This window comes from Bradyrhizobium sp. UFLA05-108, assembly GCF_059803455.1.
This window is the reverse complement of sequence record NZ_JBANAZ010000062.1, coordinates 1-57053: the sequence shown is the minus strand read 5'-3', so window position 1 is coordinate 57053 and position 57053 is coordinate 1. Positions and strand designations below refer to the sequence as shown.

At 58.0% G+C, this 57053-nt stretch carries 49 protein-coding genes, 1 pseudogene and 1 riboswitch; of the genes and pseudogenes, 27 read left to right on the top strand and 23 right to left on the bottom strand.

What is annotated here, in order from left to right; translation table 11 throughout:
* The first annotated feature begins 171 nt into the window (after positions 1–171).
* Positions 172–1089 (top strand): LysR family transcriptional regulator, encoded by a 918-nt coding sequence (locus SO140_RS34325; RefSeq protein ID WP_498543726.1) that lies wholly within the window; start codon positions 172–174, stop codon positions 1087–1089.
* 963 nt (positions 1090–2052) lie between these two features.
* On the opposite strand, the gene SO140_RS34320 is transcribed toward SO140_RS34325, so the two are convergent.
* The 3 genes and pseudogenes from SO140_RS34320 to SO140_RS34310 all read right to left on the bottom strand — a co-directional run.
* Complete coding sequence (locus SO140_RS34320; RefSeq protein ID WP_498543734.1) at positions 2053–2127, bottom strand: hypothetical protein; 75 nt, start codon at positions 2125–2127, stop codon at positions 2053–2055.
* A 1012-nt stretch (positions 2128–3139) separates the two neighbouring features.
* The gene (locus SO140_RS34315; RefSeq protein WP_498543725.1) at positions 3140–5395 is read right to left on the bottom strand and encodes a T3SS effector XopP-like protein; all 2256 of its coding nucleotides are present in this window, start codon (positions 5393–5395) and stop codon (positions 3140–3142) included.
* Positions 5396–6544: 1149 nt separating this feature from the next.
* Positions 6545–6639: pseudogene (locus SO140_RS34310) on the bottom strand (IS5/IS1182 family transposase); the annotation flags it as partial.
* A gap of 1329 nt (positions 6640–7968) precedes the next feature.
* Here SO140_RS34310 and SO140_RS34305 point away from each other — a divergent pair.
* The 4 genes from SO140_RS34305 (at position 7969) to SO140_RS34290 (ending at position 11473) form a co-directional block, all read left to right on the top strand.
* Complete coding sequence (locus SO140_RS34305; protein ID WP_498543733.1) at positions 7969–8016, top strand: hypothetical protein; 48 nt, start codon at positions 7969–7971, stop codon at positions 8014–8016.
* A 620-nt stretch (positions 8017–8636) separates the two neighbouring features.
* Positions 8637–9356, top strand: coding sequence for a response regulator transcription factor (locus tag SO140_RS34300; protein ID WP_498534656.1), 720 nt, complete (start codon positions 8637–8639; stop codon positions 9354–9356).
* Complete coding sequence (locus SO140_RS34295; RefSeq protein WP_498543724.1) at positions 9311–10840, top strand: type II and III secretion system protein family protein; 1530 nt, start codon at positions 9311–9313, stop codon at positions 10838–10840. The genes SO140_RS34300 and SO140_RS34295 overlap by 46 nt, the downstream gene beginning before the upstream one ends.
* A gap of 9 nt (positions 10841–10849) precedes the next feature.
* Positions 10850–11473 carry a CpaD family pilus assembly lipoprotein gene (locus tag SO140_RS34290; RefSeq protein ID WP_498543723.1) on the top strand — a complete coding sequence of 208 codons (624 nt, stop codon included), beginning with the start codon at positions 10850–10852 and terminating at the stop codon, positions 11471–11473.
* Between the two features lie 172 nt (positions 11474–11645).
* On the opposite strand, the gene SO140_RS34285 is transcribed toward SO140_RS34290, so the two are convergent.
* The 11 genes from SO140_RS34285 to SO140_RS34235 all read right to left on the bottom strand — a co-directional run bounded on the left by SO140_RS34285 (position 11646) and on the right by SO140_RS34235 (position 20272).
* Positions 11646–12683 (bottom strand): EscU/YscU/HrcU family type III secretion system export apparatus switch protein, encoded by a 1038-nt coding sequence (locus SO140_RS34285; protein WP_498543722.1) that lies wholly within the window; start codon positions 12681–12683, stop codon positions 11646–11648.
* A complete protein-coding gene (sctT, locus tag SO140_RS34280) occupies positions 12680–13495 on the bottom strand; it encodes a type III secretion system export apparatus subunit SctT (RefSeq protein ID WP_498543721.1) in 816 nt (271 codons plus the stop codon). The genes SO140_RS34285 and sctT overlap by 4 nt, the downstream gene beginning before the upstream one ends.
* 255 nt (positions 13496–13750) lie before the next feature.
* Complete coding sequence (locus SO140_RS34275) at positions 13751–14026, bottom strand: EscS/YscS/HrcS family type III secretion system export apparatus protein (RefSeq protein WP_449378454.1); 276 nt, start codon at positions 14024–14026, stop codon at positions 13751–13753.
* Between the two features lies 1 nt (position 14027).
* Positions 14028–14693, bottom strand: a complete 666-nt coding sequence (gene sctR, locus SO140_RS34270) for a type III secretion system export apparatus subunit SctR (RefSeq protein WP_449378453.1) — start codon at positions 14691–14693, stop codon at positions 14028–14030.
* A complete protein-coding gene (gene sctQ, locus SO140_RS34265) occupies positions 14686–15693 on the bottom strand; it encodes a type III secretion system cytoplasmic ring protein SctQ (protein ID WP_498543732.1) in 1008 nt (335 codons plus the stop codon). Before sctQ ends, sctR begins: the two co-directional genes overlap by 8 nt.
* Before the next feature lie 94 nt (positions 15694–15787).
* Positions 15788–16324 carry a hypothetical protein gene (locus SO140_RS34260; protein WP_498543720.1) on the bottom strand — a complete coding sequence of 179 codons (537 nt, stop codon included), beginning with the start codon at positions 16322–16324 and terminating at the stop codon, positions 15788–15790.
* Positions 16300–17655: a type III secretion system ATPase SctN gene (sctN, locus tag SO140_RS34255; RefSeq protein WP_449378451.1), complete on the bottom strand. Its 1356-nt coding sequence runs from the start codon at positions 17653–17655 to the stop codon at positions 16300–16302. The genes SO140_RS34260 and sctN overlap by 25 nt, the downstream gene beginning before the upstream one ends.
* Positions 17652–18275: a type III secretion system stator protein SctL gene (gene sctL / locus SO140_RS34250; protein ID WP_498543719.1), complete on the bottom strand. Its 624-nt coding sequence runs from the start codon at positions 18273–18275 to the stop codon at positions 17652–17654. The genes sctN and sctL overlap by 4 nt, the downstream gene beginning before the upstream one ends.
* A complete protein-coding gene (locus SO140_RS34245) occupies positions 18272–18925 on the bottom strand; it encodes a nodulation protein NolU (protein ID WP_498543718.1) in 654 nt (217 codons plus the stop codon). Before SO140_RS34245 ends, sctL begins: the two co-directional genes overlap by 4 nt.
* Positions 18925–19779 (bottom strand): type III secretion system inner membrane ring lipoprotein SctJ, encoded by an 855-nt coding sequence (gene sctJ, locus SO140_RS34240; protein WP_498543731.1) that lies wholly within the window; start codon positions 19777–19779, stop codon positions 18925–18927. The genes SO140_RS34245 and sctJ overlap by 1 nt, the downstream gene beginning before the upstream one ends.
* Positions 19780–19789: 10 nt before the next feature.
* The gene (locus SO140_RS34235; protein WP_449378448.1) at positions 19790–20272 is read right to left on the bottom strand and encodes a nodulation protein NolB; all 483 of its coding nucleotides are present in this window, start codon (positions 20270–20272) and stop codon (positions 19790–19792) included.
* A 193-nt stretch (positions 20273–20465) separates the two neighbouring features.
* On the opposite strand from SO140_RS34235, the gene SO140_RS34230 reads away from it, so the two are divergent.
* The 8 genes from SO140_RS34230 to SO140_RS34195 all read left to right on the top strand — a co-directional run bounded on the left by SO140_RS34230 (position 20466) and on the right by SO140_RS34195 (position 29563).
* On the top strand, positions 20466–21146 hold the full coding sequence (locus SO140_RS34230) for a secretin N-terminal domain-containing protein (protein WP_498543717.1): 681 nt from the start codon (positions 20466–20468) through the stop codon (positions 21144–21146).
* A 714-nt stretch (positions 21147–21860) separates the two neighbouring features.
* The gene (locus tag SO140_RS34225) at positions 21861–23549 is read left to right on the top strand and encodes an HrpF/NolX family T3SS translocon protein (protein ID WP_498543730.1); all 1689 of its coding nucleotides are present in this window, start codon (positions 21861–21863) and stop codon (positions 23547–23549) included.
* 676 nt (positions 23550–24225) lie between these two features.
* Positions 24226–24519 (top strand): hypothetical protein, encoded by a 294-nt coding sequence (locus SO140_RS34220; protein ID WP_449378446.1) that lies wholly within the window; start codon positions 24226–24228, stop codon positions 24517–24519.
* 423 nt (positions 24520–24942) lie between these two features.
* A complete protein-coding gene (locus SO140_RS34215; protein ID WP_498543729.1) occupies positions 24943–25824 on the top strand; it encodes a SctD/MshK family protein in 882 nt (293 codons plus the stop codon).
* Positions 25825–25857: 33 nt separating this feature from the next.
* Positions 25858–26394: a hypothetical protein gene (locus SO140_RS34210; RefSeq protein ID WP_449378444.1), complete on the top strand. Its 537-nt coding sequence runs from the start codon at positions 25858–25860 to the stop codon at positions 26392–26394.
* Between the two features lie 69 nt (positions 26395–26463).
* Complete coding sequence (locus SO140_RS34205; protein WP_498543716.1) at positions 26464–26820, top strand: histidine kinase; 357 nt, start codon at positions 26464–26466, stop codon at positions 26818–26820.
* A 7-nt stretch (positions 26821–26827) separates the two neighbouring features.
* A complete protein-coding gene (sctV, locus tag SO140_RS34200) occupies positions 26828–28951 on the top strand; it encodes a type III secretion system export apparatus subunit SctV (RefSeq protein ID WP_498543715.1) in 2124 nt (707 codons plus the stop codon).
* A 264-nt stretch (positions 28952–29215) separates the two neighbouring features.
* Positions 29216–29563, top strand: coding sequence for a tetratricopeptide repeat protein (locus tag SO140_RS34195; protein ID WP_498543714.1), 348 nt, complete (start codon positions 29216–29218; stop codon positions 29561–29563).
* A 435-nt stretch (positions 29564–29998) separates the two neighbouring features.
* Here the strand turns inward: SO140_RS34195 and SO140_RS34190 are convergent, their stop codons facing one another.
* The 3 genes from SO140_RS34190 to SO140_RS34180 form a co-directional block, all read right to left on the bottom strand.
* Positions 29999–30682 carry an effector protein NopP gene (locus SO140_RS34190; RefSeq protein WP_498543728.1) on the bottom strand — a complete coding sequence of 228 codons (684 nt, stop codon included), beginning with the start codon at positions 30680–30682 and terminating at the stop codon, positions 29999–30001.
* A 972-nt stretch (positions 30683–31654) separates the two neighbouring features.
* On the bottom strand, positions 31655–31876 hold the full coding sequence (locus tag SO140_RS34185; RefSeq protein ID WP_498543713.1) for a hypothetical protein: 222 nt from the start codon (positions 31874–31876) through the stop codon (positions 31655–31657).
* A gap of 155 nt (positions 31877–32031) precedes the next feature.
* Complete coding sequence (locus tag SO140_RS34180) at positions 32032–32580, bottom strand: hypothetical protein (protein ID WP_498543712.1); 549 nt, start codon at positions 32578–32580, stop codon at positions 32032–32034.
* 607 nt (positions 32581–33187) lie between these two features.
* Between SO140_RS34180 and SO140_RS34175 the strand changes: the two genes are divergently transcribed.
* From SO140_RS34175 to SO140_RS34165, 3 genes are all read left to right on the top strand, one after another.
* Positions 33188–33631, top strand: coding sequence for a hypothetical protein (locus SO140_RS34175; protein WP_498543711.1), 444 nt, complete (start codon positions 33188–33190; stop codon positions 33629–33631).
* A 301-nt stretch (positions 33632–33932) separates the two neighbouring features.
* Positions 33933–34127, top strand: a complete 195-nt coding sequence (locus SO140_RS34170; protein WP_498543710.1) for a hypothetical protein — start codon at positions 33933–33935, stop codon at positions 34125–34127.
* 369 nt (positions 34128–34496) lie between these two features.
* Positions 34497–34763, top strand: coding sequence for a hypothetical protein (locus tag SO140_RS34165; RefSeq protein WP_498543709.1), 267 nt, complete (start codon positions 34497–34499; stop codon positions 34761–34763).
* Positions 34764–35184: 421 nt separating this feature from the next.
* On the opposite strand, the gene SO140_RS34160 is transcribed toward SO140_RS34165, so the two are convergent.
* Together SO140_RS34160 and SO140_RS34155 are read right to left on the bottom strand one after the other, a co-directional pair.
* A complete protein-coding gene (locus tag SO140_RS34160) occupies positions 35185–35442 on the bottom strand; it encodes a hypothetical protein (protein WP_498543708.1) in 258 nt (85 codons plus the stop codon).
* 4 nt (positions 35443–35446) lie between these two features.
* Positions 35447–35773 (bottom strand): PilZ domain-containing protein, encoded by a 327-nt coding sequence (locus tag SO140_RS34155; RefSeq protein WP_449378433.1) that lies wholly within the window; start codon positions 35771–35773, stop codon positions 35447–35449.
* Between the two features lie 1247 nt (positions 35774–37020).
* Here SO140_RS34155 and SO140_RS34150 point away from each other — a divergent pair.
* Positions 37021–37497, top strand: coding sequence for an Lrp/AsnC family transcriptional regulator (locus SO140_RS34150; protein ID WP_449378499.1), 477 nt, complete (start codon positions 37021–37023; stop codon positions 37495–37497).
* 254 nt (positions 37498–37751) lie between these two features.
* Here the strand turns inward: SO140_RS34150 and SO140_RS34145 are convergent, their stop codons facing one another.
* Together SO140_RS34145 and SO140_RS34140 are read right to left on the bottom strand one after the other, a co-directional pair.
* Entirely contained in the window at positions 37752–38252 is a 501-nt protein-coding gene (locus SO140_RS34145) for a hypothetical protein (protein WP_498543707.1), read from the bottom strand.
* Positions 38253–38255: 3 nt separating this feature from the next.
* Positions 38256–39665, bottom strand: a complete 1410-nt coding sequence (locus tag SO140_RS34140) for a short-chain fatty acyl-CoA regulator family protein (RefSeq protein ID WP_498543727.1) — start codon at positions 39663–39665, stop codon at positions 38256–38258.
* Between the two features lie 176 nt (positions 39666–39841).
* Here SO140_RS34140 and SO140_RS34135 point away from each other — a divergent pair, with 176 nt between their 5' ends.
* The 7 genes from SO140_RS34135 to SO140_RS34105 all read left to right on the top strand — a co-directional run bounded on the left by SO140_RS34135 (position 39842) and on the right by SO140_RS34105 (position 47402).
* Positions 39842–40360 (top strand): acyl-CoA thioesterase, encoded by a 519-nt coding sequence (locus tag SO140_RS34135; RefSeq protein ID WP_498543706.1) that lies wholly within the window; start codon positions 39842–39844, stop codon positions 40358–40360.
* Positions 40269–41786, top strand: a complete 1518-nt coding sequence (locus SO140_RS34130) for an MmgE/PrpD family protein (protein ID WP_498543705.1) — start codon at positions 40269–40271, stop codon at positions 41784–41786. Before SO140_RS34135 ends, SO140_RS34130 begins: the two co-directional genes overlap by 92 nt.
* Positions 41787–41825: 39 nt before the next feature.
* Positions 41826–43007: a bifunctional 2-methylcitrate synthase/citrate synthase gene (gene prpC / locus SO140_RS34125; protein WP_498543704.1), complete on the top strand. Its 1182-nt coding sequence runs from the start codon at positions 41826–41828 to the stop codon at positions 43005–43007.
* An 11-nt stretch (positions 43008–43018) separates the two neighbouring features.
* Complete coding sequence (prpB, locus tag SO140_RS34120; RefSeq protein WP_498543703.1) at positions 43019–43942, top strand: methylisocitrate lyase; 924 nt, start codon at positions 43019–43021, stop codon at positions 43940–43942.
* Positions 43943–43975: 33 nt separating this feature from the next.
* A riboswitch (cobalamin riboswitch) is annotated at positions 43976–44200 on the top strand.
* A 104-nt stretch (positions 44201–44304) separates the two neighbouring features.
* Entirely contained in the window at positions 44305–46635 is a 2331-nt protein-coding gene (metE, locus tag SO140_RS34115; protein WP_498543702.1) for a 5-methyltetrahydropteroyltriglutamate--homocysteine S-methyltransferase, read from the top strand.
* A gap of 43 nt (positions 46636–46678) precedes the next feature.
* The gene (locus SO140_RS34110; protein ID WP_498540568.1) at positions 46679–46882 is read left to right on the top strand and encodes a hypothetical protein; all 204 of its coding nucleotides are present in this window, start codon (positions 46679–46681) and stop codon (positions 46880–46882) included.
* Positions 46797–47402, top strand: coding sequence for a Rieske 2Fe-2S domain-containing protein (locus tag SO140_RS34105; protein ID WP_498543701.1), 606 nt, complete (start codon positions 46797–46799; stop codon positions 47400–47402). Before SO140_RS34110 ends, SO140_RS34105 begins: the two co-directional genes overlap by 86 nt.
* Positions 47403–47495: 93 nt before the next feature.
* On the opposite strand, the gene SO140_RS34100 is transcribed toward SO140_RS34105, so the two are convergent.
* Positions 47496–48221, bottom strand: coding sequence for an alpha/beta hydrolase (locus SO140_RS34100; protein WP_498543700.1), 726 nt, complete (start codon positions 48219–48221; stop codon positions 47496–47498).
* A 1124-nt stretch (positions 48222–49345) separates the two neighbouring features.
* Positions 49346–50743 (bottom strand): hypothetical protein, encoded by a 1398-nt coding sequence (locus SO140_RS34095; protein WP_498543699.1) that lies wholly within the window; start codon positions 50741–50743, stop codon positions 49346–49348.
* A gap of 257 nt (positions 50744–51000) precedes the next feature.
* On the opposite strand from SO140_RS34095, the gene SO140_RS34090 reads away from it, so the two are divergent.
* From SO140_RS34090 to SO140_RS34080, 3 genes are all read left to right on the top strand, one after another.
* The gene (locus tag SO140_RS34090; protein ID WP_498541615.1) at positions 51001–51978 is read left to right on the top strand and encodes a glycosyltransferase family 2 protein; all 978 of its coding nucleotides are present in this window, start codon (positions 51001–51003) and stop codon (positions 51976–51978) included.
* 259 nt (positions 51979–52237) lie between these two features.
* Positions 52238–53506, top strand: coding sequence for an MFS transporter (locus SO140_RS34085; RefSeq protein ID WP_498543698.1), 1269 nt, complete (start codon positions 52238–52240; stop codon positions 53504–53506).
* A gap of 256 nt (positions 53507–53762) precedes the next feature.
* Complete coding sequence (locus SO140_RS34080; RefSeq protein ID WP_498543697.1) at positions 53763–56429, top strand: valine--tRNA ligase; 2667 nt, start codon at positions 53763–53765, stop codon at positions 56427–56429.
* Positions 56430–57053: the final 624 nt, after the last annotated feature.

Sequence of the window (57053 nt, the reverse complement as noted above, 5' to 3'; positions counted from 1 at the left end):
CCGGTCTGACTAAAGCTGTCGGCGAGATGGCGCATGCGACGACAGTGGTCCGCCAGGAACCAACCTCTGTCCTACGCTTTGGGCGCTCTCGGCCATGAGACTGCAATCGCAAATGCAGGCGATTGAGTTGCTCAAACGTGCGACGCACCGCGATAAAACGGAGCAAGAGACGTGCGTTTTAAGGGTCTTGATCTAAATCTTCTGGTCGCGCTCGACGCTCTGATGACAGAGCGCAATCTCACCGCAGCAGCGCGCAGCATCAACTTAACGCAGCCGGCCATGAGCGCCGCAGTCGCCCGGCTGCGCGTCTATTTTTGTGATGAACTATTCACGATGAGGGGGCGCGAACTTGTCCCAACTCCGCGCGCCGAAGATCTCGCCGCTCCAATTCGGGAGGCTCTGGTACGCATTCAGGTCTCCATTATCTCCCGGACCGTGTTCAACCCAGTGGAGTCGACCCGCCGCTTCAAGATTATCCTTTCCGACTTCATGACGGTCGTCTTCTTCCGTAACATCGTCGACCGGGTCGCGCGAGAAGCCCCCGGCGTGCGTTTTGAATTGCTCTCACGCGCCGACGAACCCGATGAGCTTCTCAGGCGCGGCGAAGTCGACTTCCTGATTCTGCCGGAATTGTTTCTGTCCAGCGCGCATCCCAAAGCACAACTGTTCGAAGAAACTCTGGTGTGTGTGGGCTGCCGCATGAATAAACAGCTGGCAGGCCAACTTACGTTCGAGAGATTCGCATCAATGGGACATGTTGCGGCCAATTTCGGACCGACCCAGAAGCCCTCCATCGATGAATGGTGCCTGCACGAGCATGGGCTCAAGAGGCGCATTGAGGTCATTGTTCAGGGCACTAGCATGATCCCGGCTATGCTATCGGGGACTGAACGAATAGCGATGCTGCCGTCGAGGTTAGCGAAGCTGGTCGCAGAGACGGCACCCTTGCGGGTTTTGCCGCCCCCATTGCCGTTACCAGCTTTCACCGAGGCCGTTCAGTGGCCTACACTTCAGAATGCAGATCCGGCAAGCATTTGGATGAGGCGCATATTATTGGATGAGGCGTCCCACATGTCTTGCGGTGCGTGAGACCAGTCAAATAAGTAGCCCTCCTAACGCAATCGAAGCGCCTCGTCACGCTCTATCGTCATACAAGCTCTAGCCGTTCGAGCGGCTCGAGGAACAACTATGTTCAAGAACGGCTTCGTTATTAGCAACATTTCCCCTTTCTGGCTTCTTTCGGATAATCGTCATTTTCGAAGCTCACGTTCGCGAAACACTCGCCGGGATCGGTCACAGGGCTCGGAAACTCTCGGAAGCATTCCTTGTGCAAGTGCAACTCTTCCGCCCAGAAGGTTGTAGGCGATGAGCTCGCCGCTTTGCACCTACCATCTTTTTGGTGTTCTCTCGTTTAGAGTTCCGAGTACTTGTGAACACAATGGTGCAGCGGCCGTGCGCTCTTATTAATGTTGAGTCGCACCTCAGGAACCTGCAATAAGCGTCTTTGAAGCGTGCTATTCAGGTTATTGATCACAGCATCTCCACTGATGTCGAGCGCGAACTCGATTTGGGGTTAGCCGCTAGGTCTGAGGGAAGGCAAAAAACGCTCTGTTGCACGACTGCCTCACTCGAGCAGTGCTGCCGTGTTATTGGTGTACGCCGCAAGTCTGTCTTGTTTTAGCCCTACCGGAGCCAAACGCCTTGGTCAGGTGCGCTATTGCGCGTTGGTAAGCAAGGACGCGAGCGTGCAGCAACGCATAGGTGTCTACGATCCAGAAAACCTCTCGCTCTTGGGAAAGATTTTTGACGAGACAATCGCCGCGCTGCCTTGTTGCCTCCCGCTCCTTGACGGGCGTCGACCACAGTTTTGGCGGAGTTCGAGATTCCACCTATGATGTCGCCGATTTCGGCAAGGGCAGCCACCGACTAAGACGCCGCTGCCTGAATGCCGCTGATGTGTTCGCTGATCTCCGGTTCGCGTAGGCGGTTTGTGCAGCAAGAGATTTGAGTTATTCGGCCACGACTGCAAACCCTTTGCCAGTACCCGCGGCTTCAAATCGCCGCGTTCAGTGCGAGCAAATTGGTTTGGCGCGCGATCGCGTCAATCAGTTGCACAACGTTTCCGATTCGCGCCCGCTCCTGCCGTCACACTCAGTATGCACTTGTCGCTGAGTGGCCTGGCGGACGGCTTCGCCGGCCAGATTGGCCACTTCCTCAACGGTCGGCCGATGTTGGTGATCGTGGCCACCATTTCGTCGGTCGCGGCCGCGACACGCTGAACATTAGCGGACGCATTCTCCGACGAGGAGGAGACTTCGACCGAGAGCTGCCGGCTCGATCCGCTGTCGAGGCCAGGTCGTGCGGAGCCTTCAACTTCTGAAGATGCAAGCTTCGGCCATTTGCCCAAGCTCATCTCTTCGACCCAAGGCCCTGAACAACATCGGTGACCGTTGTCGAGCTGGCGCATTGCCGCTGCCATGGAAGTTCTGCCGGTGAGCTGACCAGCGTCCATTTCGACCAGTCTGGAGCAACTCGAGGAGTACGCGCGGAAACCTTCGCCAAGTTCTGGTTGAGATGCTGGTGGAGGGACTCCGTCGGCTCTCAACCGACTCGCCGAGGCATTATTTCGAGAGCGCTCGTCAGCGCGGATTGCAGAACGAATCAGATTTCTCGCTCATTAATGAAAGCGCTCCAAAAGTGCAGCCTGTCCATGGCATCTGAAACTCCGAACGAGAGCATCCGGCAGGTTTTTTTTTACGACGAGCATAAGCAAGCATTTGAGCTATCATATCTCTTTACACGAAAGTCGTTTCTGATGTCACCAAGCCCGGTACCGGTCTCGATTCACCCACGATTGTTCTTTGTTCTGCGGAACTGGATCATTTGCTTCGCTTCTCGCAGTAGCCTTTGGAATCGACCTGAGCGCTGGAGCCTTTTAGCGGCGTTCGCGGCAACGGCGACGCCCCGAACTCGCGGAATAGATTTCATTCCTCAGTCGAACCGCTCGGCGTCACGAGCCGGTCTCCCGAAGATGATGCCCGAATTAGAAGAGCGCCGTGAGCCAGCCAAATGATATCGAGCGCGTCAAGCCGGCATCAAGCTTCGTGGTGCATAGGACTGACCGGGGGACATCCCCATACTAAATCCCGTGTGAATCGTCCCAGGTCGATCGGTGTTCCGGCTCGGCAAGCCGATACTGAGCGGTGCCGCTAAGCACAGTGGGCAACAAGGACTTGCAGAATGCAGGTGTGAGCTTGCCGCGGTGGACCACGACGTCCTCGTGACCCGTGGCGGCCCGGGCGTTCTGCCACTGCCGATTGAAGCCGCGTTGTGAATTGGACTTGACGTGGCAAGCGGCGAAGTCAGCGTCGTCCAGCGTCGCTAACTGCCACCCATGTACCGGCCGCTTCGTATGGATGTGCACCCACATGGGATTCGGCATTGTACCATTGCGCAGCGCCTTGGGTTGCAGCTTGATCTCAAACAGCGCCCCAGGCTCGCCCTTTAGCGCGCGCGGTAGATCCGGGGATGCCAACTCCTCGGCCGTCCGCAACTGTTCAAGGTATTTCTGCGAGGGGAAGGCGTAGGTCTTCATGCAATCAATCCTGGTGGTGGCCTTTCGCTTTTCCAAAGAATCGGCAATCCCCTGAACTTGGGACGACACCTCTCTGAGTTCGACTATCTTGCTGTGTACTTGGGGCAGTTGTGCAGGCGTGAGTAAGCGCAGTCGACCTGGCTCCTGCAACGCGCCCACACAGGCCTGCATCTCGGCGACCTGCGTCCGCAGGCGCTCGACGACTGTGTCCACGACGTGGTCGGCATCCTCTGGTTTCATCTGGCGCGCTTCCGAGGCTGCCCGTTGCTGACCAGCCAGATCGAATTGCAAAAGTTCATCCAACCGGTTGAGGAGTTGGGGCAATTCTTCGATCGAAGGCGAGGCCTGCCAGATCCCCAACTGTGCCGTCAGCGACGATGATGCCCGCGCATGCGCTTCTTCCGCCCTCACGAGCTTCTTCGTACCTAAATCCGTGAGCACGACAACCTTAGCTGGTGGCGCGGTTGCCTCGTCGGCTGTAGCGGCCTGCGGTTGCGCGCGCCCGTGAGCCGAGCTTTTGGCGCCACCGGCCGACGTGCGCTTGCTTTTCCCTTTTCGGCGCGCTGTTGCGCCTTCGGCCACTACAGCCTTCTGGGTAGTGTTGGCCGGTATCGCAGCTCCAGCGTCGGCCAATGGTGCGGTGGCCGGCGTCTTCGGCTGCAAGGCCAGGAGGCGCATGACCTCATGCGCAGTTACCCACGCGCCTTCGACGATCTGGCCCGAAAGTTCCGATGGGAGGACGGTATCTTTTCCGAGATCGCTTACGTTGGCAACGATGTCGTGCCACGCGGCCCCAAATTCAGAAAGCCGCTCCATGACTCCTTCCAGAACGGCACAGTGCTCTGCGTCGAGTGCGCGTCCTTTGCTCTGTAAGACAGCATCGCTCGTCGAGTTGAACGCCGGGAAAACGTCTCGGACGAAGGTCCCCAGCAGACGCGCCCGCCCGTTCTCATCCATGAGGATTTTTTCCGTGGTTGGTTCGAGCGTGCTCGCCAGCGGCTCAATCATGACCTGCGCGAGAGCGATCCGCTGCTGCAGATGCATGCACTTCGTATTGAGTGCCCAACCCGTTTGCAGGCGGAGTGCGGCTTCTTCAGCCTGCCGCATCTCGGCCGTTGAACTCGGGAAATTGGCAGTGGCGGCGCAGACGGACTGCATCCATTCCGAGCGCAATGCCTTCTTTCCCCACCACTCCATACAGGCCGCATAGTGCTTTGCTACACTGGAAACCGCTCGGCTCAGCTGGTCGGATGGAGCATCTGATTTGCGCAACCGGTCGAGCACGGTTGCCGCACTAACCCTCTTCTGCTCCAAGAGGTAGATTGTCGGGGTGGCCAGCTCGTTGCATCGGTCCGCCGCACGGAGCGCCTCGTCGCGGATTCCGCGAGCCTGATCGTCGGGCAAAATCCTACGCGCCACATGCGAAGGCAGGCTCGCGCGGTACTCCAGAACGTTTGAGCTTGCTTTGACAAGCTTATCGAGCTGCTCTTGCATCTCTGACGAGTTCTGCGGTTGCATGGCCGCGGTACGGCAAATGTCGAGCTCCTGAAGCAGCCTTTCCATTTCTCGCTTTGCCGCCTTGATATCGTCGGCTGACGACGAAATCGGGACTGCCATTCCCGAGCTTCGCGTCGTTGTATCTTGAGGCCCAGAGCGCATCCGCTCGACGACGGAATCGAAAAAATGGCTAGCTTCCCCAGGGGGACGACCCGACTCCGAGCGCGAACTGCTCGATACCCATGTGCTGTCGGCTCCAGTAGCCTCACCGTGCGAGTTGCCAGCTTGGCCAATGCCCTTCATACTCCACTCCGATGCAAGCGAATGCGCAGCCTGTTTAGATAAGGCGCCTGGCTGACAATTAGCTGACGAATGAGCCCGCCCCGTCACGGAAATCTCGTTCCTCCTCGTACTCTACGGAACCGCTCCTGGGTCTGCCCGGTCGAGGGGCGGACGAGCCTTTTGGTCGGCCGACGGGACGACTTTCCCCAAAGGAGGAGCGTCATTCCGTGAGTCCATTCCGCTATGCTAAATGCAGGCGTCTCGCTCTCGGGCGCAAGGTGCGAAACATACCAGTTCGCCTAAACTGAAGGCGACTGCGAGCAGGCTCGGGCAGAGCAGCACGAGGCCGGTCGCAGTCACTACCAAGAGGCTGTCGGAGACATAGAGAATGCGCGTTTGCCCTTGGTGGAGCACTGTCGGCGTCATAAGGTCATGGCTTTTGCTTCAGAGCAAGCATGCAATCCAGCAAAACCGATAGCTGAATCGTTGGATCTTTAAAGAAATATGCCTGCACGCAACGAACAAAGCGCATCGTTATTTCAACGCTGCAATCGGAACTTTCGTGCGAAAGCGTTCCGGCTGCTTTGAACGGCGGGCCCAGGCGAGAATTGAGACGGCCCGCAAATGCCGAAGTGATTCACGATCTGCGAATGCGCATTCGTGCTCGCGCCGATCGCGACGGCGTGAGGTTTGGTTTCTTCGCGCTGCCATTGAGGTGTTCTCGCTGTGGGGTACCGCGACTGATCCCTCCACGAGATGAAGACTGGCTTTTACGTTAGCATGACCCTGGGCACTTGAGTCGCATTACCCGGTGGCCCCTTTTCCGCCCATGAGGGCGCGCTCACGATGGTTCAGCCCGCGCGAGAGCTTAGCTTGCGAGCTTGATCCTTGGGCCGATTTCGACCTCTTCGGAACGTGCTCTCGGACGCCGCAGATAAGATGGGCGTGTTCAATGACCCACTCGCGCCTGAGTGGGGTTAACTCGCCTCGGACTCATCCACATGACGGATTTAGTCCTGCCGAACGTCTCGCTAACCCGATTTGAGGGCGTGGGAAAAACGGCTGATCTGAAACGGTGATATGGCCAGAGCATTTGGATTGGCCGTAGGGCCCTTCGATTGGGTGCGATGAGAGAGAAATGACCGGTAAAGATTCAAAGCGGCGCGTGGCCCGCTCCGGCAGATCGCGCCAGGGATCCCCGCTCTGTGCCGGTACAGAGCCGCGTCGACGAACAGTCGATTGTCGGCGGCGGTTCCACCGACATGCCTTCGCGGCCCAGCACAAGATTGATCGGATGCGTAGAGTCGCATCGGCCGGTTCCTCCAAAAGCCGACACTCATAAATCACTCATTCCCTGATTGGGAATCCCTCAAGACAGGTTCCAACCTGAGAGACATCACCCGATCGCTCGCATTCGCCCGAGTTGGGGACGTTTGAGTTGCCGTTAGCGAATCGCGTGGCTTGGATCAGCAAACCGCGGCGCAAGGATCGAACACTAGATGAGATAAATGCAGACCACGCGTGTTTGGAGGCGGCAAACCGTGGCACCTCTCAGCGTAATGCATGGCAGACACATCCCTGCCGAACCTGTGGCGCTTGTGATGATCCGCCTAAGCGCGCTCATCTGGGCTGCCGCCTAGTGGCTCTTCTGCCCGTTCCCATGAACGAGACCGCAGCTGCGCACCAAGAGCGCGCCATTGTGGACGCGTGAGGACTAAGTGCCAGGGGGCGGCCTGAGGTCCTCGGCTGACGTTTCCCACCCATTGCCGCGTGAGAGTGCTGGGCAGCATGCGTACGCGCGCTGTTCTGGTTCTGCGAATCATTGTTCTCGTCTAGGACCGCGCGTAAGAGCGGCCCTGGCAAAAAAGAGGCCCAACTTCGCCGTTAGGCCGAACAGCGTCGCCGACGCGGCAAGCTCGTATCTAAAGGGGAGCCCGCCGCGATCGGCTCTCTTGTCGCACCATTCGAGTAGCGCTGATGAATGAGTCCGTCCAGCAGCTTATAAAGGGGAATATCTGGTGCGCAAGCGCTCTGACTTGCGGTCCATGCGTGCGAACGCTGAGATACCCGGTGGGAAGCGACGGTTTTCATTGTGGACGGCGATGTCTCGGTGCGCCGCTCACTCACGGGCCTTCTTCGGTCAGTGGGCTAGATGTCCTTGCATTCGGTCGGCTCAGGAGTGCTTCAGAGCAAGCTCCCGCATGTCACCAGCTGCCTCGTCCTTGACGTCTGCCTGCCGGGAGTAAGCGGGCTCGAGCTCCAAAATGAACTTGCGAAACTGAACATTTCACATTCCAATAATCTTTATGACGGGGCATGGTGACATCCGAGGAGCGTCCAGGCCATGAAAGGCGGAGCCGTTGAATTTCTTGCGAAGCCGTTCCGCGGTCAGCAGCTGCTTGATGCCGTAGTCGCTGCGACCGAGCGGATCGCCAAAGTCGGGAAGCCGAGAAGATGACCTCAAAGCTGCACTCGCTCTTCTTTAAGCGGCCGCGAACAGGGGGTTTGAAAACTGGTCGCTCGTGGCCCTATGAACAAGCAAATAGCCGCGGAAATAGGCTCGCGAGATTACCGTCAAGATCTATCGCGGACAGATGATGAAGAAAATGGGTGCCCGGTCTGTGGCCGATTTGATCAAATGACTGAGCGGCTGGGAATTGAGGCCACCCATTCCAGCGCCCAAACCTGAGTACGATTTTACAATCTAGCCCCTTGGGCCACTTTCGGTCCAGGCGGCTTTACTCAGGCAAGTTGCCTTCTCCCTTGAGACGATCGTTTCGTCCACGCGCTCGACTACCGTTGTAGATGATGACGCGTCTATCCGTGCTGCAACGAACATATTTTAAAGTCGTGCGGATACATCGTCCATACATTTGCGTCGCTGGACTTTTTGGTCCCCCGCACATGAACGAAACTGCATGTGTGATCACGGATGTGCGGATGTTCCCATGAGCGGTTGGACCTGCTGGCATGCACGTGCTCGTGGGTACCGCGTTCATTTTCATCACTTCCTTTCCAGATGATGACGTTCGCGCGATCCATTCGCCGGCTGGATGCATTACATAAAAACAATAGATTTTTCTCACCTTACCTGAAGGTCCATAAGGCAGTCGCCATTCTTTACAAGTAGGAGCAGGAACGTCGTGCGAACCGATTTCCCCTTCAGTTGGGCGGCTAGTTCGACCAGGTGGCCGATTCGCCAGACTTCACTGTCGACCGCAACGCGCTCGGATTTCGCTATGGATGTACGCTAGGCTATCGAATGCGAGTTCTCCTGGTTGATCGTGATGCGGCTTTTGCGCGCGCCGTAAAGACAGGGCTATTGGACCGCGGTTTTGCCGTCGATGTAATCGAGACTCTCGACGAGGCGCAGACCGCGCTAGATTGCGCGAACTTTCATATTGTCTTACTCGAATTGGTCTTGCCGGATGGAAATAGCTTGGACTGGCTGAAGCAGCTGAGACGCCAGGGATGTCCAACGCCAGCCATGATGATCAGCAACCTGAACGATGTAGCCACGCGGATTGAGTTCTTCAACGGCGGTGCGGACGATTTCCTGCGAAAACCGGTGTCTATCGATGAGCTCATCGCCCGGATGCGCGCCATTTTGCGGCGATCGACGCAAATGACGGCACCTGTCGTAAGCTTCGGCAATCTACATTTCGATCCCATCGGCCGGCAAGTTACAGTTGAAGGTCGGCCATTGCGGATTGCGCGCCGCGAAGTCTGCATTCTTGAACTTCTGCTCAGTCGGGCAGGCCGCACCGTGCCGCGAGCGTCTCTGGAGGAAGGTCTCTATGCGTTTAACGAGGAAGTCTCGACCAATGCTTTGGAGGTCGCGATCTATCGCTTACGCACACATTTGAGCCAGTCGGGTGCGACGCTACGAATTAAAACCGCGCGCGGCATCGGCTATGGACTTGAACTGAAGGCAGCATGCGCTTCCCAGCCGATCACCTTGAACACGAAGCAGCTACCTTGAACTTCGCCCTTGATCCTCGCATAAGCGGACGGCCAATCGCGGTCACCGCTATTCTGCTCCGACTTCTGTATGCCTTTTGCACGGTCGCCCCCATATTTCCTCTCGCTGCCGCAGCTCAGATAAAGCGGAATGGCAGTCAGGAGGCGCCGCGCGCAACTGCCGGCAGCGTTAGCGGAACTTTAAATCTTACCTCCTCTCAGGGAAAGACCGTCCATCTTTCGGCGGCGGCGGCCAGCATCTTTGTTGCCGACCCAACGATCGCCGACTACCAGGCGCCGTCGAACACAACCCTCTTCGTCTTTGGCAAAAAGTCGGGACGGACCAGCCTGTTCGCTTTGAACGATAAAGGCGAGGCATTGGCCGAGCTTCGTGTTGTGGTCACCCAACCTGTCGAGGATCTTAGAGCCACCCTCAAGGCCGAGCTCGGAGACTATCCGATCCAAGTCACCTATACACCACGCGGCGCGATTCTGAGCGGGACAGCACCTAATGCCGAACTAGTCGACCAGGCGAAGAAGGTTACGGAGCAATTTCTGGGTGCTGGCGCGCTGGTCGTCAACAAGATCCAGGTGGCGGGCTCACTGCAGGTCACTCTGAGCGTGCGCGTGGCCGAGGTATCGCGCACCGCCATGAAGGAGCTTGGCATTAGCCTCTCTGCGAAGGCGCAGAACGGCGCGGTTGTTTTCGGCTTTAACAGTGGCAAAGCGAGCAGTTCCGGCAGCAGTGGCGGTTCCACCACGAGCGGCGGCTCCGGCACGAGTAGCGGTGGCGGCGGCACGGCAAGTATCGGATTCGGCGTTCCTGGTGCGAACGTTAGTGCTGTTCTTGACGCACTCGCCGACGACCATCTCGCTTCAGTACTGGCTGAACCGAATCTTACCGCCATGTCAGGCGAATCAGCAAGTTTCCTGGCAGGTGGCGAATTTCCAATTCCGATCATGCAAGACAATCGGCAAGTCTCAGTGCAATTCCGTCAATTCGGGATCAGCTTGGAGTTCGTTCCGACCGTTCTAAGCAATAATCAAATCAATATTCACGTGAAGCCTGAAGTCAGCGAGCTATCAAAAGAAGGTGAGGTCAACGTCAACGGAATATCCGTGCCTGCTCTCTCGACGCGTCGAGCCAGTACTGTCGTGGAGCTTGCCAGTGGTCAAAGCTTTGCAATAGGAGGCCTCATCGGACGCAATTTCAACACTGACATTAGCACGTTTCCTTGGCTGGGCGATGTGCCGATTCTGGGTGCACTTTTTCGCTCCTCCTCATTTCAGAAGCAGGAGACCGAATTGGTCATTGTTGTCACTCCCTACATCGTGCGACCGGCATCGACCCCCGGCAACATGAGCGCGCCCACCGACAGAATCCGACCGCCCTCAGACGCGGGGCGTACGTTGACGAACACGCTGGCAAGTCCGCCGCGAGGCCGCAACGCGCCCCGCACGCCTAACCCAGGCGCGACAGAGGGAGCCGGCTTTATTATCGAATGAGGACCATGAATGAGCTTTCGACATCTGTGCCCCTTGATCGCTATTGCGGCAAGTGTAGGCGGATGCACAAACAGTGCTCCGATTTATTCTGCGCCAGCTGAACAAGCGATTGAAGTGGAGCAGAAGACCAGTGTGTTGCTATTGCAGCGCCTTCTTCGCAGCGAAACGTATCGTCTGCGGGATTTTATCGCAAATGCCAGTCGCGGTCGGCGGGATGCACTCCATCTCGAAGTCTCCGGCTCACCCCGACTTATGGCGCAGGTGGCCCATGAAGCGCGAGCGATGGGCGTTGCCCCCTACAATATACATCTGATGCCTTCCTCAGCCGATCTGTCTGGTCATTTCGGGGTACGAATCGAGGCGATTGTCTACCAAGCACGTCCTCCCGTCTGTCCATCGCGTCCGATTGTTGGCCCTTCCGTAGACGACAATTCTTTCGATCCAACGCTTGGCTGCTCGGTCCGAAGTAATCTCGGAGCGATGGTGAACGATCCCCGCGACTTGCTGGGCAATAGCGCAGTCAGGCCAACCAGCGGTGATCGTGCGGTGCTTCCCCTTAGCGCACACGGAAGCCTCCCGGCCGCCGACAAAAGCAACTTGCAAGACGATGCTCACAAGTCACAAACCCAATGAGCGGCCGAGCCCGCGAGCAGCGCTAAGCCATAGACTCGCGGAGGGGACTAGTCGCCATAGAGAGTGCGTTTCGCTTTCCACTTTTTTAAGAGTGCGCCGCTTGCATTTCAGGTTCCGCAAGTTGAGGTTGGTTGCTAAAAGGCCGGATTGAAGCCACTTTTTGCGCGCCGAGCTAGGCCAAGCCCGCGGCAAAGACTGCCTTTGCGACCCTCTCGAAACATTCGATCGGAACGGCCTTGCCCATCGTAGCCTTTCGGATCAGTTGCCGCGCCAAAATGGGGTCCTCGACGATACTCAGATTCAGCCCTCGCGCACGTTCAAGCAACCGTGAGCCAAGTTCGCCCTCACCGCGACACACTAATATAGGCACTCCAGTTTCGGTGCGAACGTAACGCAGCCCAACCAACAGTGCAGGCCCGGTTACGATCATTGTGGCGCGATGCACGCCAAGCGGCGACTCTTGCGCCGTCTCCCGTCTGAGACGGCGATGTTCACCCTTTATCTGCGGATTTCCTTGCTGCTCTTTAGCCTCGCGCTTCGCCTCACTCTGCGTCATGCGCATGTCGCGCAAGAATAACCACCGCTGGATTAGCAGATCGATCAAGCCGCCGATCAGGAACGCGCCGGCCGCAATTTCGATCAGAGCTCTGATATCCTTGAACACAAGGCCAAAACAATCCAAACCGCAGGCGGGTACGTATACCAGTGCTCTCCAACTTGCGAGTGCTGTGGAAAGAAGAGTAACACCGAGTATGAGCACTTTGATCAGCGATTTACCAAGCTCGAGAAGCGCTTTCTGCGAGACAATCCGCTTTAGCCCTTTGGTAGGATCCAATTTCTGAAGATTTGGCTTCAGCGACTCCAGGGAAAAGGTTAGCCCACCGGCAGCCAAAACACTGGCCAGAATGGCTGCAGCCACGGCGGCTGCGATGGTTGGGATGACGGTGATCATCGAAAGTTGGATCAATCCGAGCACTGCTCGCTGGACCGCACTGTTGAAGGGCTGCTCCTGGAGCTTGTCAATGAGCCGTACTGCTTCATGCCACTCATCTTCGATTGAGCTCGCTGTCAGGCAGAGGCAGCCGAGACCGGCCGATACGCTGAGCGCGCTCACAAAATCGGCGCTGCGCGGAATCTGCCCTTTCTTACGCGCATCGCGCAGCTTCTTGGGAGTTGGCGGAAGCTTTTTCTCTTCGCTCGAATCGTTCATCTCAAGAACTTCTCGAGCCACCCCAGCACGCCATGGAACTGGATAATCTCCGCTCCCATGTAGTCAATGAGGAAGACGGTGTAGCTGGTCATGACGATTCCAAAGGCGACATTCTTGATAGTCGGCGAGAGATCGTTCAGCTTGATTTGCGGCGCAAACCGCCCAAGCAACATAAGGCACACGTCGATCAGGAGCAGGAGAGCTACCACCGGCCCCGAGACGAGCAAGGCGGTATGCATGATATGATCAAGAAGCCGCAAGAATTCCATTGCCCCTTGCGTGCTCAGGGTAGGCAGTGCCCGATAGACAGGCCAGATCAGATAGCTGTCATAAAGGCACGTGACCAGTGTCTGCAGACCGCCAGATACCACGAAAATCGTGACTGCAGCCGTTCCGAGAAAAAGGGCTGTGGCCGAGACTTGGCTGCGTGTCGCAGGATCGTCCACCTGGCTTGAAACACCTCGCTGGGTGTCGATGATGTCACCAACTGCCTGGATGCTCCATAGCGGCGTGCTCAGTAGGAAGCCAAACAGCAAGCCGATGAACATCTCCTTGAGACCGAGGAGCGCGACGGCGACCACACGGGTACCCGGATCTAGCGTCTGTAAGCCGTCCTTGATATGTGGCAGGCATGGCAGCCCGATCGCGACCGCTAAGCTTGCGCGGATCATCCCGCTAATGCGCGGGCGCGTAAATACCGGGAGCACGAACATGATGCCTAGGGCCCTAGCCGAACAAAGCCCTGCTGCAGCGGCGTAGTCGATAGCAGCCCTGACCACAGTTTGCGTCTCGGTAGGTGACAAGCCATCCATTTGAGGTGCTAGTTGCTTGCTTGTGTCAATAAGCCGGCTCCGCTCGACGTGCGGAGATGTTCGACCTCGAAGGGCTGAGGACAATCGGTTGCTGAGTTGCCATAACTGGTCAACAGAGCATCAGCCAAACTGCCCCTACGGGGGTCCGACGGTCTCTATACCCGCATGCTACTGACCCTACCTTTGCACTATCTGTCTCTTGGCAATTCATCACGGATGACTCTGACCAGACACTCAGCGGCCTCCTTCGAGGCATCAATAGTTCGCAGTGAGGATAGGGAAATCACTGAAAATCCGCTGAGCTTGTTCGATAAGCGGGGCGCTCAGTACCGGAGCAAACATCACGAGCACGCCGAGAACGACGAGAAGCTTGACAGTCAGGGGCAACGTTTGGTCCTGCAGCTGCGTTGCTGCCTGAACGATGCCGATCACCAGTCCGGCCACGAGAGCGGCGACGAGCGGCGGCAGGACCCAGATCATGAAGACAACGAGCGATCGGCTCAAGTGAGTGAGGATGCTAGCTTCATCCATGTTAACCTCCCGGCGTTGCGTAGCTTAGGACCAGCCCGTGCATGAGCCGCGACCAACCGTCGATCGTGACGAACAGAAATAGCTTGAAAGGAACAGAAATGAGTGTTGGCGTTACCATTGACATGCCCATAGCCATCAAGATCGTCGTCACGATCAGATCGATCGTGATGAATGGAAGATAGAGCAGGAAGCCGATTTCGAAGCCACGCTTAAGCTCGGAGATCAGAAAGGACGGTATAAGGATCGCGAAATCATCAGCGCTTGCGTTTGCGCGCATGTCGTCTGACCAGACACGTTCAGCGGATGACAGGAAGAACGTGCGCTGCTCCTCATTGGTAAACTTTTTCAGGTGGGCGCGCAGCGGCTCGCTCGCCTGCTTGGCTGCTGTTACCCAGTCGTCTAAACTTTGATAGTGAAGTTGCGGGTCGCTGACGCGGCTGTAGATCCCCTCTAACAGCGGAGCACTAATGAAGACGGTAAGAATCAGTGCAGCGCCATACAGAACGATGTTCGGGGGTATGGACTGTGTCCCGAGCGCGTTACGAACGAGGAAGAGAACGACCGAGACCTTTATAAACGCCGTCGTGGTGACAACGGCAAACGTCAGTAGACCAAGGCCGACTGTTACCGAAATAAGCGCAAGGATGTTCGGTTGAATCTCAGTCATTGACCGCCAACTCGCCGCGTAGCCTGATAGCCAGTTGTTCACCGACACGCACGATATCGCCGTGGCCGATCACTCTTCCATTCGCAATAATATCGATCGGGCGATCGATGGAGCGGCCAAGTTCGAACACGTGGCCTTCGTTGATGGTTGCCAACGCACCCAGCGGGATGGGCCAACGGCCGCATTCAAAGACGAGCGTGATCTCAATGCTATCGACATCGGCTTCCGAGGGCGGCATTGCTGGTTGTGCTTGCGGTTGGTTTGTCATATCTGCGCACCTTAGTGGGTGGAATTGCCGGCGGAATGGGCCCAGCAGAATCACTCTTCCACCAGCGACCTGCGAGGGGGCCCACAGCGTTCCGGCGGTGAGGATGAGCTGGCCGCGTGCAAAAGGAATGACGTCCGGCAAAAGCGCGTCGCCAGTTCGTGCTTGGCGAAGTAGCGCGAGGGGAATGCGCAACGAGCCAATCTCTGCGGCAAGCATCACAGGCAATTCCGGAGAAAGCTTGCGCCTCTCTTGCGGCAATTGGCCAAGCAACTTTCGCATCATAGAGAACGCGGACGGAACCAAACCGTCTAGTGACGAGAATAGGAACAGGCGCGCACTGCCCGTAAGCGGTCCACAGGCGATCTCGAGCTCCAGATACGGGCCTTGCATCGTTGCTTCGTCTATGCGGATTACTTGTACCTCCTCGGCTAGCAAGTTCTCCAGACGAGTGAGCCACGCTTCTAGGGCCAGTTCGAGAAGGAGAGAACGGGCTGGATCGGAAGGTAAAGCAAGGTCATTCTGCACAATCGAGATCAGTGTCTCGACCATCGAACGAGGCAACGACAACACAAGCTTTTCGGCTCCGACGCGGAATACACAGTCAAGCATGGACATGGCAGATGGCTGCGGTTGCCACACGATCCGGTTCACCCGAACTGACAGCGGCTTATCAGCAAGGCGACTCTGCGGGACCATCCGCTGAGGCGCGATATCGTTCAGCCACAAGACCACCTCATGGGACAGTCTGAGCGCTGGCTCGAACGGTGCAGAGTCACCCCGCATACTCGCCGGCCTCATTCTGACACCGATACAAGAGGAGCAGTCATTAGATGGACTTGCCGAGCGTCTGGCTACGCGAACCATTCTGATATCGGACCAAGATCTCATCCTCTGTTTCGAGTTCAGCCGCGAATTCCGAATGCGCGGTGCTCGTGCGCTGAACGTCGCACTCGATCTGCTGCCACTTTTGACTCGCCGCCGAACGCGTGGCCCAAATGGTCTGCGCCTCAACAAGCTCTGCCGTGACCTGCTCTTGAGCGATGCGCGCCTGCTCAACTGCTTGGCGTGCTAATGTGACCTCGGCTGTGAGCCTCTCAAGGGCGCGATGGCAGCGACGATCGAGTTCCGTTGCAGACATCGTGTCACACGATGTCAGCTCCAGATAAAGTTCAGTTTCGAATCTCGCGCGGCGCTGCTCGACCTTTGCAAGATCCTTTGAGGCACGGTCCATGGCATCGACCGCGATGCGGCGCTTGGCTTCCATGTTGGATAACTCACGTAGCGCGCTGCGCTCCCTCATGTCCTTCACACGCCGCAGTTTCGACGTTTGAACGGAAGTCAGGCGGTCAGATGCGACATCCACGTGATGGTCTCCTCAAAAGTGGACGGCTCGTCCTGCCCCTGGCGCAAGAACTTGTGTAATTCCTCGATGGAGGCGATTGCCCGATCAGTTAGCGGATCGGAACCCGGGCTGTATTCACCGACCTTGATTAGGAACTCAGTCTCGTTGTAGCGCGAGAGCAGATCACGGAATAAAGAGGCCGCCTTGCGATGTGGCACAGAGACGACGGCATCCATCACGCGACTTCGGCTCGATAGCACGTCGATGGCCGGGAAATGCTCACGGGACGCGAGCGCGCGTGAGAGAATGATGTGACCATCGAGAATCCCCCGCGATTCCTCGGCGATTGGATCGCCCGTACCGTCTCCTTCGACAAGCACGGTATAGAAGGCGGTGATCGACCCGGTCTCGCCCATACCGGCGCGCTCTAACAAACTAGGCAGCATTGCGAAGACGGAGGGAGGAAAGCCGCGTCTGGTGGGCGGTTCTCCTGCGGCAAGGCCGATTTCGCGCATCGCGCGGCTAAAGCGCGTCAACGAATCCATCAACAGAACCACGCGCAGCCCCTGATCACGAAAGTACTCGGCGAGTGCAGTGGCCATATGAGCACATTGCGCGCGCTCCATTGCCGAGCGATCGGACGTCTCGACGACCGCGATTGTACGATCAATGGCATCTCCAATATGGCGCTCGATGAACTCGCGCACTTCACGCCCACGCTCTCCTATAAGCGCAACGATGGTCACGTCGGCGGCCGCGCCTTTTACGATTTGCGACATCAGCGTGGACTTGCCGCAACCGGCGTCCCCATAGATTCCTATCCGCTGGCCTTCGCCACACGTCAGAAGCCCATCCAGCACACGGACGCCTAACGGAAAGGGCCGCTCGATGCCACGCCTCGTCATTGGGTTAGGCGCCCTGCCGCGGAGGGGGCGAGTGTGGGCCGTCTTTATTGGACCCTTGCCGTCGAGCGGACGGCCGAAGCTATCGATGACGCGCCCGAGCAAATCGGGGCCGACTGAAGCTTCCTGCATTCGCCCAGTGGGAACCACCTCCGCGCGGCTAGACAACCCCACCATATCGCCGATTGGCGTGAGTAATACCCCATCCGGCAGCAGACCAATGACCTCGGCTTCAAGCGACCGTCCGGTAGCTTGATCCTGCAGCAAGCACAGCTCTCCAACGCGGGCTCCTGGTAATACGGCGTGAATCAGCGTACCAATCGCCCGCGTGATGCGTCCGCGTACCGCACGCGTGTCGATATGCTTTGCTGTAGACCTCAGAGATGATAGCGCCGCATGCACAGATCCTTCGCTAACCGCATCGTCGTAGCTTGCTTGGTGGGTCGTCACGGTGCGCCCTCCTGGGAAGACGGATTAAGGCCGAGGCGCAATTCCCGGAGTTGGGCCGAAAGCCCTAGATCGACATTGCCAAACTCACTCCACAAGACGCACTGGTCCGGCGACAGAGCGGGGTCAGCATCAATGGTAACTTTTGGCCGACCATCCCTTCCATCGAATGCCGCGAACTCGCGTGTCAGTGCATCCGTTTTCACAGGAGACACACGAAGACACACTTCGCCACTGCCATATTTTTGGTCAATGGCGTGGCGAACGGCCTTCACCAGCATCTCATCGGGATCAAACGACCCTAACAAGTCGCTCAAGATTTCAAGGACGAGCTGGGGCAACGCCTGTTCCAGAGTGGCTTTCCGACGCGCCACCTCGCAAGCGGCTCGGGCAACGAGCCGCGCCATTTCGTCCGAGCCTGTCTTGAGGCCCTCAGCGTGGCCGCGCGCTCGCTCGCGCTCATAGGCTTTCGCTGCCCAGCTGCGAACCTGTCGTATATACCGCTCTGCTAGCGCGCCCGTTTGTACCGCATCGTACCAGATCCCCAGTTCCGCAGCTGGTATGAATGGACCCAGCGGGCGTATCTGCGGGCTTTCCGGCAATCCAGGCTCGTTGGCGGTCATTTTGTCCCTGCCTCTTCGGCTAAATGGGCCATCACCAACGACAACAGCTGGCCTGCGGCCTTCTGGTGCTCGGCTGCCGGGGCGTCAGCGGCCGTTCCTACAGGTAAGCGGAGAAGCACGCACCTACGGTCAAGCTCCGAGGCTTCCGCGAGCCAAGCGCCCAGGCAGGCATAACCGTCATGTTTAATCCGGTGCGTAAGTTGCTCCGGATCGACAATCGATTCCGTTGCGACGGCGTTCGATAAGTGTCTGATCGCGAACGCATGTGCTTCCGCACCAATGTCTTCGATTAGCAGTTCGAGATCACGCTTTGACACTCGCTTTACCAACGAACGAGCATGCCAAACACTGCCGGCTAGGAGTGCCGCCCGATGCGGATCATGCCCGAGCAGTACATCCCTTCCCCAGCTACCTTCATTGACCACCAGTTCACCGCCTAACAGCAATTTGGCTAGTCTTTCCTGCAGCCTGGTAGCCTTCTGCAACTGCAACACTGTGGAAGGCGACAGCCGCGGATCAAGACGGGCGGCAAGACGGCTGGGATCACTCAAAGCCGTAAGCTCACGTAGGCGATTGCAGCGTGGGCTGACTGAATAGTTTTGTTCCTTGGATGTCATCGATACCGACACTGGATTCCGCTCATCGCGCATCAAAGTTCAGCTTTTGCCGGCGGCTTGGGAGCGGGCATCCTCGCGCCTATGCCAAGATTTGCCAGTTTGCGCCAAGATTGACTGAGCCGGCGCGCACGTGTGCTCAGCAGGACGTAAGACAGAACGCCGAACGCAGCGCCAGCACCTCCGACGCCGACTGCAACAAAGGGAGTTGAGATGAACTTCGTTGGTTGAACCGAAACAGCTGCCGGCGCAGACGTGAGCTCACGTTGAGTCCGCTCGACCGGCACGAACACAACCGCCACTTTGTCGTATGCCAGCCCCTCAATGCTGTTGGCGACGAGCATCTTGATCTGGGGCAGCAAGGCTGAGAGCTTTGCATTGGAATCATGTCGGATGAACACCGAGGCCGAGGACGGGGTGGCATCTTGCCGCAAAAGGTCGTTCTTCGGCAGAACAACATGAACACGCGCGGAGATAACCCCGTCGATATCGCTGATCGTGCGCGATAATTCTTCGCTAAGGGCATAAACATAGCGGGCACGCTCCTCAACCGGGGATGCGACCAGGCCGGATCCCTTGAACACCTCGCCAAGGCTCTTGAAAGGTTGGCGGGGCAGGCCCTGGTCATTCAGCACGTCGATCGAAAAAGCCAGTTGCTTTGCTTCGACTTGAATCGTGCTGGTACCATCCTTGCCAACAGCACGGATGGCATCGACCCCCTTGCTAAGGAGAACAGCAAGCATCTCGTTGGCTTCACGCTCCTGGACCTTCGTATAAAGATCGGTCTTGCAACCGCCTAACGACAGCAGAAGCGGCAATAAGGCTAAACCATAAAGCCGCCTCCCCGTGGCCACGCTACGGCCGATCTTTGTTTGCGCCAAGACAATCATCACCCGCCGCTCAGCCCGCTGACATCAGCTTATTCATAGAGGAGCCGACAGCACTGGCACCCTTGGAGATGAGCGACACCTGAATGACCCCCTCATAAACATTCCGCAGATTCGCCAATGTCGATTCGAAGTGATCCACGCCTTGCGGCCCGCCGACCGGATGCACCTCGACTTCGTGAGAGCGCAGGACGGGCTGCGCAGCCGGCCCAGGCGGAATGCCCGCCACAATCGGCTCGCCACTTACCTGCGAGGGAAGTGCGCTGGCTGGCAATGGTGCGGCTCGGTGCACTGCAGAAAGATTCTGAAGAAGGCGATCGCCAAGCGGGCCGGCGTGCGGAATTGCACGCTCAAGTTCCGACACCGGCGCTGCGCTATGCTTCACGGAGACTAAACTCTCTTGAAACTTTGCCTGCGCGGACGAACAGGCATTGGAGAGACATTCGGCGGGGTTGGCAGAGATCGGCGTAACGCCTAACGTTGTGGATGAGATCATGCTCGCACGTGATGAGATTAGCTGTTCGTTGGCGTGAACGGGCACCCTAGAGACGCCAGCTGACAAAAAGCTGACGAGAATCAGGATCCAAAATTCACGCGCCGGTCCACCTAGCGACGAATTCTCCGCTCCCAATTTTGGACGAATTTTGGTGCGTCTTCTCGCGCGCGAAATGAGGAATCCTTACCGAGCCATGACGCTGCACATATTCAAGAACGTTCTGAATGTCGGGGTTTTCCTTTTCGTGGGTCTCGCCGGGCTGCACGGTGCTGAGCTGGCGCTCCCAACGACGCCTTATAGCTACACGGTCCTGGATCAGGATCTCGCGTCCGTACTGCAGGAATTCGGCAACAACCTAAAAATTCGAGTCAATGTCAGCCCAGAGGTCAAGGGACGGATCCGCGGGCGCATGCCGGATATTGCACCGCGAGAGTTCCTCGAACATTTGGCCAATCTCTACAATCTTCAGTGGTACTACGATGGACTCGTACTTTACGTATCCGATGCGCACGAGGCGCAGAGCCGTCTATTTGTCTTGAATCCGATCACGTTCGATGCATTCAAGTCGGCACTGGATTCGCTCAAGATCTCCGATGAGCGCTATGTCGTGAAAGCGGCAACCGGAGATGGCGTCGTCTTTGCTTCCGGTCCGCCTCGGTTTATGGCGCTTGTGGAGGAAACGCTGAAAGGCCTAATGGCGGAGGCGCAGGCGCGGCGGAACCCTGCGCCAGTCGAAAAGCCGCGCGAATCGGCCTTGATGTTGTTTCGGGGGTCCTCAAGCATGATCATTCGTGGTGGACCGGAGAGTTTTCTCTCGCCCGACGCGCCGCATCAAGACAGCGTGATTCACGGGCCTGGTCTCAGCGAGAGATAAGCTGACGCCAAGACTGACATGCGAACGAACTCAATGCGCTCGCCTACCCTCTGTCCCTTCTTAGAAACCTAGTGCTGGCCTCACGATGGAGCGTTATGTACAGGATGATCAGCGCGAGCGCACAATGACGTTAACGTCTGGCCACGGATGCTCCAACTGGAACTCCGCCAACTGGCTGAGCATATATGACCGCGAAGTGAGCCCAATCCGCTTCGATCACTCAAGAGCTACTTCCTTCGCCCATTCCACAGCGCCAACGATCGCAATCATTAAAGCTATACACCGCGAACATCTCACGATGCCGAACTGCGCTGATTGGAAGGGCAGTAAAACAGCCTTGCAGGATTGCGCAGCCCTTGCGACGGCTAATCGGGCCCACCAAGAGGCCCCGCAGCTTCGGGCAAGACCGGTTTTGTGTCTCAATTCTTCTGAGCGTCGTCAGCTTCTCGAAAGCTAACTGGTCCTATCATAGCCAGAGGACGATCTAGATTGTAGCGGGACTGAGAGCTTAATCGGAAGTATCTGAGCTCTTGGACTCTGCCCGTCCACGCTATTTCTTCGTCTCGAGCTCCGGCCGCACCACATGACGGGATGTGGTGCAATTTCCTGTCAAAGGACGCATTGATGTCAGTCACCAACTTATCCGTGACCAACGTAACTACGGCTTTCTACGGGCCTGCTCCCTCGGTGCAGGAGGTTTCGAGTTTCGAGGCGATGCTGGCCGGTTACTCCTTGAAAGACACGAGCTCCGATCATTCCGCACCGCCTGACGATGGCGCAGCAGAGTCGATCAAAGAACTTACGGCGGGGCTCTCGCAGGAGGCGCAGAATATCCTACCCCCAGATCTCAGGGCTGCACTGGAAGCATCTGCCCAGGCCCCGCAGCCATCCCCTGCTGCGAGCCCAGCTCCGATTGCGGCCGCGCCAGTGCCCAGCTCGAGGGTTACGTGGAACGGCGGCACCTTGACCAATTCCGAGTTGCAGATTGTATCCATTCTGAACCGCCACAAAGACAAATGTCCGCTCGATTGGAACTCTCTTGGAGATTTGGCCAATGATCCCACCACCCCTTCGGATCTGAAGGCGGCGATCCAGGGACTGCAGCAGGACCCGGAGCTCTTCTATGCCATAGGCTCGCAAGGCGACGGCCGTTGTGGCGGGAAGATCAAGGCAGGTGATCTCTCCGCCTTCTCCGATCATCACTCACAGGTTGCCGCATTCCAGGAGCAGCGGGCGCAGAGCTACGAAAATAACTACATTCCTTCGGACGGCGCAGGCAATGGCCAGCCATCGGTCATGGCTGAAACCGATGCATTGCGTGAGCTATATCGGTATTCCGACAACCTGCCCAAGAACCTAAGTCTCGCCGATTTCAAGCAGATCGTCGATGGCGATGCCAAAACCGGTAAATGCCCGCCTCAGGTTCTCGCGGCCGCTCAATACTTCCTCAGCCATCCCGACGAGTGGAAGCAATTGTATGGCGGCTCGGTAGACAAGGTCCACAAAGAGGACTTCTTGCAGGTTGCCTCATCAGCGATGAATCTGACGCAAGCCGAGCTGGACACGCTCGCTACGATCGACAGGAACCAAGGCGCCTTTTTTGGAAAGGGCGACCTGACCCGGGACAAGCTGGCGAGCATGGCCGATGACAAGAGGCTTGCCCCGGATGTGCGAAAGGCCGCCTCACAGCTGCTCTCGGATCCTCTCTTATTCGGATTGATCAACAATTCGATCACAGGCTACAAAACCCACCACAAGTTCTTCGACTTTGGCGGCGGCCATACCGTCGATTCCGGCAACATCAGCAATAAGGATTTCACGCACTTCTTCAACAATATGTCGGCCGCAAACCGCACTGCTCACCTGTCGAAGACGCACGTCGCTCAAACGACTGCCGAGCAATCTGCTGTTGCGGACATGGAGATGGGCGCGGCGGATCAGCCCGACATCAAGTCACCAAAGAAAAATGGAGGCGCCTTCATGCACGGACTTGATGACGTGCTGAAGGTTGGCTCAAAGGTCCTCGACTGGGCTGCCACGGCGGTTGGTGTACTTGGCTTCGTTCCAGGCCTAGGCGAATTAGCCGATCTGGCGTCAATGGAGCTCGAGAGCGAGGCGCAGATAGCAAATCTACTGCACACCGCGATCACAGGCGGAAATATCAAGCAAGCACTGGAAGAAGCGGGCCTCGGTATTGCAGCGCAGGCGGTCGGCTGCATCTCCGGACCGGAGGTCAAGCTGGCCATGCGCGAAGGCTTGGCGAAGCAGGCAATTCAAGAAGCCGCGACGGCCGGCGTCGACCTGCCGGTTTCGGTGGCCCAGTCCTACGCGGAGAATTATTTGCAGAACCTGAAGGAACGCGTTGCGTCCGAGCGTACCCAAGCTGTAGACGCTTACACCTAGTCAGAGCGACGCAAATCGTCTCAGATCACCGCCTGACAAAGACAGCTTGCGGAGCTCCGCCCGGTGGGTCCGCGAGTCACGCAAGCTTTGCCAGTCTCACGTTCTTTCGTCCAGGCCAGACGATTTTTTATCGCCCGTTGCGCGCCGCGTTGCTGTTAGCTGTATAGATCGCCGACTTCACGATCAGCTTCAACGCAGTCCACCGTTGCCACGATTCTTTGGAAGCCCGTCCGAAACCGGTCCCTTGACTATCGGCTCTTTTAGATGCGCCGAGGTAGAACTCGAATGAGCCAGTGTCGAGGACGAAGCGCCCAACAAAGCGGTCCGAAGCCGAATGTCACCACATGAGTTTTAGACGTCTGCGGCGGAGCGGCAAGCTGACCCATCGCAGTTCGGTTGATCGGGAACTATCGTTCTTCGCGCGCGGATCGTCTGAGCAAGCCTCATAGCTCATTTCTTATCGTATCGAGACAATTCGCTGGTTCTGGGAAGCAAATTCGCACAAGAGCTGCCACCGACGCCGGCCACGCTGTAATGGAGCCAAACGCGGCAATTAACCCTCGGCTCGATTGTATTTTCTCCGGAGCTCGTCAGCTTGCCGAAAGCTAACACGGACAGAATAGGGACAGCGGAGACAGCCTCCATCCGCATGACTTAAATTGCAAAGGAGAACCCGATGCGCATTTCCGGCTTAGGCCACCCCGCGCCAATTGACAGCGAGCTGCGTGCGGCTCATGGGCACAAAGAGCCTTCGCACGCAGCTGGCGCGCATGAGGGGCATCCCAAATCGCCTGTTGCAAGCAGCCCCCCTGCAAATGGCGCGTCGGGTCCGGATAGCAACAGCAACTCGCATGACGCAGCTATGCGCCAAGCATTCAACACCGTTCTCGGAGCCATTGCTTTCCAAATGGTAGATAGCCAAATGGCTTCTTTGTCAGATGCCATGACCGAGACGGAAGAAGATACCTGACGTCGCATGTCGTCGCCAGGTTATACGAGCCGCTACTAGCGGCGAACTCTCGATAAAACAGGAGAAACGATATGCCTCACTCACCCGTCAGCGGCTCGACTGCAGCCGAGACAGCTAACACAGCTGCCGCCACTGTTGGTTCCACGGCTTCCGACGTTGCGTCACAGGCTGCGTTCCAAAAGGAGCTCGCCGCTCTCACCGCCACGAGCTTGCAGGCCACTCAGCGAGATGTGGAGCTTCGCGTCGTCTCGACGAACCTTACGACCATCAAGAAAGTAGCCGACGAGCGCGTGCAGTAACAGACAAGGTGGGAGACACCGTCGTCCCACCTTTCCCGAGTAACGTAATCCGCCAAGTCGTAACGGGCCGTGCGGCTTCGCCGCACGGCTTCGTTCGCTCTTCAGGAGATCGACCGTGCATGAAATGAATTCCCCGCATTTTGAGGTGCTGTCGGGGCTTTACTGCGGGGTTACCGGCAAAACTGGTATGGGACCGAGCCTGATTGGTAGCGGCTTGAATGCTGACCTAGTCTTTATCGAGCAAGGGCTCGAACCGCATCATGTTCGTGTCACGCCACATCGCAATTCGATCGAAATCGAGGCTTTTGCGAAGGAAGTTGGGATCGAGGGACGCGAGACCATTTCCCCGAACGAGCGCGTTCTTGTTCCTCTTCCGACGGTCATGCATTTGGGCGAGATGTCCATTCGCTGGTCCATTGAGGGTACTAAACAAACTGCCTCTACTGGTCGCTGGCTCGCGACCATCGCACTCGCCTCAGTCCTGATCAGTTCTGTCGCGGTCGGCGCAGTCTCAACCAGTTTCTCCCAGTCGGACGAGGTGGTTGGTTTGAGCGCCGATGTGGGCCGTGGCAACGAAGTTGCAACGAAGCCAACCCCCAAGGCTCCCTATGCTCTGATGACCGATGCAGCTGCCGAAGAGCTGCAACAGGAGGTCGAGCGCGCGGGGCTTTTCGATATCAAGGTCGGGTCTGGGGCGGGAGTTGTTACCGCTGATGGCACGGTTACGCCAGCTTCGCTGCCTAAATGGCAAGAACTCCAGCAACGGTTCGATGACCACGGCAACGGCGCTTACGTGCTCATCAACACAGTAGCGGTAAAGCAAGAGAAGGCGCCCTCCTCCATAGCTGTCGAGGCTGTCTGGCGCGGAAGTGACCCTTATCTGGTCATTGCTGGCCAGAAGTATTTCGTGGGCGCGCTGCTGAATAATGGATGGACCGTCAATGGGATCGAGGAGGGACGCGTGCTCCTGAGCCGGAATGGCCGGCTGGTTGCACTCCCCTATTAGAGTTTCCGGCCCGCAGCTCAGAAGGAAAGTGTCATGACTAGGCTGTCCCAGCACTCCGTCGCGCCTGGCGCCTCGTTTCAGGGGCTTACGGTGGACGATCATCTACCTGCCGCCTCGCCCACTATACGTCAAGCGAAGGGCACCGAACTCAAGGGAACGCATGCAAATAGCGGCCAGAGCTACAAGACTTTTCAGGATAGCCCCCCGCAAGTTCGGCTTGTAGACGCGACGGTCGAGACCGCATTGGAGCTACACTCGATTGATCGTGTCTCGCGCATCAACGTCAACGAGGCTCAAGTCCAGTCCGGTGAGATCAAGTCAGGCTCAGAACTTGCTTGGCTTACTGGTCCGAGTCTTGCGGAGAACCTGCTCTCCTTCGTTACACCGCGTTTACGCGATACGGGCGTCCTACGCCCAGAAAAACACAGCTTACTTGTGCAGGGTTTAGCCGATGCACTATCTACCGTGCCAGAAGCACCGATGGCGCGTGAAGGAATAGCCATTTTGCAAATGGAGCTGCGCCATTTGATCCTACTCCGGCAGAATAAGAACGGCTTGATCGAAGGCTAGAAAATGGGCGAGCCAGAGGAGCGCAACACATCTGCCCCGGGGCCACGCGGTTCAACAGCCGGTGATGTCTTGCTGATCTCGACCAACGAACGCGATTTACTTTGCGCGCTTTCGTATGTCCATCTTGCGTGCGGGCAGAGCGCACAGTGTCTCGCTTTATTGCGACTCGCAGCTCACGAAGGTTCTCAAGACGTCGACCTGCTTCGCATTCTGGCTTACGCTCTGATCTCTGAGGGCCACGGTGACGAGGCATTGGTGGCTTTGGATCGGCTGGACGAACTTGACGACCAGGCGTCTTCCCGTCTGCCTTTGATGCTCTTGCGCAGTCACGCTCTGCGTCAGGCCGGCCGCATGGCTGAGGCCCACGCCACATTCAAGAGCTATGTATCACTACGGGGCAGCACCGCTCCAATCAAGGAACAATAGACCCTTTATGCCCAACCTCCTGCGTAGTTTCATCGTACGCGCGCCGGCTAATCCGGACTTGATGGTCGCGTTGATGCTCCTTCTGGCGGTCGGAATGATGATCATGCCGATCCCGATCGTAGTGATCGACATGCTGATCGGTTTCAACCTCGGTTTTGCCGTACTGCTGCTGATGGTTGCGCTCTATCTCAACACACCAGTTGACTTTTCGTCCTTACCGGGCGTCATCCTCATCTCCACCGTCTTTCGTCTGGCTCTTACGGTGGCAACAACGCGCTTGATTCTCGCGGAGGGTGATGCGGGCAGCATCATTCATACGTTTGGCGATTTCGTCATATCAGGCAACATCGCCGTTGGAATTGTCATATTTCTGATCGTGACCATGGTGCAATTCATGGTTCTCGCCAAGGGGGCCGAACGGGTCGCAGAGGTATCAGCGCGTTTCACGCTTGATGCATTGCCTGGGAAGCAGATGGCCATTGACGCCGAGCTGCGCAACGGACACGTCGATCAGCACGAAGCTCGCCGTCGGCGCGCTGCGCTAGAGCGAGAGAGCCAGCTTCATGGAGCCATGGACGGCGCTATGAAATTCGTGAAGGGCGACGCCATCGCCGGGCTCGTAGTCATCTGCATCAACATGCTGGGCGGCATCACAATCGGTTTGCTCTCCAAGGGCATGTCGCTTGAAGATGCGCTCGATCAATATACGATCCTGACCATAGGTGATGCGCTAATTTCGCAGATTCCGGCTTTGCTGCTGTCAATTACAGCCGCAACCATTGTCACTCGTGTCAGCGGTCCTTCCAAGCTGAATCTTGGTGCCGACATCGTGAGCCAACTTACGGCCAGCACACAAGCGCTACGGCTAGCCGCCTGCGTGCTGGCTTTGATGGGCCTCGTCCCCGGGTTCCCCTTGCCACCGTTCATGATACTGGCCGCACTCTTTGGCGGGGCGAGCCTTGTCAAGGCTGGTGCGCTGGGCGCCAACACCGCGGCCAAGGCGGACGCCAAGACGGGCACCGATATCACTGGTTCGGCTCCAGCTGCCGCACAGACTCAGACTAAAACCGTGCCTGCGGAGGCACTTCCGATCACACTATTCCTCGCACCAAACCTGACACATGCAATCGACAAAGAGGAGCTCGAGGGTTCCATCCGAGACGTTTCTGCGCTGGTCTCATCTGATCTTGGCATCACAATCCCACGTATTCCCACCCGAGTCGACCAGCGCCTATCGGACTCGCAATTCAGGGTAGATGTCGAGGGAGTGCCTGTTGGCGGGGATTTTGTTGACCCCACGCAACTCGTGCTCGACGACGACGTGGCGAACATTGAATTGAGCGGTATCCCCTTTCGGCAAGACCCAGAGAAGAACCGGATTTGGATCGAACAAAGTCATGCGCCAGCTCTCAAAGCTGCCGGAATAGGGCATCGCGCTCCAAGCGAAGTCATCGCCTTGCGAATAAAGTCGGCGTTGACACGGTATGCACAGCGGCTGGTTGGCATCCAAGAGACGCGACAATTGCTGGCGCGAATGGAGCAGGAATATGCTGATCTCGTTAAGGAGGTGCTGCGCACGACCCCGATCCCCCGGATAGCCGATGTTCTACGTCGATTACTAGACGAGGGCATCCCTATTCGCAACACGCGCCTGGTCCTCGAGGCGCTGGCAGAATGGAGCGAGCGCGAGCAAAATGTCGCCCTGCTCACCGAATATGTTCGCTCCGGTCTCGGACGTCAGATCTGTCATCGCTATGCCAATGCCCACGGAGTTGTGGCTGCGTTCATTGTCGAGCGTGAAACCGAGGAAATCGTGCGCGCGGCGGTGCGCGACACCGCGGTCGGTCCCTACCTCGTTTTGGAGAACCACGAGAGCGAGATGCTGCTTTCACAATTCCGTCAGATCCAATCAACCATCGCACGCAGTCAGAGGCCGCCCGTCATTCTCGGGCCAATGGACATCCGGCGGTTTCTCCGCGGATTTCTCACGCGCAACGGGATCGATCTTCCGGTTCTGTCTTATCAGGATCTCGCCTCGGATTTCACGGTCCAGCCGATTGGGTCCGTCAACCTCGGTGCCGCCAAGCATAAGATCCCCTCAGGAGCGCGCCCTGGCGCGACGGCCGATTAGCTAACAGAGCACGGCAGCCGGTCGTAAGGTCATGTTATGAATTCATATCAGATGGATACCCCGCGGAAGTTGTGCTCCCGTACTGCGAACTTGCGCCTAGCTATCCTCCCACTTCTGCTGCTTGGAAGTTGCACGAGCTGGGATAAGCCAGGACTTTCAACACAGCAGATGCCGGCACCAGAGCTACAGGGCACCAGGGAGATCGATGCTGCTACGCGCGAACGCTCTGCATGCGCCGTACGTGGGGACCTTGACGAGGAGGCTTTGCGTGATGCGTTGAAGAAGCGGCCCGACAACGTCGACGCTGCCATTCCCCTTGCGCGTGCTCTGCTGGCTCGAAATTGCCCGGATCAGGCGCTTGAGGTACTTGACAAAGTCTTACTCGCTGCCCCTGGCGACTTGCGCATATTGAACGCGAAGGGGGTTGTCCTTGACAGCGAGGGACATCACCAAGAAGCACAAGCGCTATATCGGCAAGCTCTCGCAATGGCTCCTGACAGCCCGGTGCTGACCAACAACCTCAAGCTCTCGCTTGCCCTCGATGAGAAGGGCAAAGCCGGGCGCCCGAATCTACAACCGCGGTCCGACTCGCCTAACCAGACAGCACAATAGCCGTAGTCGCCTCTTCGCCGCAGGTTCTTGCACATTAACCGCGCCGTCAGGTTTATGCCTCTCAGCCCTCATCCGCTTAGGTCTGATGGTCTCATGAGACCCTGGATGCAAACGGCAGGATCCCGAGCCATTCTGATGGTGTAGCGCACACAATAACTGGCCGGAAGCGGACACACTGGCGCTCGCACCCGCCATAGCCAATCTGCTCTTCCCGTCCGGGACGTGCAATCGAAAACCCCGGCCGAAAGCCGGGGTTTCCTGTTGCCCTGTTCATCGGGTCTCGTAACCGCCGCGGTGCGTCCGTATAGTGCACCTCGCGAATTCAGCCGAATTGGTTTCGGCTTCGTTCGATCCTAGACTCGATCGTAAGCCGCAGATGTTCGTTGGTCTGCGCTCCTTGCTCCACCTCCTTCACGGATTGGTGGAGATCTCACGTCACATAAAGTCTCCATCCGAGTCGGACGCTGCTGAAGATTCAGTATCGCTGGCCTCTTTGGAGAGATACCTCGAATGATGGGTTGCACGCTGCCATTCACCATCCCTGTAGCTCCAGGGTCCGGACCGGGTTGGGTCAAGTACCATATCGTCTCGGTCCACATGGACGAAGCCCATTTGTTCTGCACGGGTCCTCGCGTCATCATTCGCAGGACGCCAGTTCACCAGAGGCCGTTCGCCGTCTTGCCGAAGTTGATGCTCGAGCAAAATATCGCCGGCATTCGAAACGAGCGGATGAGCGACCTGGAAATCCACGATTGAGGTGACGTCAGTTCGTCCGGGGAACTGTTCTCGCCAGCCTTGGCTGTTGAAGTCAGTCATAGGAAATCCGCCTTCCGTTCTTTGGAGACCGACACTCCTATTTCCGAGTCGGTAGCTGTAATATCGGGCGGCGTCCGAATCTCTTCGGATGCCATACTCGCTAGCGACGTCCGATGTGCGCCTAGCCCTTTCGGATACACGTTCTGAGTATTCCTGTGGATTGTTGGCGATATGATTGATTTCGTCGCCATGAAAGGTCCTCACCTCTCGCCGGAATGTCGCCTGGTCGATCTCGACGATAGGAGGTCTTGAACTGTTGTAATAACTTGGACGCGAGGATGAGCTGGCACCGGAATCCTGCATTCGCATTCTAGCGAATGCGTCCGCGAAGTCGTCGGCATTCCCGTGCTCCGGGGAGCCTGCGCGATGATATTCATCATCGGATGGAACATCCGACCAATTGTTGATTCGACCGTACATGACAACCACACTCCTATGGATGTTGCATTGTGTTCAGGTCATTAGACCTGACTCCGCTGATAAGCAGCTTAGCTGTCCGTAAGCTGACGAGCTGCTAACCTCGATGCGTTTCCATGCCAGGCCGCACCGCATCGAAAAGTCGTGATCACGGAAAGGCCTCAAGAAAGCACAACGAGACTCGTGCTTGAGGTGGATGATCTGATCCAACTTGACGCGAAACAAGTCGCCTTCCCTCGCCGTCTGCCGATTCGAGATTGCAGGCTTTTGAGGTCGGAGGGCCGGAAAGCTCGCAGAATCGCGAGCCGTGATTCCGTTCAGCGGAGGCGCGCAATGCGACCGAAGAAGCCGGAGCGGATGAGCGGAATCGATCGCATCAGGGCAACGTAGCTACGGACGAACTGGCGCAGAGTGCGGAGCTCAAAGTGTTGCACGAGCGCGAAGAGCGTTCCAAGAAGCATTCCGATCAGGAAGGCGGCAGCCAAACGAGAAGAGCAATCCTGGGGATAGATAGGGCCACGACTGTGCGATAATCGAGAACTCGAGGCTGTTTATTTCACGACCGCCATGCTGCCAGGCAGGGCACTTTGCAACTTCACGTCGTCAATATCTGATCCCTTGTCTTACTTACCCGGTGCGGTACCCGGGATCCGCACAGCTTTGTCGATGAACACGATCGTCTGGTAGGCGATCAAAGCGCTGGCCATCTGTGATCTATTTAAAAAGAAGTCCGAACATCGCGAGCCTCACAATTGCGGATGTACACGACGCTATGCTCCGCATGGTCGGTCGTCGTGTTCGCTGCGCCGGTACTAATCGATCGCGTCACCAAAATGCGCGATCCTCTCCTTCAACATGTCAGTAAGTGAAAAGGCATGATGCTCGCCCTTGGGCAGGATCAGGCTGCTGTCTACTTCGCGTGCGGCTTACCAAATTGGTCCATGCAAAGTCCTGAGCGGCGCTGAAGGACTTTTTTGATTGGCGTTCGCGGATGAGATGCACCAGACTATCCATATCGTCGACCGTGTTGAGCATGCCGAACGATATGCGGATGCCGTCGCGTTCGGGGGAAACACGCACGCCATTCTCTTCGAGGTAGCTGAGCCAGTCTGTCGCGGGCAGACCGCCGACATAGTTGTGGGGCGAGCGATGTTGCCGCCGACTCCGACCGACGAGACCAATGGCGAGCTCGTCATTTGAGCGGTGAGATGATCGCCCAGATCGAAGCAATGGTTCTAAATGTTCTTCACGCCGATGTGTTCGACCATGTCGAGCGAGGCCCCAACGTCAATTGCAGGAAGATTGAAGTTTCTCAGCTCAAAACGTGATGCGGTGGGAGACGGCGCCAAGCGATGCGCCTTCTTAAGGCCTCCTTGCCTTGCGCCTTCCACCGATCGATTGCGAGCAACAATGGATGGTTCGTTGTCGACCATTGTCCAAGCGTGATAGTTCGCGGCAAGCGCGGTGAGTTCGTATACGGCTCGATAGGCAAGAAGCTTCACGTGCTCGCGATCGTTTTCGCCGACAAGCCTTTCAAGGGCTCGTTTCGCACGGAGTGAATTTTCTAGCATCTCAGACGCGAGAAGGGCACAATTGAGTTGGTGTGAATCCCTCATTGCAGGATTCAGTCGCCACTTTTCCTCTCCTCCCTCTGAGCGCGCGATTTCTTCGAAAGCGGCGAGATTTCTCTTGGACAATTCGAGCCAGTTCGGGCCGAATGTGATGATCTGCTCAGCGTGGCGGTAGTCGTAGTGAACGACACAGCGGGTTTTGAGCAGGAACACGGAAATTCAAGGTCGGGCCCGGCTCTGTTCGGCTCCTAATTAGCCCCTTCAGGCTCGACCGCTTCTTGGGTATTATGCCACCTCCTCACCAGCCGGACGCCATCGACCGTGGCTCCGCTTCGTGACGTTTGCGAACGACTATCGCCTTGTTCATACCTTCTTGCCGCGAGGGCGCTTCTTGCGCGCCTTCGCCAACAGTCTCCCAAGCGCTGATACTGCTTCCATCCCGCATAGTGTAGCACAAACGTTCGCATGGTATTGTCCTCACCCATTGCCGAATCGAGGGCAACCTTGAGCGATTTCTCGAGTTTTCGTGTCTACAACGAGCTGACTGACGCCGTGACCGGCGCAAAATAACCGTTCCTCAAGTCCACCTAGACAATTTCTTTCGCAACATCGACGACACGCAGAGGGTGCAGCGGATCGCCGTTGCCGACCTCGAAGCGCGCATTGACTTTCCGAGGTGGTATGCCGAGTGCAAGGAAACGGTCGGATCCATAAACGGCAGCGGCACACTATCATGGCCCCAGGACAAGACCGACCGGCTGGCTCTGCGCGTTGCCCTGCTTCGGGCGTTGAGCAACGGTGAACTGGACATCTACAATTTTTGCAGAGACTTCCTCTACACGGACAACAATTACGACATTCATGTCTCCGACGTGTCGCGGCAGATTTTTCTGCCGCGACACGCGAGCTGCTGCGCTACATCGAGGAGCATTTCGATAATGTCGTGCCGGCATCAGATCGCGCCGTCACGATCAACCACAACAGCAAGGAGTATACTGACGCCGACGCAGCGATGGAGAAGTTGGAGAAGGCAATCCGCGAGGCCAACGACTTCGACGATCCGCTGGAGAAAGAACAGCGCGAGGCCGAAGTTTCAGCCGCCCGGTCCCTGTTGAAGGCCACGCGGGTTCACGTCGATGTACTGGTGGCGCTCCTGAACCCCGTCATTACGCAGTATGGGACGAAGCTGAAGGACAGCCTGATCGGAATGGCTATGCAGGGGACGATCGGCGCGCTCGGGTACCTGTTGGGGAAGATATTTTAGCTGTCAGCGATGTGGCGTAGTGACCGAAAAGCTGCGAGAATGTCAGCTTGGTCTCGATACAGATATTGTAGAGAGGATCGAGTGTCGGCATCTGGATTCCTCCCGGCGCCACTACGGGCTGGTTATTTTCGTTGGCTAGGAGCGCCGTGCAACGAGGCGAACTAACAGATGTCGCTCGCCGCATTTTTGGAGTGTAGGGCTTCGCCTTATAGTGCCCGACTTCTAGAGCTTAGCGACCGGACGCGAGAGCTATAGCCCGCTTCGCCCCGACCAGCACCTGATATTCTGGACACTGCGCGAAATGCGCAAGCGGCCATACAGCCAAGTGGCCGAGCCTTCGGCTCAAATGGACTGCCCGATCGTTACCCGTGTAGACGGCAACATGGGCGCCCCAGGCACTCTGATTCCGGTTGAAGAGCAGAAGATCGAGTGGCTGATATTGATCGACCTCGATCGTGTATTCTGTTCCACGCTTGACCGCAAGTTGGGAACGTAACGGCCGAAATGCCGCAGCAATTCGTAGGCGAAGTTTTGGCAGTTTGCCCCGCTTTCGATTCCCAACAGCGTTGGCGAGTCTGCGTCGTGGTTCGGGTCATAGCGTATCTGCCAGAACCATTCGGGAATTTCAGGAACTAGATCTACAACTGACATCGACTTGAGGCATCTGCACAATGAAATAAACTAACTCCCGCAATGTAACAGAAAAGATCCTCCTCTCCACAATGTTGTGAGGTCAGCCGAGTGACTTGATAGCGCTAACTTGAGGAGATCAGTTGCGGCAAGCGTTTGAACCTCGTACACGCAAAGGTTGATTGCGTGGGAAATAAAGTGGTAAATGTATCTGCTCGGCTCACAGCGAGGTCGCATGACAGAACCTGTACCGCCCATGCTAGCGAAGCCCTCAGGCGATGAGCTTGCACGCGCAAAGACGCTGGCCGAAACGATGGCGGCAGTGCTTATGGACGAAGACGTTACGGACGCGGCAGTTGCCATTGCACTTCTGACATGCAGCGTCGTCAATTACTATGCTCGCGATCGTGCCGACGCCGCCGAACTATTGAGCAAAATCCGCCGAGTCGAAGATTGGCTCTTGGCGAAGGCGGGGCAGGCCGCTAAGCCGACACTGCAATAATGCTCCTCCCGTCCTACCGCTGCGTCGGTCGAAGGAAACATTCGGCCGCGGTCAACGTGGACTCAGGAGCTAACGTCTACAGATCACAAAAGAAATTTACACGTAGCGGAACGGAAGGATCGATTTCCGTTCAATCTGGCCGCACCTCGAAAGGCAACCTGTTTTCGAAATTTGACGAATTTAAAAGAGCATGGGTTGCACGCGAGGCAGACGAACGTCTCTGCCGGATGATTACGGGCTTCTTTTCGAGATCGCGACCTTCGTACTCAGGGCTTCGATCAGGATCTCCTGGCCCTTGATCTACATCCGAAGTCTTGTGATTTGGCGGCGCCACGCGGACAGTTTCTTTTCAATATCCTTAGAAAGCAATTTCGTCTCATAGCGCGGCGGCCTCTCAAAGCCGGCATCCCAGGACCTACGATTAGGCAATTGCCGCAAGAGTGCCGCCCAAGCTAACGCCAAACCAACCTTGCTCTTCCGGCATCTCATTCAGCCAGATCAACGCCTCCCGCGCCTCAAGACGAAGAAGCCTCTCCTCGTTAAAGGCAGAACGGGATAACCCCTTGGTGAGATATAGAAGAAATCCGTGGTGATCGCGAAACAGCGCCTCCCGGGCTTCGAAAGGCAAAAGGGACTCCGTATCCAGCGCAGGTATACTGCGCGAGCAAATCAATTCCATTGAATCAATCCGCGGCAGAGCTAGGCGACCTGTCGGAATGCAACGCGCGTTCACCACGAGTCCGGCTCATTACGAATTCGACTCCGACTTCGGAGCCGTCCAGCCGGACCAACTCGCATCTGCGGTAGACCAACCCCGTCGTCGAAAGCAGCAAGAAGAACTGCCGCGCCTTGAGGACTTCAGGCGATCCATCTATCCGAAGCCGTGCTCCCGTTTGGGAAACATCAAGGAGAACGCAATTGCGGCGCCATGTGCCGTCGGCGCCTACCAAAGTTGCGCGATATCGATGATCGAGCTGAACGCGTTTGGCTTTTCGCTGATCCCAACCCATAGACTTAAAGCGACCTCGGCCGCCCCCCTGAAAAAATCTTCTGAAAACTTAACCGGTGCCGTAGAACCAAAACGGCTCCCTCGACGGCTTAATCTTAAAAAACGATGACGCGAATCGAACCAGTCAGCCTATTACCAAGCGCAAGTTAACAACCCTTACCAGCACGTAACTATCGGCGAGCCGACGCACAATGCGTTGTACGAATATCGGGATAGTGCGAAGGGTATTTCGTTTCGGCTATTACTTCCATTCGGAAAGATTTGAGCACGACCAAAGGCGTTACGCACAAAAAACGCACATTTCGAGAAATTGCGAAGAGAAACTGCGTCTCGACATTAGTAACGCTAATTCGCCAGCTCCGGAGTGCAAGGGCTTCGAACTCGCCAGCGTAACAACACCCGGGGCGACTTTTCTAGTCGATCCTGCCAGCGCCGATATGCCACCCCGATGAGCCGGTGCTGACGGTCTAAGGCATCGAGCGAATTACGACATGTTGGCGTCTGCAGGGTGCGTTGGCGGATGATGCCGCTGGCAAGGGGTCACGCAGCTCGGTGTACTCATCGATTCGGAACGCGAGCTTGATCGCGCGCGGTGTATAAAAGTGATGTTGGTATTACCCGGGCTTAGAACGGCTTCTGCTTCTTACCCGTCTTCGCCTACATCGCTTCATAACTTTCGATTCGGCTTTCGTATCGGCCACAAACGATCCGATAGTCACAAGCAGAGCAAGCGCCAACCTATGCAGATTCAGGAAGCACCGCCCGCTGTGATAGCGCTATCGGCGATCGACCTTGAACTTTCGTTTGTGGATGGCTCCAACGCCGAACAACAATGATCGCGCTTCTGGTTTCGGAAGCACGACCCCATTGAGAAAAGCCTATTTGAACATATGAGAGCTCGTGCTAAGCGAGCGCCGTTTCAAGCAGGCCGCGAGAACGCTGGATGCGGTTGCGATTGAAGCAGGTCTGAGAGCGAAAATCATCGTTTGTGATCGTCCCTCCTCGGCGGTCCTGGGTCGCCGCGTCGGCTGACAGCGAACTCTCGTTGCTCGGGACACAAGGCTTCAGGCATGTGAGCTCCGCGGCTTCTGCTAGGGCTGCTCCGGCATGGAAGTTGCAGCGCTTGAGAGCGTCACAGCGCGATCAGCCGATGCAGGTGCCTTCGCGACTTGGCATCGTTCAAGAGACGTTTTCTACCCGCAAGGATCTTTCGTGGTGAAGCTCACCTCCAAAGCATGGCCTCCAACTATGCGGTACGATCGGATCGACGCCCGCATCCTGGAGATCCTGCAGAAGAACAACCGCCTTACGACGGAAACCATCGGCGAACTCGCCGGCCTTTCTTCTACGGCGTGTCAGCGCCGTCTGAAACGGCTGCGTTCGGAGGGCATCATCGAAGCCGATATCTCGATCGTTTCGCCAAAAGCGGTCGGCAGATCCATCCAGGCGCTTTTGCTCGTGAGCCTGGAGCGAGAGAGCTCGGAGATCATTGACGGGTTCAAAAAGGCCATCAAGACTTCGGCTCAGGTTGTGAATGGGTTCTATGTGACCGGAGAGGCTGACTTCGTCCTCTACGTTACCGCGCGCACAATGGACGATTATGAACAGTTCACCCGCCGTTTCTTACAGAAAAACCTCCATATCAAAGGATTCAAAACCATGGTCGTCATGGACCGGGTGAAGGCGGGCTTTGCCATTCCAGTGGAGCCTCCCTTCGCCGACTGACGACACGCTCATGAAAGATGTCTCGTCCCCCCAAGGTGGCAGATGGTGGTCGGGCCTAGGCGAAGGGCCGAAGGGCTCCGACTGATGCGCCAGCTCGATCTGTCGTTTCAAGCTCCTGCTGTTGTGCAGCGGCAACAGGCTAATATGATTGCTTTCCCTTACCGAAATGCGTCGGTGACTGAACTGTCGACCTCCAACGACCACGCCGCCCATAGTGCGCTCATCGAGCCCGGCCCTACGCGGGCAATCCCTCTTCAATGCCGGTGCTGCCGATCCTGATTTCGCCATTGCATGATTTGATCAGGACGCGACGACAATTCGCGAATCGCCTCAGGCGGGTAAAGAAACAATCCAACCTGCTTCCTGCCTTGGCCGAAAAAAGCCCGGCCGCTGGTTGGTATGCGACCGTCCTTTGACCAGCGACGAAGCTCGGCGCTGGAGACCGCGAGAATCTCTTCGACCATCTTGGCGGCGAGCGGCTCGTTCTTCAGCCGCTCCAGTTTTTGCTCGACGACAATGCATAAATTCAGGATTGCACACTCAGTCGCCTCCGGGCATTCGATAACGATGCCCGATTTGACTTGCGTCACGAGGCATTTGAATTCGTCGCGAAACGTCGCTTTGACCAGCCTAATTGCCTGATTTGCCTTGTGCGTGCTGCCCGCAGTCAAATGCTCAGAAGGAAAGAAGCCGACGAGATGCGCGGCAACGTCAGATGTGTCCAGATAGCGGATATGGGCGGATTCCTCGCGCATGCGTCATTGGAATTTGGACGCTGCATATGGCGAAAAGAGCGACTGTTTCTCGCCGATCATCAGGGAACGCCCGACCGGGGGAAAAGCGCGTTGTGGACAATCGATACGTTCGCATACCTTACATCCCATGCCAATGGGGACCGCTGACGCAGAGTCGTGAACGTCCAATCCTCTTGAATAGACAAGCTCTCCCGCGTGCCTGACGTCGCATCCGAGGGCCACGGCAAAGGTCTTGCTGAGGGATTCGTAACCACCGCTCCTGTGGGAGACCGTCCGCGCAATCCAGAGATACGCTCGCTCGTCGGGCATCCGGGCGAACTGGGTCACGATGCGACCGGGCGATGCAAACGCCTCGTAGACGTTCCACAACGGACAAGTGCCGCCAATCCGCGAAAAGTGAAAATCTGTCGCCGACTGACGTTTCGAAATGTTTCCCGCGCGGTCCACGCGGATGAAGAAGAACGGCACACCGCGCGCGGACGGCCGCTGCAGCGTGCTCAGGCGATGGCAGATCGTCTCGAAGCCGACTCCAAAGACTTCACCGAGCATGTCGATGTCGTAGCGCTGCAGCTTCGCTTCGGCCAGGAATCGCCCGTAGGGCATGATTAGCGCGCCCGCGAAATAGTTGGCAAGCCCGATGCGTGCGAGCCCGCGCGTCTCCTGATTGGTAAATCCCGCAGCATCGACGAGCGCACCCAGTTCGCGATCCAGGCCGAGCATAGCAATTTGGGTCGCGAGCTGGAAGGCGCGCTGCCCGGGTTCGAGCCTGCGCGAAAGATGCAGCGTCCTGTTCTGCGGATCGTAACGGCGATGGACATCGTCAGCCGCGTCACCGATCAGGACCGTGACGTCGAATTTGGCCCGGAGGTGGTCGCTCAGAATGGCGGGAGTGATCGCGTCCGACGGCGCCAAGTCCTGCGCCAGACGTTCGGCAGCTTCATCGAGCTCGGCGATGTAGTTGTGGTGCGCATAGAAAAAATCGCGCACCTCTTCGTAGGCCGTCGACCGCAGGATTGCCGTCTCAGCCTGCCGATCCTCGCCGAGCCGCGCCGCGAGCGCCGCACTTTGCTCGATCGCCTGCCGATAGCGGCGACTGATGCTGACCACGGCCCTCCCCAGCGCCGGCATGTTGAGCGCGAGCTCCCGCAGCTCAGCGGACGATATCGTCTCGCCGATCTCGGGATCGGACAGCGCCTCCCGCAAATCGGCGACGAGCCGGGCTTCGTCATCCTCCGAGAACAACTGAACGTCGACGCCGAAGGCGGCGTTGAGCTTGAGCAGCACAGCGATGGTGAGGGGCCGCTGATTGTTTTCGAGCTGATTGAGATAGCTCAGGGAAATTCCAATGGCCGAAGCGAGCGCCTGCTGTGTCAATCTGCGCTGCTCGCGCAGACGCTTCACGCGCACGCCCATGAATGCCTTCTTCATCCGGCGCCCCCTGTCGACTTTGCAAACTTTGCAAATTCACGACCTCGGCTTCGCAAAGCTTCACCTTTTCAGTGCTATACGCGGGTTTTGGCTTTGCAGATATTGCGAACAGCAGACCGAGTTGCAAGGGTCCTTGAACAAGGGTCATCGGATATCGCGCCATGCAGGCCGCTCTCGAACCAGCCGCCGGACCCGAACGAGCCGACACGCTTCGTCGAGGTCGTCTTCCCCGAATAAGCCAACCATTGTGGCACCTTGTTCGGCGGCAACGCCCTGAGCCTGATGGGCAAGGCAGCATTTGTCGCGGCCAACCGCCGAGCCCGTTGTGCGGTGGTGATGGCGACCTCCGACAAGGGCAATTGCACGAGCCCGTCCGCGTCGGCGAACTCGTCGAACTAACCGCGCAGGTCGAACGCGTCGGCCGTTCGTCGATGACGGTCGCGGTCGAGATCGTCGCAGAAACGCTCGCCGCCGGCTCTCGTCGGATCGCCATGCAGGGCTCGTTCGAGATGGCCGCGGTCGACGCGGCCGGAAAGCCGACGCCGATCCATTCGCTCTCTTCCAACAACGCCTTGAGGATTCCCGATCGTGAAATCGCACAACGTCCGCACCTACAAGTCCTCCGAGCATCTGGCACGGGCGGACCAGCTCGCCTGGAAGATCGCCGAGGTCGCCTCTGATCCGGTCGCGGTCGAGCCGGCCGTGATCGAGATGATCGGCAACCGCATCATCGACAACGCCGCCGTTGCCGCGGCTTCCATTGCGCGTCGGCCGGTGGCGAGCGCACGCGCCCAGGCCGTCACGCACCCTTTCAAGCCCGGTGCAACAGTGTTCGGCTTGCCGCAAGTCCAGCGCATCTCGCCGGAATGGGCCGCCTGGGCCAACGGCGTTGCGGTTCGCGAACTCGACTTCCACGACACGTTCCTCGCCGCCGACTATTCGCACCCAGGCGACAACATTCCACCGATCCTGGCAGTGGCCCAGAACTGCGGCCTCGACGGCGCCGCGCTGATCCGGGGCCTTGCGACCGGCTATGAGATCCAGGTCAATCTGGTGAAGGGCATCTGCCTGCACGAGCACAAGATCGACCACATCGCCCATCTCGGCCCGTCGGCCGCCGCCGGCATCGGCACCGCGCTGGGCCTGCCAATCGAGACGATCTATCAGGCCGTACAGCAGGCACTGCATGTCACCACCACTACGCGCCAGTCGCGCAAGGGCGAAATCTCGAGCTGGAAAGCCTACGCACCGGCCTTTGCCGGCAAGATGGCGATCGAGGCGGTCGACCGCGTCATGCGCGGCGAAGGCGCGCCCTCGCCCGCCTGGGAGGGCGAAGATGGATTTATCGCGTGGCTGCTGTCAGGTCCGAAAGCACAATACGTCGTCCCCTTGCCAGAGAAGGGCGAGCCGAAGCGGGCCATTCTCGATACCTACACCAAGGAACATTCGGCGGAGTATCAGAGCCAGACCCTGATCGATCTGGCGCGCCGGATGGGCCCGAAGATCGGTGATCCCACCAAGATCGAAAGCATCGTGATCCACACCAGCCATCACACTCATTACGTGATCGGCACCGGCGCCAACGATCCGCAGAAGATGGACCCGAAGACCAGCCGCGAGACGCTCGACCATTCCATCTTGTACATCTTCGCGGTCGCGCTCGAAGACGGCGGCTGGCATCACCAGAAGTCCTACGCCCCGGAGCGAGCGGCGCGTCCCGAGACCGTCGCACTGTGGCACAAGATCTCGACGGTTGAAGATCCCGCCTGGACACAGCGCTATCACAGCCACGATCCCAAGCAGAAGGCGTTCGGCGGCCGCGTCGTCGTCACGCTCAAGGGCGGCTCCATCGTCAGCGACGAGCTTGCTGTGGCGGATGCGCACCCGCTCGGCGCGCGCCCGTTCGCGCGGCCGCAATATGTCGCAAAATTCCGCAGCCTCGCCGACGGCGTCATCGCACCGGCCGAGCAGGATCGCTTGCTCGGCCTGGTCGAGGGCCTGCCCGAGCTGAAGGCCAGCGATCTCATCGGGCTCACCTTCACCGTCGAATCATCGCAGCTCGGCGCTAAGGGATCGACCGGCATCTTCGATTGGTCGGGCCGCTAAGGCTAACTCAGCGCTTTCGTAAATCAAGGGATTGGCATCATGACGAACGAAGTGTCTTCAAAGCCGGCGCCCAAGAAGTCGGTTGCGCTGTCCGGCATCGTTGCCGGCAACACCGCGCTCTGCACCGTCGGCCGCACCGGCAACGATCTGCACTATCGCGGCTATGACATCCTCGATGTCGCAGAGACCTGCGAATTCGAGGAGATCGCCCATCTGCTCGTGCACGGCAGCCTGCCGACGCCGGCTGAGCTTGCCGCCTACAAGGCCAAGCTGAAGGGCCTGCGCGGCTTGCCGAACGTCGTGAAGGCTGCCCTGGAGGCCCTCCCCGCCGCGGCGCATCCGATGGACGTCATGCGCAGCGGCGTTTCAACGCTCGGCTGCGTGCTGCCGGAAGCACACGACCACAACCATCCTGGCGCCCGCGACATCGCCGATCGCCTGATGGCTTCGCTCGGCTCGATGCTGCTGTACTGGCATCATTTTTCCCAGAACGGCCGACGCATCAACGTCGAGACCGACGACGACACTATCGGCGGACACTTCCTTCATCTCCTCCACAGCCGTAAGCAGTCGGACTCGCATGTCCGCGCCATGCACACCTCGCTCAACCTCTACGCCGAGCACGAGTTCAACGCCTCGACCTTCACGGCTCGCTCGATCGCCGGCACGGGCGCCGACATGTACTCGGCGATCACAGGCGCGATCGGCGCGTTGCGCGGGCCGAAGCACGGCGGCGCCAACGAAGTCGCCTTCGAGGTGCAGAAGCGTTATGGTGACGTCGATGAGGCCGACGCCGACATCCGCCGCCGGATCGCCGCCAAGGAAGTCGTGATCGGGTTTGGCCACCCCGTCTATACGATCGCCGACCCCCGCAACAAGGTGATCAAGGAAGTCGCGCGCCGCCTGTCGCGCGAGGCCGGCTCGATGAAGATGTTCGAGATCGCCGACCGGATCGAAGCCGTGATGGCGGAGACTAAAAAAATGTTCGCCAATCTCGACTGGTTCAGCGCGGTGTCCTATCACATGATGGACGTGCCGACCGCGATGTTCACGCCGCTGTTCGTGATCGCCCGCACGTCGGGATGGGCTGCCCACATCATCGAGCAGCGTATCGACAACAAGATCATCCGTCCGTCAGCCAATTACGTCGGTCCGGAGAATCTGACTTTCGTGCCGCTCGAACAGCGCAGCGGATTGCGCTCGTCGGTCCGCGCCGCCTGAGGAACTGCCAGATGCCCTATCTCGTTGCCGCCGATCTGCCGCAAGAGCCTGCCGGGCTCCGCTTCCGCGCGTTCCTGAAGCAGCCGGGCATTCTGAAGCTTCCTGGCGCGCATAACGGCATGGCGGCGCTCCAGGCCAAAGCGGCCGGCTTCGAGGCGCTGTATCTCTCGGGTGCCGCGATGACAGCATCGATGGGCCTGCCCGATCTCGGGATCATCACCGTTGATGAAGTTGCCTTCTTCATCCGCCAGATCGTCCGCGCGTCGGGCCTGCCCCTTCTCGTCGATGCGGACACCGGCTACGGCGAGGCACTCAACGTCATGCATGCCACGCGCGTGTTCGAGGATGCCGGCGCAGCTGCGCTTCATCTCGAAGACCAGAGCTTGCCGAAGAAATGCGGTCATTTGAACGACAAGAAAATTGCCGATGCACATGATATGGCAGCCAAAGTGGCAGCCGCGTCAAAAGCTCGTCGCAATCTCGTGATCATCGCCAGGACCGATGCGGCCTCAAGCGAAGGCCTCGATGGCGCCGTTGCCCGTGCCAAACTCTATATGGAGGCGGGTGCCGACGCGATCTTCCCCGAAGCGCTTAACACTGCCGAGATGTTCCGCGCCTTTGCCGAGCGTATGCCTGGCGTACCCCTGCTCGCCAATATGACCGAATTCGGAAAGACCCCGTTCTTCACAGCCGCCGAGTTCGAGGCGATGGGCTACGCGATGGTGATCTGGCCGGTGTCTTCGTTGCGCGTGGCGAACAAAGCGCAGGCAGAACTTTATGCTGCGATTTCGCGCGATGGTGGCACGCATAAGCTCGTCGACCGCATGCAGACGCGTGCGGAGCTCTACGCCACGATTGGACTGCACGACTACGAGGCACTGGATTCATCGATCGTAAGAACGGTCGTTCCGGCCGGTATGCCACAGCGCAAGTGAACGGCGAGAGGTTGACGGCACCCCATCGATGCAGATAATCGAAAACGTCGAGGTTCTCCGGGTCCCGCTTGATCTGGAGCTAAGAGGGAAGCCGGTGCGCTCCCGGTCCGTTCGGACTGAAGCAATGCCGGCGCTGCCCCCGCAACTGTAAGCGGCGAGCTCGCATCCAATCGTGTCACTGAAGCGAAAGCTTCGGGAAGGCCCGGGTGCAGGCGACGACCCGCGAGCCAGGAGACCTGCCCCGACAACATAATCGTCCACGGGCGGGGTGTCCCGGTGGTACGCCAAGCAGCTGCCGCATCCGCGGCTGCCTGCCAGCGTCCGCCATGGCCTTTTGCCCCCACCAAAATGGGGTTAAAGCTATGACTTCTCTTTCACTACCAGTCGCAACGCTCGGCACGCCCCGTATTGGGCCACGCCGCGAACTCAAGCTCGCACTCGAAGGTTTGTGGGCCGGCAAGATCAGCGAGCAGCAACTTCTCGAAACCGCAGCCGGGCTCCGTGCTGCCAACTGGGCACGCCAGAAATCGCTCGGCGCAACCATCATCCCGTCGAACGATTTCTCGCTTTACGACCAGGTGCTCGATACCAGCGTCATGGTTGGCGCCATCCCCGATGCCTACGGCTGGAAGGGCGGCCTGGTCTCGCTCAAGACCTATTTCGCGATGGCACGCGGATCACAGGGCGACGCACACGACGCGAGTTGCGGTCACGCCCATCATGGACATGGTGCAACAGCGCAGGAAATGACCAAGTGGTTCGACACCAACTACCACTACATGGTTCCGGAATTTCACAAGGGCCAGACCTTCAAGCTCTCCTCGCGCAAGGTGATCCAGGAGTACGATGAAGCCAAGGCGCTCGGCTATCAGACCCGTCCGGTGCTGGTCGGTCCCGTCACCTTCCTGAAGCTCGGCAAAAGCCATGACGCGGCGGTCGATCCGATCTCGCTGCTCGATGGCCTGCTGCCCGTCTATGTCGACGTTCTCCAGGAGCTCGCCAAGCGCGGCGCTGAATGGGTCCAGATCGACGAGCCTTGCCTGGTGCTCGATCTCAATGAGATCGAGCGGAACGCACTCCAGCGCGCCTATGCGCGCTTCGCCAAGGACGTGCCCAACGTCAAGATCATGCTCGCCACCTATTTCGGCGCGATCGGCGACAACCTTGCAACCGCTCTGGCGCTCCCGGTAGCCGGGCTGCACGTCGACCTGATCCGCGCGCCGCAGCAGCTGAGCCAGGTCGAATCCGGCGCCCGCGCCGACCTCGTGATCTCGCTCGGTGTCATCGACGGCCGTAACGTCTGGCGCTCCAGCCTGTCGGCGCTGATCGACCGCTACAAGCCGATCATTGCCAGGCTCGGCGCCGGCCGCGTGCAGATCGCGCCGTCCTGTTCGCTGCTGCATACGCCGATCGATCTCGAGCTTGAGACCGGCCTCGATCCCGACGTCAAGAGCTGGCTTGCCTTCTCGGTGCAGAAGATCGCCGAGCTGTCCACGCTAGCGAGGGCCCTCGCAGGCGATGACAGCGTCGCCGATGCCCTCGCCGCTTCGGACAAGGCCGCGAAAGCCCGCCAGATCTCACCCAAGATCCACGACGCGGCGGTCGCCAAACGCATGGCGGCGATCGACGACGCCATGCGCCGTCGTACCAGCGCTTTTGCGAGCCGCGTGGAGATCCAACGCAAGCGCTTTGGCCTTCCGGCCTTCCCGACGACGACGATCGGCTCGTTCCCGCAGACCGCGGACGTGCGCAATGCCCGCGCCGCGCATGCCAAGGGCAAGCTGACCGACGCGCAGTACGAGCAGTTCCTCAAGGAGGAAACCGCCCGCACGGTGCGCTGGCAGGAGGAGATCGGGCTCGACGTGCTCGTCCATGGCGAGTTCGAACGCAACGACATGGTGCAGTATTTTGGCGAGCAGCTCTCCGGCTTCGTCTTCACCCAGTATGGCTGGGTGCAGTCCTACGGCTCCCGCTACGTCCGCCCGCCGATCCTGTTCGGCGATGTCTCGCGGCCAAAACCAATGACGGTCGACTGGTGGCGCTATTCGCAGTCGCTGACGAAGAAGCCGATGAAGGCGATGCTCACCGGGCCGGTGACGATCCTGAACTGGTCATTCGTGCGCGACGATCTTCCGCGGAGCGACACCTGCCGCCAGATCGCGCTCGCGATCCGCGACGAGGTCACCGACCTCGAAAAGGCCGGCGCAACCATGATCCAGATCGACGAAGCCGCGCTTCGCGAGGGCCTGCCGCTGCGTCACTCCGAATGGAAGACCTATCTCGACTGGGCCGTGGAGAGTTTCCGCATCTGCTCGACCGGCGTTGCCGATGCCACGCAGATCCACACCCACATGTGCTATTCGGAGTTCAACGCCATCATCGACGCGATTGCGGCCATGGACGCCGACGTCATCTCGATCGAGACGTCGCGGTCGAAGATGGAACTACTGGATGCTTTCACCAGCTTCAAATATCCGAACGACATCGGCCCGGGCGTCTACGATATCCACTCGCCGCGCGTCCCCGAGACCAGCGAGATGCGGGATCTCATCACGCTGGCCCGGAAGCGACTGTCGGACTCGCAGCTCTGGATCAATCCCGATTGCGGCCTGAAGACCCGCAAATGGGAAGAAGTTCGACCTGCACTCGTCAACATGGTCGCCGCCGCACGCGAATTGCGCAAGGCGTCTTGATGCCGACGTAGCCTTACCTCCCGTTCCTGCACGGAGACTGCCGATGCGCTTCTGGATCAAATGCACCCGTTTTGGCGGCGGCAAGCCCTATCACGTCAATTTCTCGTTAATCGGCGGGATGTGGCGCGATGGCGACAAGACGATGCTGGAGTTCGTCGGCAGTGGGGAGCAGCGGATCGAGGTTCGGGAGACTCCCGAAGAGATCCTCGCCATCCACCTCGGTACATCGGAGGTGTCCGCTTCGTGAATCCGGTAACGAACCCTGCCGGCATCGGCGCAAGTCCGGTGTCTGCCGACCTTCGGAAGATCGGCTCGCACCCGATCACTGGTACCCCCTGGCGTGGTCGCATGAGGTGAATCGCGGATCTGCCTTTGCTTCCTCGTTTGCGGGCGAGCCCATCGTCATTGTTCGCGCCGACAATGGCGATCTGTTTGCGCTGGAAGATCGCTGCGCCCACCGGTGGGTTCCGCTGTCGAAGGGCGTTGTCAGGAATGGCCACCTGCACTGCTGCTATCACGGCAGGAGCTACGACTCCTCGGGTCGCTGCGGGTCGCTGCGTCGACGTTCCCTATCTCGGCAAGGGCTTCCCAACGGCGTGCGCGCCTATCCGTGCTGCGAGCTGGATGGCGTCGTGCTGGTATGGCCGGGCCACCTGCCGCCAAGCCGCTGCCCACGACGCTTAGCGCCGCCGCGGATCGCGCCTACAAGACGCGACGGTTCGGACGGGTCGTCAATTGCCATTACACTTTCATGCACGAGAACCTGATGGACATGAACCATCCTGCACCGACGAACCACCGGAAAGGTCGGCCCTCGCTATCTCGGAGCGATCCGGTCAGGGTCTCGCGACGCAGCAAGTTTAATCCCGCCCCGCCTCCATGATCGCGCGCGCCAGCCGGGCCGGATCGGAGAAGCACAATTCGTGGCTGCCCGGCACCTGAACCAGTCGGAATAGCCCGAGCTTCTCCGACAACCGCGGATGCCAGGGATAGCCGTGCGGCAGCGCGGTATCCTCGGTGCAGTTGATGTAGGACTTCGCCAGCTGCATCTCGGCCGGGTTGGTCTTCAGCACGATCTTGTCGCTGAACGTCTTGAGGGGATGCGGATTGAGGATGTCGTAGGCACGCTGCGCCAGCTCCAGGTCAGCATCGTTGATGAACGCCTCGCGCCAGATCGGGAATGGCAGCACCACCGAGCCGTCGCCGCGCTCGGCGGCGATCGCCTCGAACAGGCCGAGATAGTGTGGCGGCACCAGGTCGTTGAGCGACTCGCCGTTGTTGGGGACGAAGGCATTCCAATAGATCAGCCGGCGGATCCGCTCCGGCACGAGGTCAGCGACCCCCGTGATGACCATGCCGCCATAGGAGTGGCCGAGCAGGATCACATCCTTCAGATTGTTCTCGACGAGATAATCGGCGATGGACTGGATCGCCTCCTTGAGTCCCGTGGTCTTGGCATCGCCCACCCGGTTGCCCTTGATCGTGGGCGTATGAACGGTGTGACCGGCGGCACGAATGGGGGCGGCGACGGGCTCGAGCTCGGCTCCGGTGTGCCAGGCACCGTGGACGAGGACGTAGGTCGACATATTGTAGCTCCTGCGCAAGGACGAGTTAGATCGGCGCGGCAGTCAGCGGATTCGGAAAAAGGTATTTGTCGCAAAAATATCAGGTATCCGCTTCTCGTTTACTTCGATCGTATGACGACTCATCTGTTCTCCCACAAAACTTTTGCCGTCGCGGGTCTCCCCTGGTCCGGAGCAATCAAAGGGACAAAAACGAAATCGCTACCGACCGAATGACGGCAAGCGCGCCCCGCAGAAGCCGCCAGCCTGCTACGGGAATCTGGTCAAGTCAAGGATACGCTGACCATGCGTACACGAGCGAAGACGCAACGGGCGCAAAAAATGCGTTTCGCAAAGATAAATAATGAGACGATACGCCGGAAAGGTACTTTGTATGTGCCATTCAATTTTCTTGGTACGGTGGATGACCCGATGGAGTTTGTTTACACGAGTCTGCCAAGCGCCATTTGATCTCGCCCTGTCGCTCTTTTCGACCACCGAGCGGCAACAGTAGCACGTCTCAGATACTACGATCTTTGCCGTATCCAGGTTCCGTTCATTATGTTCGCCTAGACTGCTCTAACGGTTTCCAGACTTTCGCTGTCGATCCGACCTTTCTGGGAATTCGCATATACGCCTGTGGTTCGCTTGAACCACGCAGGTATCATGACGTCTGCCACTTCCTCCATTTCCAAAAGAGCGATTCTGAAGGACATTAGGATGGGAGGCGTTGCTCAGCCGGAGGGAAGGCCGTGGCTGTGCAATTGCCGAGTTCAGTCGCCTCTCCAAACCCTTGGCGGGCGGCAACGTCATCCGGAACAGCGTTGGGGTCGCATCCATGTGGCGCGTGTCAATCGCGGATCAGACGCGATGTCACTCCAAAATGCCGCCAACCGTAGTTTCTTCGATCAGCCCAGCGCTTTGCGCTCGCCAACTCAGTTGCGGATTCCGCTAGCCGATGCCCTCGAGCATAGATGGCCAACCATGTTCCCGCAGTCGCGCTGCACGTCTGTCATGATAATCTTTGCAGCTTTCAGGAACCATCTTCCGTCCCGACAGCTCGTTCTGTTCTCCGGTGAACGCTAGGCCGCGATTGGGGATTTCAATGGCGGTTCTGCCCTCCTCGAATTCAGCGTTAACTCGACATCTCATCGAGACGCCGCAAACTGCATTGCGCGGCCTTCCGGAACTACAGCATTGGAAATGTACGTTGTTGGCGGCCAGTCGGGTTCGGCAAAATCAAAACCGATTTCAATCGTTTCCCCGTTGCTTTGGACCACGCGCGCCAACGCATCCATCACGGCAGCGGTTGCCAAGTGAGAGTCTAAATTGCTGTAGGTTCTTCTGCCGTCGATCCAGTCCTGAAACAATGCCGATTCAGCCGCATAAGAGAAGGAATTTCCATATGGATGCGTTATGCGCTCTTCGGTTAGGAAATCTTGGGTTCCAGCAACGAGCGCATTCGATCGTGATGTCACTATCCCAATGTTCTTCCCTCGCAAGTCTGATTGGCTTTTCCTTGAGGAGATAGGAATTTTCACAACATGTCCGTTGATGGAAAAGAGTGTCCCTAAACAGACGCCAACATCTGTGCAGTGTAGTCGACCGTTGACGTTGTATGGCACCTCCGGGAACGTTCCCCATGACCGCATCCCCGGCGTCGTCTGTTCAAGAGCAATAGTTCCTAGACATAATGTTACCTGGGTGCGGCGAAAACAGAGTGCCAACGATGCGACGACATCGGTCTCTCCATAGTGGATTCCTGGATCAAAGCTCGCCATATGCTCACGGTAGTTATCCAGCTTATTCATTATGCCAAGAGGCAGCCGTTTCGCCTGATCTCTCGGAAACGCTGAGAAGCCACTGATGCGCAAACACAGTTCATCGTCCGCATACATCCGACGGCTCATTTGCAAGAGGCGGGTTACAAGATCAACATAGTGATAGGCGCCGTGCATCAGCATGCCGTAGCCATACTTGTACGGGTGGTCTTCCCTGAGTGCGTATTCATAGGGAAGATTCCACACGCCGGATGCTGTTTTGAAGTTGATCGAAGTGATCGGAACGTTCAGCCTTTCCATCATCACCGCGAGTTGGGAACGAATCCGCTTTTCGTATATCTCGTGGTGACGATCCAGTACGATCAGACTGTGCTGGCCCTTACCGCCTTTTGCCCAGGCGAGTAGATTCTTTGTGCGCTGATAGATCGAGCCGCCGTCGAATACACCGTCGCGCATCGGCACCAATAAAGGCTTGGTCGTTAGCGTATCGTATCCCACTGACATGCAATGCCGCAAATAGCTCTCATGCGCCTGAGGTTCTGTTGCGATGACAACCTTCAGAGTTTCGATACCTTCATTGGCACGATCCTTAAGGAACGGAGCGACATGGCTTAAGGTCGCATCGGGACCGCCATGCAAATCCGGATCGGGGACGAACATCGTATGCATTGGCTGCGCCGGCAACCCAGCCAGTCTACGCAGGACGGCATCACGTTGCGATTGAAGGTCAATGACTGAATATCCGGCGATAGCTCCGGATTGCATGGCGGCTCGAATGCATCGCGAGTACTTGTAGCCAGAAACGGGACCAAATCCCACAATTACAAGGTGATTTGACATTGAATAGGGTCTGCCGAACCGACGAAAGGATGATCCGCTCACATCATTTACGAACGCATCACAACAAACGAGAAGAACTGCTGGTAGCGTCATTGTCCAGCTGCCAGGAATAGCAGCTTGTGTGCGCCTCTTGGCTCGGTCCAGGATGGGTACCGAACGTCACATCTCGGATTTGAGCTGGAATGCCGATGATGATGGGCACACACACATCCATCCCCTCACGACCTGAACTGGCGCCGCCTTGCCCAAGGCACGGCGTCACGATAGCCGTCGCCTGTTACAATGCTGGCTCCTACTTGGCAGAATGCGTCGCATCCGTTCTTCGTCAGCCAATCCGAATACCGCATGAATTGATTATCGTAAACGATGGCAGTAACGATCCAACAACACTGCGAATACTCGCTAGCTTCAACACCAACAAAGCTATCCGTCTCATACATCACGATCGAAATAAGGGACTGCCCGCGGCTCGAAACTCCGGTCTATTTGCCGCCCGGTATGCTTATGCAACCTTCGTCGATGCGGATGACTGCCTGAACGAAAACGAAACTGCTCTGAAGAAGGGAGCGTACCTGGACCGCGCCGTGAACGCATTGAGCTCCGACCCCAGGCTCGCCTTCACACATTGCGCAACTCTCATGATTGGCGATTGCAGGGGGTTTACCAGCTCCGCCTATCCCCTCACTGAGGAGCTAGTGGCAGCTAAGCATCACGTGCCGGCGTCAATCGTTTATCGAACGGAGGACGCCGTCGCACTCGGTGGCTATAATCCCAAAATTGTCAAATGGACTGATTGGAGCTTCGGCGCCTCGCTGCTTTCTCATCGAATAACAAAGGGATTGGATAACAAAATCGCCTACTTCTCGACTCCGTATTATCTGTACCGCGCCTATGTGGATCCACAGAGGGTTTCCCAACGGAGCGTATCGGAACTGGAGATGATTCGAGCGACCATCGAGAACTTCCGACCGCTATTCGACAAATACTACCCAAACCTGGACGACAATGAGAGGGTTCGGCGCATCTTCGCCGCGAAGCCGACCTTACTTGAATGCGTCGCGCACATGGCGAAATCAGACTTGGCTCGAGCGAGGCAATTCATCCGTGAACGCGAGCTCGATCGTCTGACTGGCGACCGCAGTATCGCACTTGCCCCATAGCCGCTTGCGGCACTGACGCTGTGGTTTCAGCACCGCACTTTGCCTTGCCGAACGGCCATCATGCCGCTCTATTCGGTCCTGGCGAAACTCCCGATACCGCTGAGCGGCGCCCAACGACCGACGGCTGATATGCTCCGTTTGCCGTCCCTGTCGGCAGCTCCTTGATCAGCGCCTCGCGGTTCATAGTTAGATCTGCTATGTACAAGTGGGTCGGAATGAGAGATGACGCTCGCACGTTAACGATGGACTATCAACGTTCATGAAGCCTTCGGGTGCCAGACTTGGCCTCCTAACATATTTATTTATCTCCTTCATACTTGTCGGAGCCGGCATTGTCATTCCGGCCTGGGTCGCGTTCCATTATGGTGGCACCGGGTTTGTTGGACTGGTCCTTATCTTCACCAACGGCTCAACATTCGCATTAGCGCCCATCGCTGGCCATATCGTGGACAAGCACGACAAGCGAGCTGTCGCAACCGCCGGACAAGCGCTGCGTGCCATTGGATTCATGGGTTTCTCCCTACCCGAGTTGCTTCCCCATGGAGTCGCTTCGTCCGCCATCTTGATCGCTTCGGGCGCCATCGGAGGCTTCGGGTTCTCGCTACAGATGGGCGCCATCAGTGCGCTAACGCAAATGACCGTTGCCGCACATGACAGAGCGCGAGTGTCATTTCAGATATCGCTCGCAAAGCAGACTGGGATTGCAGCCGGCACCGGCCTTGCAGGGTTATCGATTGATAAATTCGGCTCGTCTACAACCGCCATGTTGCTGGCGGTGCTGGCGTTAGTCGCTGTTTCCTGCTTAAGCTTTATGCGCCTTTCAGCGTTGCGCTCTTCTACGACTGGAAACACGATTGGATTTTTCGGAGCCTCTTGGCGGGCGCTGAGGTATCTTCGCCAAGACGCAGGTGCGCTCAATGCGACGATCGCCGTTGGCTTGGCATTCTCAATTATCCAGACGACCAATCTTTTGCTGCCCGGGTTCGTGGTACATGAACTCAAAGGCAGCACCAGTCTTTTTGGGACCTTGGAGATGATCGCAGCAGCAGCGGGATTCGCGGCCGTTGCCGGCTCAGCACATCACTCTTTGGCTGATAAACTAAGCGTAGCCGTTATCCCCTTGCTGGTTACAGCCGGACTGTCCCTCATCCTGTTCTCGTTTACAAATCAGAGAATGATAGCAGTTGCCGTTTACGCTTTGGCTGGGGTTCTCTGGAGTCTTTCTCGCGCGGCAGCAGATGCCGCGTTACTGACTTTCGTAGAGACAGCGTTCATTGGTCGAGTGCAGGCCCTGACGACATTGATTACGGCCGTCGTCGGTCTTGTCGTCTATAGTGTGCCAACGATATTCGCGGCCTTTAGTGAAGCGCAGCTGTACGCCCTTTTCGGCAGCGTAATCGCGGCTGTCGCTACTGGCCTATACCTTTTCAGACCGTCACATCGTCCAAGCTCTTTATCGGAAGAGGAAGTCCGAGAAGAGGGCGAGCCCGAAGGTCCAAAACAAGTCCGAAAATTTCCGGTGCGTTGATCATGGACCCCGTGCCGGGCCAACGGCCCAGTCGCGCGAGAACTCACAATCTGATGAAGCCCAAGCTGATCAGATACGGCTTGTGTATCAAGTGAACATGCGCTAGTCGGAAAACATGAGTATTCACACGCCAATCCGCGGAATCGTAGGCCGTCCTCTGTTGAGGACGTGATCCGCCGCTGAACGTCGGCGCCATCCGATCCTCACTTTGTGGATGGATCGGCATTCTCCATCCGCGTTAACGATGGAGAAAATCATGCTTGAAAAAGTTTTCGATCCAAAGAGCGCTGAGCCACGGCTGTACGCCGCTTGGGAAGCTTCGGGCGCCTTCGCGCCGACCAATGAACCGGGAGCAGCGCCGTTCTCGATCATCATGCCGCCACCGAACGTTACCGGTTCTCTGCATATTGGCCATGCGCTGAATAGCACTTTGCAAGACGTATTGATCCGCTTCGAGCGTATGCGTGGCAAAGCAGCGCTCTGGCTACCGGGCACAGACCACGCCGGCATCGCCACGCAAATGGTGGTCGAACGCCAGCTCGCACAGGAGGGGAACATCAACCGCCGCGAGATGGGCCGAGAGGACTTCCTCGCTGAGGTCTGGAAATGGAAAGCCGCCTCCGGCGGCAAGATCGTTGAGCAATTGCGCAGGTTAGGCGCTTCCTGCGACTGGAGCCGGGAGCGCTTCAGCCTCGACGAGGGCCTCTCGCGCGCGGTGCGCAAAGTGTTCGTCACCCTCCATAAGGAAGGCCTGATTTACCGCGACAAACGCCTGGTGAATTGGGACCCTCAGTTCCAAACCGCAATCTCGGACCTGGAGGTCGAGCAGCGTGAGATGGAGGGCCACATCTGGCATCTCGCCTATCCACTGGCGGATGGCTCCGGCGAGATCGTTGTAAGCACAACGCGTCCCGAAACTATGCTAGGTGACGCAGCCGTCGCTGTTCACCCGGATGATGAGCGTCACAAGCATCTCGTGGGAAAAGAGGTCATTCTACCGATCGTCGGCAAGCTGATTCCGATCGTGGCCGACGAACATGCGGATTCCGAGAAGGGCTCCGGAGCGGTGAAGATCACACCTGCCCACGATTTCGACGATTTTCAGGTGGCCAAGCGCCATAGCCTGCCGATGATCAATATCCTAGACGAGTATGCGCGCGTTAACGAAAACGCTCCACAGGCCTACCGCGGGCTAGATCGCTTTACCGCACGCGCGAAAGTGATCGAGGAGTGTGACGCCCTCGGTCTGCTGCGAGGCACCGAGAAAATCCGCCATGCGGTCCCCCATGGAGATCGCTCGGGCGTGGTGGTCGAGCCTTTTTTGACTGACCAATGGTTCGTGAACACCCAGTTGCTAGCGCAGCCGGCGATCAAGGCGGTTGTTGATGGCGACACAGTGTTCGCTCCTAGGCACTGGGAAAAAACCTACTTCGAATGGATGCGGAACATACAGCCTTGGACCATCTCGCGTCAGCTCTGGTGGGGTCATCGCATTCCGGCTTGGTTCGGCCCGGACGGCACAATCTTCGTCGAGGAGTCCGAAGAGGAAGCCAGGCTTCAGGCCAGCGCGCACTATGGCCGCGATGAGCCGCTCGTTCAGGACGAGGACGTGCTCGACACCTGGTTCTCTTCGGCGCTTTGGCCATTCTCGACGCTCGGTTGGCCCGACAAGACACCCGACCTCAAACGCTTCTATCCTACTCACACTCTCATCACGGGTTTCGACATCATACCCTTCTGGGTCGCCCGGATGATGATGCAGGGCCTCCAGCTTACGGGCGAAGTGCCCTTCAAGCGGGTCTTCATCAATGCTCTCGTGCGCGATGCAAGTGGCGCGAAGATGTCGAAGTCGAAGGGAAACGTCATGGACCCCTTAGATTTAGTAGACGAGTTCGGAGCTGACGCCCTGCGCTTCACGCTGACGGCCATGTCTGGAGCTGCACGCGACATCAAACTGTCCCGGCAACGCATTGAAGGCTACCGCAATCTCGCCACCAAGCTCTGGAATGCGACGCGCTTCGCCCAATTGAACAGGTGCGGGCGGGAAACCTTTTCGCCGGAGCTGGCAACGATGCCGCTGAACCGCTGGATTGTTGGCGAGACGGCCCGGACGACGAACGTCGTGACCGGGGCGCTGGTTGAGTGCCGCTTCGGCGAGGCTGCCGACGCCCTCTATCGCTTCATCTGGAATGTCTTCTGCGATTGGTACATTGAGCTGAGCAAGCCGGCACTGAACGGCGCAGACAATGCCGTTCGGGACGAGACGTGCACTGTTACGGCTTGGGTCTTGGACGTCGTCCTCAAGTTGCTGCACCCGATCATGCCATTCCTCACCGAGGAACTTTGGGCCGAGACAGCCCACCTTGGTGCGCCGCGCGACCACCAGGGCTTTATCATGACCGCGACCTGGCCTCAGCTCGCGGAGAGCTTGATCGACCCGGCTGCCGATGCCGAAATCCGACTGATCATTGATGCCATCTCCGAAGGCCGATCGGTGCGCCAGGAGCTGAACATCCCTCCCGCCGCGCGTCCGCTGCTCTTGGTGGTCGAGGCCTCCGAGACGCAACGCGAGGCCCTGACGGCTAATGCGCAACTCATTACCCAGCTGCTGCGCGTCGCCGACGTGCGGTTCGTCAATGCTGTGCCCCCGCGGGCGGTCTCCTATGTAATCGCCGGCGCGACGCTGGCGCTGCCGGTTGCCCAATTCATAGAGCTGACCACAGAGCGCACCCGCCTCACCAAGGAGATCACCAACCTAGGCGCGGAGGCCGGCAAGCTGGCCAAGAAGCTAAGTAACCCGGACTTTATTGCTCGCGCTCCCGAACACGTCGTCGAGGATGCCCGCAACCGTCTTGCTGCAGCCGAGGCTGGCCAGGTCAAGCTGGAAGCAGCACTCACCCGATTATTGGCCGTCCTGGACTGATCGACGCTGCGGTCGCAGGCGTCGCGGGTTCGATGTCCCTCGGCGGCCGTCCATCGGACCACCCGCCACCCCCGCCAGCAGGCAACAATTCGAGCGCTCCCGGTACGGGAGCTTCGCTAAACCGCCATGTGTCGGGAAACTAACACCGTGGGAATCGCGCGACAGCGAAGAGCGGTGGCCCAAATCCTGCTTCCTATGGCTCGCAGGCAGCGCCCCAAGTCTCGATCAGGATCGCGACTTGCGTCCAAACTTGAGCTTGCAGCGGCCCCCCGACAGGGAACGAGAAACATGGACAGGCCATTCTCAAGAGAGGCGCACATTCCGGAGGGCAGGGTCTTAGAAATAACGACCACAACAGGCTGTATTGTCGGATGTAAATACTGTCCGCAACACAAGTTCGCAGAGCGTCAGAGGACAGTTTCCGATGTGAAGTATCTGCCGCTTGAAGGATTTAAACGATGTCTGGCGCGTCTACCGACAGCGGTCGACATTCATTTTTCTGGCTATTCCGAACCATGGCTCAATCGGGATTGTACAGAGATGGTCGGTAACCCTCCGGTGCAGGCCGCGGGTTAGCTGCGTTTGGCGCGCTTGCCTGCCCATTTTTTGGCGAGGGCCTCAACT

What these genes read in the sequence shown, in the direction of transcription:
- SO140_RS34080 (WP_498543697.1), top strand. Translation starts at nt 53,763, where the DNA reads ATGCTTGAAAAAGTTTTCGATCCAAAGAGCGCTGAGCCACGGCTGTAC.
- SO140_RS34135 (WP_498543706.1), top strand. Translation starts at nt 39,842, where the DNA reads ATGCAGGCCGCTCTCGAACCAGCCGCCGGACCCGAACGAGCCGACACG.
- SO140_RS34235 (WP_449378448.1), bottom strand. Translation starts at nt 20,272, where the DNA reads ATGATCTCATCCACAACGTTAGGCGTTACGCCGATCTCTGCCAACCCC.
- SO140_RS34150 (WP_449378499.1), top strand. Translation starts at nt 37,021, where the DNA reads ATGCGGTACGATCGGATCGACGCCCGCATCCTGGAGATCCTGCAGAAG.
- sctV (WP_498543715.1), top strand. Translation starts at nt 26,828, where the DNA reads ATGCCCAACCTCCTGCGTAGTTTCATCGTACGCGCGCCGGCTAATCCG.
- SO140_RS34085 (WP_498543698.1), top strand. Translation starts at nt 52,238, where the DNA reads ATGAAGCCTTCGGGTGCCAGACTTGGCCTCCTAACATATTTATTTATC.
- SO140_RS34165 (WP_498543709.1), top strand. Translation starts at nt 34,497, where the DNA reads ATGACAGAACCTGTACCGCCCATGCTAGCGAAGCCCTCAGGCGATGAG.
- SO140_RS34145 (WP_498543707.1), bottom strand. Translation starts at nt 38,252, where the DNA reads ATGCGCGAGGAATCCGCCCATATCCGCTATCTGGACACATCTGACGTT.
- prpC (WP_498543704.1), top strand. Translation starts at nt 41,826, where the DNA reads ATGACGAACGAAGTGTCTTCAAAGCCGGCGCCCAAGAAGTCGGTTGCG.
- SO140_RS34215 (WP_498543729.1), top strand. Translation starts at nt 24,943, where the DNA reads ATGAATTCCCCGCATTTTGAGGTGCTGTCGGGGCTTTACTGCGGGGTT.
- SO140_RS34090 (WP_498541615.1), top strand. Translation starts at nt 51,001, where the DNA reads ATGCCGATGATGATGGGCACACACACATCCATCCCCTCACGACCTGAA.
- sctT (WP_498543721.1), bottom strand. Translation starts at nt 13,495, where the DNA reads ATGGATGGCTTGTCACCTACCGAGACGCAAACTGTGGTCAGGGCTGCT.
- SO140_RS34275 (WP_449378454.1), bottom strand. Translation starts at nt 14,026, where the DNA reads ATGGATGAAGCTAGCATCCTCACTCACTTGAGCCGATCGCTCGTTGTC.
- sctJ (WP_498543731.1), bottom strand. Translation starts at nt 19,779, where the DNA reads ATGATTGTCTTGGCGCAAACAAAGATCGGCCGTAGCGTGGCCACGGGG.
- SO140_RS34290 (WP_498543723.1), top strand. Translation starts at nt 10,850, where the DNA reads ATGAGCTTTCGACATCTGTGCCCCTTGATCGCTATTGCGGCAAGTGTA.
- sctL (WP_498543719.1), bottom strand. Translation starts at nt 18,275, where the DNA reads ATGACCGCCAACGAGCCTGGATTGCCGGAAAGCCCGCAGATACGCCCG.
- SO140_RS34160 (WP_498543708.1), bottom strand. Translation starts at nt 35,442, where the DNA reads ATGGAATTGATTTGCTCGCGCAGTATACCTGCGCTGGATACGGAGTCC.
- SO140_RS34220 (WP_449378446.1), top strand. Translation starts at nt 24,226, where the DNA reads ATGCGCATTTCCGGCTTAGGCCACCCCGCGCCAATTGACAGCGAGCTG.
- SO140_RS34100 (WP_498543700.1), bottom strand. Translation starts at nt 48,221, where the DNA reads ATGTCGACCTACGTCCTCGTCCACGGTGCCTGGCACACCGGAGCCGAG.
- SO140_RS34295 (WP_498543724.1), top strand. Translation starts at nt 9,311, where the DNA reads ATGCGCTTCCCAGCCGATCACCTTGAACACGAAGCAGCTACCTTGAAC.
- SO140_RS34190 (WP_498543728.1), bottom strand. Translation starts at nt 30,682, where the DNA reads ATGCAGGATTCCGGTGCCAGCTCATCCTCGCGTCCAAGTTATTACAAC.
- SO140_RS34315 (WP_498543725.1), bottom strand. Translation starts at nt 5,395, where the DNA reads ATGAAGGGCATTGGCCAAGCTGGCAACTCGCACGGTGAGGCTACTGGA.
- SO140_RS34285 (WP_498543722.1), bottom strand. Translation starts at nt 12,683, where the DNA reads ATGAACGATTCGAGCGAAGAGAAAAAGCTTCCGCCAACTCCCAAGAAG.
- SO140_RS34245 (WP_498543718.1), bottom strand. Translation starts at nt 18,925, where the DNA reads ATGCGCGATGAGCGGAATCCAGTGTCGGTATCGATGACATCCAAGGAA.
- metE (WP_498543702.1), top strand. Translation starts at nt 44,305, where the DNA reads ATGACTTCTCTTTCACTACCAGTCGCAACGCTCGGCACGCCCCGTATT.
- SO140_RS34210 (WP_449378444.1), top strand. Translation starts at nt 25,858, where the DNA reads ATGACTAGGCTGTCCCAGCACTCCGTCGCGCCTGGCGCCTCGTTTCAG.
- SO140_RS34300 (WP_498534656.1), top strand. Translation starts at nt 8,637, where the DNA reads ATGCGAGTTCTCCTGGTTGATCGTGATGCGGCTTTTGCGCGCGCCGTA.
- SO140_RS34225 (WP_498543730.1), top strand. Translation starts at nt 21,861, where the DNA reads ATGCTGGCCGGTTACTCCTTGAAAGACACGAGCTCCGATCATTCCGCA.
- SO140_RS34155 (WP_449378433.1), bottom strand. Translation starts at nt 35,773, where the DNA reads ATGGGTTGGGATCAGCGAAAAGCCAAACGCGTTCAGCTCGATCATCGA.
- SO140_RS34110 (WP_498540568.1), top strand. Translation starts at nt 46,679, where the DNA reads ATGCGCTTCTGGATCAAATGCACCCGTTTTGGCGGCGGCAAGCCCTAT.
- SO140_RS34170 (WP_498543710.1), top strand. Translation starts at nt 33,933, where the DNA reads ATGCGCAAGCGGCCATACAGCCAAGTGGCCGAGCCTTCGGCTCAAATG.
- SO140_RS34095 (WP_498543699.1), bottom strand. Translation starts at nt 50,743, where the DNA reads ATGCAATCCGGAGCTATCGCCGGATATTCAGTCATTGACCTTCAATCG.
- SO140_RS34230 (WP_498543717.1), top strand. Translation starts at nt 20,466, where the DNA reads ATGACGCTGCACATATTCAAGAACGTTCTGAATGTCGGGGTTTTCCTT.
- SO140_RS34140 (WP_498543727.1), bottom strand. Translation starts at nt 39,665, where the DNA reads ATGGGCGTGCGCGTGAAGCGTCTGCGCGAGCAGCGCAGATTGACACAG.
- sctR (WP_449378453.1), bottom strand. Translation starts at nt 14,693, where the DNA reads ATGACTGAGATTCAACCGAACATCCTTGCGCTTATTTCGGTAACAGTC.
- prpB (WP_498543703.1), top strand. Translation starts at nt 43,019, where the DNA reads ATGCCCTATCTCGTTGCCGCCGATCTGCCGCAAGAGCCTGCCGGGCTC.